Source organism: Enterococcus sp. FR204 (assembly GCF_031143325.1).
GTDB lineage: Bacteria > Bacillota > Bacilli > Lactobacillales > Enterococcaceae > Enterococcus_B > Enterococcus_B faecium.
This window is the reverse complement of sequence record NZ_JAKZIW010000015.1, coordinates 1-48,681: the sequence shown is the minus strand read 5'-3', so window position 1 is coordinate 48,681 and position 48,681 is coordinate 1. Positions and strand designations below refer to the sequence as shown.

The 48,681-nt window shown below is 39.0% G+C and carries 44 protein-coding genes; 38 read left to right on the top strand and 6 right to left on the bottom strand.

Annotated features, from left to right (window positions below; genetic code table 11):
• The first annotated feature begins 82 nt into the window (after positions 1–82).
• Positions 83–307 carry a flagellar motor switch protein gene (locus tag RG571_RS05670; protein WP_308947530.1) on the top strand — a complete coding sequence of 75 codons (225 nt, stop codon included), beginning with the start codon at positions 83–85 and terminating at the stop codon, positions 305–307.
• Between the two features lie 204 nt (positions 308–511).
• Here RG571_RS05670 and RG571_RS05665 read toward each other — a convergent pair whose 3' ends face one another.
• Complete coding sequence (locus tag RG571_RS05665; RefSeq protein WP_002339655.1) at positions 512–832, bottom strand: DUF1827 family protein; 321 nt, start codon at positions 830–832, stop codon at positions 512–514.
• Positions 833–979: 147 nt separating this feature from the next.
• The gene (locus RG571_RS05660; protein ID WP_025479629.1) at positions 980–3,214 is read right to left on the bottom strand and encodes an ATP-dependent Clp protease ATP-binding subunit; all 2,235 of its coding nucleotides are present in this window, start codon (positions 3,212–3,214) and stop codon (positions 980–982) included.
• Positions 3,215–3,692: 478 nt separating this feature from the next.
• On the opposite strand from RG571_RS05660, the gene RG571_RS05655 reads away from it, so the two are divergent.
• From RG571_RS05655 to RG571_RS05630, 6 genes are all read left to right on the top strand, one after another.
• Positions 3,693–3,959: a phosphocarrier protein HPr gene (locus tag RG571_RS05655; protein ID WP_002287602.1), complete on the top strand. Its 267-nt coding sequence runs from the start codon at positions 3,693–3,695 to the stop codon at positions 3,957–3,959.
• Positions 3,959–5,686 (top strand): phosphoenolpyruvate--protein phosphotransferase, encoded by a 1,728-nt coding sequence (ptsP, locus tag RG571_RS05650; RefSeq protein WP_002339657.1) that lies wholly within the window; start codon positions 3,959–3,961, stop codon positions 5,684–5,686. The genes RG571_RS05655 and ptsP overlap by 1 nt, the downstream gene beginning before the upstream one ends.
• 163 nt (positions 5,687–5,849) lie before the next feature.
• The gene (locus RG571_RS05645; RefSeq protein ID WP_002323526.1) at positions 5,850–6,896 is read left to right on the top strand and encodes a glycosyltransferase family 4 protein; all 1,047 of its coding nucleotides are present in this window, start codon (positions 5,850–5,852) and stop codon (positions 6,894–6,896) included.
• Positions 6,897–6,912: 16 nt separating this feature from the next.
• A complete protein-coding gene (locus RG571_RS05640; protein WP_308947531.1) occupies positions 6,913–8,136 on the top strand; it encodes a glycosyltransferase family 4 protein in 1,224 nt (407 codons plus the stop codon).
• Between the two features lie 88 nt (positions 8,137–8,224).
• Complete coding sequence (locus RG571_RS05635; RefSeq protein ID WP_002339659.1) at positions 8,225–9,112, top strand: NAD(P)-dependent oxidoreductase; 888 nt, start codon at positions 8,225–8,227, stop codon at positions 9,110–9,112.
• Between the two features lie 85 nt (positions 9,113–9,197).
• A complete protein-coding gene (locus RG571_RS05630; protein ID WP_002287607.1) occupies positions 9,198–9,428 on the top strand; it encodes a YkuJ family protein in 231 nt (76 codons plus the stop codon).
• Positions 9,429–9,484: 56 nt separating this feature from the next.
• On the opposite strand, the gene RG571_RS05625 is transcribed toward RG571_RS05630, so the two are convergent.
• Complete coding sequence (locus RG571_RS05625) at positions 9,485–10,450, bottom strand: GIY-YIG nuclease family protein (protein ID WP_258430284.1); 966 nt, start codon at positions 10,448–10,450, stop codon at positions 9,485–9,487.
• 305 nt (positions 10,451–10,755) lie between these two features.
• On the opposite strand from RG571_RS05625, the gene RG571_RS05620 reads away from it, so the two are divergent.
• From RG571_RS05620 to RG571_RS05520, 21 genes are all read left to right on the top strand, one after another.
• Positions 10,756–11,196 (top strand): MarR family winged helix-turn-helix transcriptional regulator, encoded by a 441-nt coding sequence (locus RG571_RS05620; RefSeq protein ID WP_002287610.1) that lies wholly within the window; start codon positions 10,756–10,758, stop codon positions 11,194–11,196.
• A gap of 9 nt (positions 11,197–11,205) precedes the next feature.
• The gene (locus tag RG571_RS05615; protein WP_131774350.1) at positions 11,206–12,168 is read left to right on the top strand and encodes a beta-ketoacyl-ACP synthase III; all 963 of its coding nucleotides are present in this window, start codon (positions 11,206–11,208) and stop codon (positions 12,166–12,168) included.
• Positions 12,169–12,220: 52 nt separating this feature from the next.
• Complete coding sequence (locus tag RG571_RS05610; protein WP_002287614.1) at positions 12,221–12,445, top strand: acyl carrier protein; 225 nt, start codon at positions 12,221–12,223, stop codon at positions 12,443–12,445.
• A 106-nt stretch (positions 12,446–12,551) separates the two neighbouring features.
• Entirely contained in the window at positions 12,552–13,469 is a 918-nt protein-coding gene (gene fabD / locus RG571_RS05605; protein WP_002339663.1) for an ACP S-malonyltransferase, read from the top strand.
• Positions 13,470–13,480: 11 nt separating this feature from the next.
• The gene (gene fabG, locus RG571_RS05600) at positions 13,481–14,218 is read left to right on the top strand and encodes a 3-oxoacyl-[acyl-carrier-protein] reductase (protein ID WP_002339664.1); all 738 of its coding nucleotides are present in this window, start codon (positions 13,481–13,483) and stop codon (positions 14,216–14,218) included.
• 18 nt (positions 14,219–14,236) lie between these two features.
• Positions 14,237–15,472 (top strand): beta-ketoacyl-ACP synthase II, encoded by a 1,236-nt coding sequence (fabF, locus tag RG571_RS05595; RefSeq protein ID WP_002339665.1) that lies wholly within the window; start codon positions 14,237–14,239, stop codon positions 15,470–15,472.
• Between the two features lie 2 nt (positions 15,473–15,474).
• Positions 15,475–15,951 carry an acetyl-CoA carboxylase biotin carboxyl carrier protein gene (accB, locus tag RG571_RS05590; protein WP_308947532.1) on the top strand — a complete coding sequence of 159 codons (477 nt, stop codon included), beginning with the start codon at positions 15,475–15,477 and terminating at the stop codon, positions 15,949–15,951.
• Positions 15,952–15,975: 24 nt separating this feature from the next.
• Positions 15,976–16,395: a 3-hydroxyacyl-ACP dehydratase FabZ gene (gene fabZ / locus RG571_RS05585; protein WP_002287621.1), complete on the top strand. Its 420-nt coding sequence runs from the start codon at positions 15,976–15,978 to the stop codon at positions 16,393–16,395.
• Positions 16,396–16,402: 7 nt separating this feature from the next.
• Positions 16,403–17,782, top strand: coding sequence for an acetyl-CoA carboxylase biotin carboxylase subunit (locus RG571_RS05580; RefSeq protein ID WP_002339666.1), 1,380 nt, complete (start codon positions 16,403–16,405; stop codon positions 17,780–17,782).
• Entirely contained in the window at positions 17,783–18,652 is an 870-nt protein-coding gene (gene accD, locus RG571_RS05575) for an acetyl-CoA carboxylase, carboxyltransferase subunit beta (RefSeq protein ID WP_002287623.1), read from the top strand.
• A complete protein-coding gene (locus tag RG571_RS05570) occupies positions 18,645–19,430 on the top strand; it encodes an acetyl-CoA carboxylase carboxyl transferase subunit alpha (RefSeq protein WP_002290847.1) in 786 nt (261 codons plus the stop codon). Before accD ends, RG571_RS05570 begins: the two co-directional genes overlap by 8 nt.
• A 227-nt stretch (positions 19,431–19,657) precedes the next feature.
• Entirely contained in the window at positions 19,658–20,185 is a 528-nt protein-coding gene (locus RG571_RS05565; RefSeq protein ID WP_002287626.1) for a YqeG family HAD IIIA-type phosphatase, read from the top strand.
• Positions 20,182–21,291: a ribosome biogenesis GTPase YqeH gene (yqeH, locus tag RG571_RS05560; RefSeq protein WP_258430282.1), complete on the top strand. Its 1,110-nt coding sequence runs from the start codon at positions 20,182–20,184 to the stop codon at positions 21,289–21,291. The genes RG571_RS05565 and yqeH overlap by 4 nt, the downstream gene beginning before the upstream one ends.
• A gap of 15 nt (positions 21,292–21,306) precedes the next feature.
• Entirely contained in the window at positions 21,307–21,618 is a 312-nt protein-coding gene (gene yhbY / locus RG571_RS05555) for a ribosome assembly RNA-binding protein YhbY (RefSeq protein ID WP_002290852.1), read from the top strand.
• A 9-nt stretch (positions 21,619–21,627) separates the two neighbouring features.
• Positions 21,628–22,278 (top strand): nicotinate-nucleotide adenylyltransferase, encoded by a 651-nt coding sequence (locus tag RG571_RS05550; RefSeq protein WP_002287632.1) that lies wholly within the window; start codon positions 21,628–21,630, stop codon positions 22,276–22,278.
• On the top strand, positions 22,262–22,855 hold the full coding sequence (yqeK, locus tag RG571_RS05545) for a bis(5'-nucleosyl)-tetraphosphatase (symmetrical) YqeK (RefSeq protein WP_002287635.1): 594 nt from the start codon (positions 22,262–22,264) through the stop codon (positions 22,853–22,855). The genes RG571_RS05550 and yqeK overlap by 17 nt, the downstream gene beginning before the upstream one ends.
• Before the next feature lie 20 nt (positions 22,856–22,875).
• A complete protein-coding gene (gene rsfS, locus RG571_RS05540; protein ID WP_077940756.1) occupies positions 22,876–23,235 on the top strand; it encodes a ribosome silencing factor in 360 nt (119 codons plus the stop codon).
• 3 nt (positions 23,236–23,238) lie between these two features.
• Positions 23,239–23,979: a class I SAM-dependent methyltransferase gene (locus RG571_RS05535; protein ID WP_002339667.1), complete on the top strand. Its 741-nt coding sequence runs from the start codon at positions 23,239–23,241 to the stop codon at positions 23,977–23,979.
• Between the two features lie 216 nt (positions 23,980–24,195).
• Positions 24,196–25,347 (top strand): nucleotidyltransferase, encoded by a 1,152-nt coding sequence (locus RG571_RS05530; protein WP_002339668.1) that lies wholly within the window; start codon positions 24,196–24,198, stop codon positions 25,345–25,347.
• 130 nt (positions 25,348–25,477) lie between these two features.
• The gene (locus RG571_RS05525; protein ID WP_002287641.1) at positions 25,478–26,197 is read left to right on the top strand and encodes a YebC/PmpR family DNA-binding transcriptional regulator; all 720 of its coding nucleotides are present in this window, start codon (positions 25,478–25,480) and stop codon (positions 26,195–26,197) included.
• A gap of 178 nt (positions 26,198–26,375) precedes the next feature.
• Positions 26,376–27,023 carry a hypothetical protein gene (locus tag RG571_RS05520; protein WP_002319388.1) on the top strand — a complete coding sequence of 216 codons (648 nt, stop codon included), beginning with the start codon at positions 26,376–26,378 and terminating at the stop codon, positions 27,021–27,023.
• A gap of 92 nt (positions 27,024–27,115) precedes the next feature.
• Here the strand turns inward: RG571_RS05520 and helD are convergent, their stop codons facing one another.
• The gene (helD, locus tag RG571_RS05515) at positions 27,116–29,395 is read right to left on the bottom strand and encodes an RNA polymerase recycling motor HelD (RefSeq protein ID WP_002339669.1); all 2,280 of its coding nucleotides are present in this window, start codon (positions 29,393–29,395) and stop codon (positions 27,116–27,118) included.
• Between the two features lie 277 nt (positions 29,396–29,672).
• On the opposite strand from helD, the gene RG571_RS05510 reads away from it, so the two are divergent.
• The 5 genes from RG571_RS05510 (at position 29,673) to RG571_RS05490 (ending at position 37,520) form a co-directional block, all read left to right on the top strand.
• On the top strand, positions 29,673–31,496 hold the full coding sequence (locus tag RG571_RS05510) for a heavy metal translocating P-type ATPase (protein WP_002339670.1): 1,824 nt from the start codon (positions 29,673–29,675) through the stop codon (positions 31,494–31,496).
• Positions 31,497–31,542: 46 nt separating this feature from the next.
• Positions 31,543–31,722 carry a 2-hydroxymuconate tautomerase gene (locus RG571_RS05505; protein ID WP_002287649.1) on the top strand — a complete coding sequence of 60 codons (180 nt, stop codon included), beginning with the start codon at positions 31,543–31,545 and terminating at the stop codon, positions 31,720–31,722.
• A 336-nt stretch (positions 31,723–32,058) separates the two neighbouring features.
• A complete protein-coding gene (gene thrS, locus RG571_RS05500; protein WP_002339671.1) occupies positions 32,059–33,999 on the top strand; it encodes a threonine--tRNA ligase in 1,941 nt (646 codons plus the stop codon).
• A gap of 225 nt (positions 34,000–34,224) precedes the next feature.
• The gene (locus RG571_RS05495; protein ID WP_002287653.1) at positions 34,225–35,073 is read left to right on the top strand and encodes a MurR/RpiR family transcriptional regulator; all 849 of its coding nucleotides are present in this window, start codon (positions 34,225–34,227) and stop codon (positions 35,071–35,073) included.
• 293 nt (positions 35,074–35,366) lie between these two features.
• Positions 35,367–37,520, top strand: a complete 2,154-nt coding sequence (locus RG571_RS05490; protein ID WP_002339672.1) for a penicillin-binding protein 2 — start codon at positions 35,367–35,369, stop codon at positions 37,518–37,520.
• Positions 37,521–38,002: 482 nt separating this feature from the next.
• Here the strand turns inward: RG571_RS05490 and RG571_RS05485 are convergent, their stop codons facing one another.
• Entirely contained in the window at positions 38,003–38,812 is an 810-nt protein-coding gene (locus RG571_RS05485) for a Cof-type HAD-IIB family hydrolase (protein WP_258430281.1), read from the bottom strand.
• A gap of 293 nt (positions 38,813–39,105) precedes the next feature.
• Here RG571_RS05485 and RG571_RS05480 point away from each other — a divergent pair, with 293 nt between their 5' ends.
• A complete protein-coding gene (locus RG571_RS05480) occupies positions 39,106–40,542 on the top strand; it encodes an NCS2 family permease (RefSeq protein WP_002298256.1) in 1,437 nt (478 codons plus the stop codon).
• Positions 40,543–40,711: 169 nt separating this feature from the next.
• A complete protein-coding gene (locus RG571_RS05475) occupies positions 40,712–41,908 on the top strand; it encodes a multidrug efflux MFS transporter (protein WP_002290958.1) in 1,197 nt (398 codons plus the stop codon).
• A 61-nt stretch (positions 41,909–41,969) separates the two neighbouring features.
• Here the strand turns inward: RG571_RS05475 and RG571_RS05470 are convergent, their stop codons facing one another.
• Positions 41,970–42,155 (bottom strand): YjzD family protein, encoded by a 186-nt coding sequence (locus RG571_RS05470; protein WP_002295359.1) that lies wholly within the window; start codon positions 42,153–42,155, stop codon positions 41,970–41,972.
• A 230-nt stretch (positions 42,156–42,385) separates the two neighbouring features.
• On the opposite strand from RG571_RS05470, the gene dnaE reads away from it, so the two are divergent.
• The 3 genes from dnaE to pyk all read left to right on the top strand — a co-directional run.
• Positions 42,386–45,700, top strand: a complete 3,315-nt coding sequence (gene dnaE, locus RG571_RS05465; protein WP_258430280.1) for a DNA polymerase III subunit alpha — start codon at positions 42,386–42,388, stop codon at positions 45,698–45,700.
• A 167-nt stretch (positions 45,701–45,867) separates the two neighbouring features.
• Positions 45,868–46,830 carry a 6-phosphofructokinase gene (pfkA, locus tag RG571_RS05460; protein ID WP_002304759.1) on the top strand — a complete coding sequence of 321 codons (963 nt, stop codon included), beginning with the start codon at positions 45,868–45,870 and terminating at the stop codon, positions 46,828–46,830.
• Between the two features lie 73 nt (positions 46,831–46,903).
• Positions 46,904–48,681, top strand: a 1,778-nt coding sequence (pyk, locus tag RG571_RS05455; RefSeq protein ID WP_308947533.1) for a pyruvate kinase, incomplete at its 3' end; no start/stop codon positions are given.

Genomic DNA, 48,681 nt, shown 5'->3' with positions numbered 1-48,681 from the left:
ATTAAAATCATAGAAATGTCTAATCAAAAAAATATAAAAATTATTTTGCGTACATATGATTAAAGAAAGGAGAGTGTGACACATGGAAACAGAATGGCAAAGACGTGAAAGAAAAAAACAGAAAAAAGAAGAGATGTTACGATTATGTCGATTATTAGGTGTAAAAGACTGGGACAAAAACGAGCAAATTGCACAAAAAGTACGATCAATCATCCATAAAGAGGAAAAAGTTAAAAATAAAGACACGCGTAGAACTGAAAATGAAAAGAGAAAAGTACAAAAGAAAAGAGAAAAATCAAAAAGCTAGAAAGAAAAAGAGGCTGAGACAGAAGCGTTTAACTCCAAGAAATAAGCTGGAATTCACAAAAATTTGAAAAGCAATTTTCGTGAATTTCAGCTTATTTCCGAAGGAGTTGCTTCTGCTTCCGCCGTTTATACGTGTTTAGAGCGTGAGACAAAAGTGTTCTTTACTTTTGTCCCACGCTCTTTAATTATTATGTTCAAAATTTGTTTACACGGCTAATGTAGCGCCTAATTCATGTTTTGGAATCGAGATTTCAACAAGGCCTGCCAATTCGATTACTTTGATTTCATCCTCGTGGTAAACGGCGTCTTTGATTTTATCTAAGAAATAATTTTTAGCATCTTCGATTTCTTTCGGCTGGATTTTACGTTTGTCATTGATCAGCAGAATTTCATTATGTTCAGGGGCTTCAGTGTATACAATAGTGGTATTTCCGGCTGTGTAGACCTCGACTAGATGGGCATCAGTGTTTTCAAGCTGGTTTAATACAAGACGGGAATGACTGTTTGTTACATTTACCAATTTCATGGCCCTCACCTCTTTTATGTATTTTTAATTGCTTGTTTCTCTTATTATAATTTCTTTTTTATAAAATGAACAGTATTTTGACTTTTCTGAAAAAAGAATGAGACGGCATTTCTCAAAGAAATACCGTCTCACGCTATAAAACTGGATTTATTCAGCCGTTTCTTCGGCTGATTCTTTTGCCAAACGTTCTGGTTTAGAAGTAACGATGATTTTTCCATCTTTATCCAGTTTTGCTTTCAACTCATGGATAGAAGGGTGATCAAGATAAAATTCAGCGATACCATCTTCGATTTGTTCTTGGATTGTGCGTCGAAGAGGACGAGCACCCATAGATGGATCATAGCCTAAGTCAACTAATTTTTCTTTGACATTCGTAGGAACTTCGATGTGAAGTTGCTGTGCTGCCAGCATTTGGTTGACATCGTCTAGCATTAGTGTGACGATTGTCATCAAGTTTTCTTTTGATAATGCACTGAATTCGATGATCCCGTCAAAACGGTTCAGAAATTCTGGTGTAAAGTAGTTGTTTAATTGGTTCAATACAGAACGAGTAACACCTTCGCGTGCCGCACCAAAACCAACGTTTGCTTCTACTTTACCAGTTCCGGCATTACTTGTCATAATGATGATCGTATCTTTAAAGCTGACCGTTCTTCCTTGTGCATCTGTCAATCGACCATCATCTAAGATTTGCAAGAACATATGCAAAACATCTGGATGAGCTTTTTCTACTTCATCTAACAAGACAAGACTGTAAGGATTTCTCCGTACTTTTTCTGTTAATTGACCAGCTTCTTCGTATCCGACATAACCTGGAGGAGAACCAATCAATTTAGAGACACTATGTTTTTCCATATATTCAGACATATCGAAACGAATCATTGAATCTTGTGAACCGAATAGTTCGTAGGCAAGTTGTTTCGCAAGCTCTGTTTTACCTACACCAGTTGGTCCAACAAATAAGAAGGAGCCGATTGGACGATTCTGTTTGTTTAATCCAACACGGTTTCGGCGAATCGCTTTCGCTACTCGATCTACAGCGTTATCTTGTCCGATGACATGAGCTTTCAAGTCATCTGCTAAATTTTTCAGTTGTGTCTGTTCTTTTTCTTTTAATTCACCCACTGGAATACCTGTCCGTTGTTCAACGATTCTTTCCATATCTTTTTCGGTAATCACAGGTGTTTCCTCTTCAGTGAGCTGACGTTCTTTCATTTTTTGAAGTTTATTGATCTGATCGCGATAATAAGCTGCTTTTTCGAAATCTTCTTCTCGAGAAGCTAAAACTTTTTGTTCTTCTGCTTCTTGCAGTTTTTTCTCGATTGTTTTAGGATCAACGATTTGGATCGTCAAGTTTTTCTTAGAACCTGTTTCATCTAGCAAATCGATGGCTTTATCCGGCAAGAAGCGATCTTGGACGTAACGATTGGATAAAGTTGCGGCTGCTTCGATGGCCTCATCAGTATATTTTACATGATGATAGTCTTCATAACGTTTTTGCAAACCTTTCAAAATACTGATCGTTTCTTCGACAGTTGGTTCATCTACCCGTACAGGTTGCATACGACGTTCTAAAGCAGCGTCTTTTTCGATGATGCGGTACTCATTTAAGGTAGTAGCACCAACCATTTGTAATTCTCCTCGAGCTAAAGCTGGTTTTAAAATATTACCAGCATCCATATTTCCATCACCAGCAGAACCAGCACCGACGATTTCGTGAACTTCATCTATGAATAGGATCACATTTTCTGCTTGACGGATCTCTTCAATCAATTTTTGCATACGTTCTTCAAATTGTCCTCGTATACCAGTACCTTGGACTAAAGATACGACATCTAAACGAATGACTTCTTTGTCCATTAATTTTTGCGGTACATCACCATCTACGATTTTTTGTGCTAAACCTTCAACAACTGCTGTTTTACCAACACCTGGTTCTCCAATCAAGACAGGATTGTTCTTGGTTCGGCGATTTAAAATTTCAATGACTCGTTTGATTTCGTCATCGCGTCCGATCACAGGATCGATATCACCTTGTCGTGCTTGTTCTGTGATATTGATTCCGTATTCTCCCAATAAACCTTCTGTATTGCCTTGAGGTGGCTGACCACCATTGAAGTTGTTGTTTCCGCCAAATTGTGTTGGTGGTGTTTGCTCATAATTTCCTTGCTGTTGCATTTGGCGAGACATGGAACGGAAAAGATCGTCCAAACTGCCAAATCCAAATGGATCATTTTGGGCCATATTAGTCAGACCTCCATTTTGTTGATTTTTGATTTTTTGATAACAGCTCTGACAGTAATCGAGTTGTGTCCGCTGACCATTGACAGTGGCATACAAGTGAATCGTTGCCTCATTCTTGCCGCAGTTTTGACAAAGCATGAATCATTCACGTCCTTTCACAAAAATGGGTACATCCATATTTTACATCTCGTTTTTCATGAGGTAAAAGAATAACCCCTAGTTTTTTAAGAGATTTATGAGGTAGAAAAGGTGAAATCTCTATTGACCATTCCTGACCTTTGACTCTTATTATACTAAAAATAAAAAGGGAAGCAAGTAATTCGTTTCATATGAAAACAAAGAGGGTCAAAGGAAAGAATGATAAACGTCAGGAGAAGAGAAAGCGACAAGAAAAAGAAAATAAACACGTTTGTTATAAAATGTGAAGAAAAGGATGAAAAAGAATCCGAAATAATTTGAATACTTTTATCTGAAATTGAATGAAAACTGTTGTATCTAACGAAAAAAAATGTTAATCTTTACAGATGAAAGGGTGGCATTTGTTAGGATTCTCTGAATTACTAAAAAAGAAAACCCTCACATAAAAACAACACTCACTTAAAGGAGACCGATTAATATGGAAAAGAAAGAATTTCACGTAGTAGCAGAAACTGGGATCCACGCTCGTCCAGCTACACTATTAGTACAAACAGCAAGCAAATTTAACTCTGATGTAAACTTAGAGTATAAAGGTAAATCAGTAAACTTGAAATCAATCATGGGCGTTATGTCTTTAGGTGTAGGTCAAGGTTCTGATGTTACTATTACTGCAGAAGGTGCTGACGAAGCTGATGCAATGGCAGCAATCGTTGAAACAATGAAGAAAGAAGGCTTATCTGAATAATGGTTGAAATGCTAAAAGGGATTGCCGCTAGTGACGGTGTAGCCGTTGCAAAAGCTTACCTGCTAGTTCAACCGGATTTAACATTCAGTAAGGCAACAGTAGAAGATACTGCGGCTGAAGAAGCTCGTTTGGATGCTGCATTAGCTAAATCTACTGAAGAATTGCAGCAAATTCGTGAAAAAGCAGCGCAAAGCTTAGGTGAAGTAGAAGCGCGAGTATTTGATGCCCATTTGATGGTTCTTTCAGATCCAGAAATGGTAGGTCAAATCAAGCAAAATATTAAAGACAACAGCGTAAATGCTGAATCAGCGCTAAAAGAAGTAACGGATATGTATATCGGTATGTTCGAAGCAATGGAAGATAATGCTTATATGCAAGAGCGTGCTGCAGATATTCGTGACGTTGCTAAACGTATTTTAGCGCACTTATTAGGCGTTACTTTACCAAATCCATCAATGATCAACGAAGAAGTGGTCGTTGTTGCACATGACTTGACTCCAAGTGATACAGCACAATTAGATCGCAATTTTGTAAAAGCGTTTGTAACAGACATTGGTGGACGTACTTCACATTCTGCTATCATGGCACGTTCTTTAGAAATTCCAGCAATCGTTGGGACAAAAGAAATTACTGCTAAAGTCAAAGAAGGCGATATTTTGGCTGTCAACGGGATCGAAGGCGATGTAATCATCAATCCTACAGATGAACAAAAAGCTGAATTTGAAAAAGCAGGTGCAGATTACGCAGCACAAAAAGCAGAATGGGAAAAACTAAAAAATGCAGAAACTGTCACAGCTGACGGCAAGCATTTTGAATTAGCTGCAAACATCGGAACACCAAAAGATCTAGTTGGTGTCCATAATAATGGTGGAGAAGCAGTTGGTCTGTACCGTACTGAATTCCTGTATATGGATTCTCCAGACTTCCCAACAGAAGATGACCAATATGAAGCTTACAAAGCTGTATTAGAAGGTATGGAAGGAAAACCTGTAGTTGTTCGTACAATGGACATCGGTGGAGATAAAGAACTACCATATCTGCAATTACCTCATGAAATGAATCCATTCTTAGGATATCGTGCATTGCGTATCAGTTTATCTGAACAAGGCGACGAAATGTTCCGTACACAAATGCGTGCATTGCTTCGTGCATCTGTTCATGGTAATTTACGTATCATGTTCCCTATGGTAGCTACACTCAAAGAATTCCGCGCAGCAAAAGCGATCTTTGAAGAAGAAAAACAAAAATTGATCAGTGAAGGCAAGGAAGTATCTGATACGATCCAAGTCGGCATCATGATCGAGATTCCAGCAGCAGCAGTCTTAGCAGACAAGTTTGCAAAAGAAGTAGATTTCTTCTCTGTAGGTACGAACGATTTGATTCAATACACAATGGCAGCAGACCGTATGAACGAACGCGTTTCTTACTTGTACCAACCATATAACCCATCAATTTTACGTTTGATCAAAAATGTAATTGATGCAGCACACGCTGAAGGAAAATGGGCAGGTATGTGTGGAGAAATGGCTGGAGATCAAACAGCTGTTCCATTGTTAGTAGGTATGGGTCTAGATGAGTTCTCAATGAGTGCGACATCTATTCTTAAAACGCGTAGTTTAATGAAACGCTTGGACACAGCGAAAATGGCTGAACTTGCTGATCGTGCATTGAAAGAATGCGATACGATGGAAGAAGTCGTTGAACTTGTTCATGAATATGTAAAATAAACAACGTATCAAAAGCTGGTGTGGCTTGTAAAAGAGCTACGCCAGTTTTTTTGTTCTTTTTTAAGAAAACGTTTTTGTCAGTAAGAATAGACAAAAATAGGGCTTAAGTTTGAGTGACAGTTTGTAGGCTATGTTATACTATATAAGTGAAGGGGGACGTAAGGTGAAGGTATTATTATATTTTGAAAGTGAAAAGATGCTTGCAAAATCTGGAATCGGGCGTGCGCTTGATCATCAAAAACGTGCTCTGACAGAAGTCGGTATCTCTTATACACTAGATGAAAAAGAAGATTATGACATCCTGCACATCAATACATACGGAATCAATAGTCATAATATGGTCAATAAAGCCAGAAGAGAAGGAAAAAAAGTTGTCTATCATGCGCATTCTACAGAGGAAGATTTCCGAAATTCCTTTATCGGATCGAACCAGCTTTCTCCTATCGTAAAAAAATATCTGGTAGGATTGTACCAAAAAGCGGACTATCTGATCACGCCAACACCTTATTCAAAACAGTTGTTAGAAAGCTATGGTATCCGTGTGCCGATTCAAGCTATTTCCAATGGGATCGACTTAGAGAAATATCGCCCTGATCCAATGAAAGAACAAAAGTTCAGAGAATATTTCAAACTGTCTCCGGATCAAAAAGTAATCATTTGTGTCGGTTTGTTTTTCGAACGTAAAGGAATCATTGATTTCGTAGAAATTGCTAAGAAGATGCCCGAATACACATTTATTTGGTTTGGTCATGTTCCCATGTACTCGATTCCTCGGAACATCCGGAAAATTGTAAAAGAAGATCATCCTGAAAATGTCCTGTTTCCTGGTTACATTCGTGGAGAGATCATAGAAGGCGCGTATTCAGGTGCAGATCTATTCTTTTTCCCTTCTTATGAAGAGACAGAAGGGATCGTTGTTTTAGAAGCTTTAGCAAGCAAACAAAACGTACTTGTTCGAGATATTCCAGTGTATAATGGCTGGTTAGAAGATAGCAAGAACTGCTATATGGGGAAGACAAACGAAGAATTTATCCGACTGATCCAACAGATTACCAATCAAGAACTACCGAGTACGACACAAGCCGGTTATCAAACAGCAAAAGAGCGAAGTATCAATAAAATCGGTGAAGAACTTAAAAATGTATACGAAAGTGTACTGAATGAAAAAGTCTCTAGCAAATTAAAAAAAGTAAATCAGGTCAAGGACTAGTTTGGAGGCGAAAAACATGAAAATCGGCTTTTTTACCGATACCTACTTTCCGCAAGTCAGCGGAGTTGCTACATCGATCAAAACATTAAAACAAGAATTAGAAAGACATGGGCATGAAGTCTATATTTTTACAACGACCGATCCTAATGCGGATAAGTTGGAAAAAGATGTGATTCGAATGCCAAGTGTACCATTTATTTCTTTCAAGGATCGAAGAATTGTTGTTAGAGGCATGTGGTATGCTTATTTGGTTGCCAAAGAACTAGAACTAGATCTTATTCATACCCATACAGAATTCGGAGCAGGGATACTTGGGAAGATGGTAGCTAAGAAGTTGAAAATACCTCTGATCCATACTTACCATACGATGTATGAAGATTACCTTCATTATATTGGTAAAGGAAAAGTGATCAGGCAATCCCATGTAAAATACTTGTCTAGATTATTTGCAAATCATACGACAGGTGTAGTTTGTCCAAGTGAACGTGTTATTGATACATTACGCAGCTATGGTGTAATAGCACCGCTTCGCGTGATTCCTACTGGTATCGACATTGAAAAATTCAAACGTTCTGATATCACTCAGCAGGATATCAGCAAATTAAGGGAGTCACTAGGTCTTCAGGAAAACCATTTGATGATTCTTTCTTTAAGCAGGATTTCTTATGAGAAAAATATCCAAGCCTTGATTAATGGGTTTCCTCAGGTCATCTCCGCTTATCCTAACGCCAGATTAGTTATCGTAGGAAAAGGACCTTATGTAGAAGAGTTAGAGGAATTGATCTCAGAACTGCAGTTAGAAGAATTTGTGCAGTTCACAGGAGAAGTGGACAACAATGATGTAGCACTTTATTATAAAGCGGCAGATTATTTTGTCAGTGCTTCTACTTCAGAAACACAAGGGCTTACTTATACAGAAGCGATGGCAGCCGGAACACCTTGTGTCGTGGAAGGAAATGCTTATTTGAACCGATTGTTCGATCATCCTTCATTAGGGAAAACTTTTGAAACCGACGAAGACTTTGCACCAGCACTTATTGATTATATTTCCAGTGAAGTTCCTAAAGATCCAAAAGTTTTAGAAGCTAAACTTTATGATATTTCATCTACACATTTCGGCGAAGCTATGATCGAATTTTATCAAGACATGGTTGTTTATCATGAAGAAGAGATGCGAAGAAAAGAAGAAGAAGACTCGATTGAACGAATCAAAATAAAATTAAATTCATTTAAAAGATAAAATTCAAACATTTTTTATGAAAAAATCCTTGTTTCTAGCGTATACTAGCATAGAAGCAAGGATTTTTGATTTTTAGGAGGTCGAAAAAATGAAACTTGGTTTTATCGGAACAGGCGTCATGGGAAGTGCTGTCGCACGCCATCTACTAGAAGCAGGACACGAAGTAGCTGTCTATAATCGGACAAAAGCAAAAGCTGATCCTTTAGTAACAGAAGGAGCTATCTGGGCAGATACACCAAAAGCGGTAGCAGAACAAAGTAATATTCTCTTTACAATGGTAGGTTACCCCAAAGATGTAGAAGAAATCTACTATGGACAGTTGGGGATTTTTTCTGCAGATATCTCAGGACATATTTTAGTTGACTTGACTACAAGTACACCAAGCCTGGCAGAAAAAATTGCAAAAACAGCAAAAGAAAAAGGCGCAGATGCGTTAGATGCACCGGTATCCGGTGGTGACTTAGGAGCAAAGAATGGTACACTGACGATCATGGTCGGTGGAGAAGAAGCCGTTTATGATCAAGTACTGCCTTTATTCAAAGAATTTGGTACGACATTTACATTGCATGGTTCTGCTGGGAAAGGTCAGCATACAAAAATGGCTAATCAGATCATGATTGCAGGTACGATGACAGGAATGACGGAAATGCTTGTCTATGCACAAAAAAACGGACTTGATTTAAAGAAAGTGATTGAGACGCTTTCAGGTGGAAGTGCAGCTAACTGGTCTTTAAGCAATTATTCTCCTCGTATTTTAAAAGAAGATTACACACCTGGTTTTTTTGTCAAACATTTTATCAAAGATTTAAAGATTGCATTAGAAGAAGCAGAAAAAATGGACCTTGTATTGCCAGCAACTACCCAAGCATTGAAACTATATGAAGAGTTGGCAGATAAAGGTTTTGAGAATGACGGAACCCAAGCTTTGATCAAACTTTGGTGGCCTGAAGGAAAAATACCAGAAAAAAAATCATAAAAAACGAGTTTTTTTAGAGAAAATCAATGCAAGTAGGCTATGCTTTTGATACAATATAACAGAAATAAGAAAAGGAGGACCTCCGATGACACATTCACAATTAGTCGCAATCATAAAACGACTGGAGGCTATGGTCGAGTCAGCAGATAATGAACTGCAAGTTCGCCGTTTTGAAAAAGAAGGCGTAGAGAAGTGTACAGTAACTTATGATAAAGCGACCGATACATTTGAATTAACTGAAACAGATACTCATCAGCAATACGAATTTGATAATATCGATATCGTAGCGATGGAAATCTATGACTTAATCCAATAAATTTTAGGATAATTGACATTTGAAGTTGAAGATGCCTAAAAGAAGCCGAGAAGCAACTAATTTAGTTGCTTTTCAGCTTCTTTTTTGTTTAACAGTTCAATTTCAAACTGTTCTTTTTCTAATTTTTTGCGGTAACTGATCAAGATTTGTACAGGATCGATTTCTTCTTTTGACAATTGACGTTTCAAAGATAAATGAGCTTCTTTCTTTTCATAATAGAAGTCAGGAGAAACGTCACCAGAGGCAATCATTGTTTCTGCAAGTTGACCATAACAAACGAGGTAGTGCTTTTTCTGACTCTCATCTGCTGCTAATGGCATGCTGAAGGTGAGCGATGGTGTTCTTAAAAACTGCTTTTGTTCCTGGATCCGTCTAATAAAATAAGTAACTAATTCGATATCTTTTTGAAGCATACCGGCTTTTTCGAAATTCAACTGATAGATGAAATGTTGTTGTCTTTTTTTCAAGTAAGTCAGTAGCTTTTTATTTCGGCCTTGAAACAGCCCTTGGAGTTCCTTTTTTTTCTGTTCAAAAGTCATTTCCTGTAGGTCAGGAAACTGGACTCGCAAAGCTAACAAACTAATTTCAGACAACCAAGGCATTTGATAAGTTTCTTCCATTATACGCAAAATAGACGGCATTTTTTTATAGAGACGAAAAGGCCCGTATGTTCGAGCCGTAGGAGTATCTGTTAATACAAATCCCTTATTGGTAATATGTACATAATTATAATTACTGAAATAATTCATTTGTCGGTTATAAAAAGGACGGTAATGTTGGATCAATTGACACTCGAGCAATAAAGCATCTAATTCCGTGTCTACTACGACGAAATCAAAATCTGTTATATGATAAATCATACGTAATACTTTTTTTGAATGCTGTTTATTCTGATGAAAATAGCTGCTTACTCTATTTTTGAGCCGTTTTGCTTTACCAACATAGATGACCTTACCATCTCGGTCTTTCATAAGATAGACACCCGGCAGCATGGGGAGAGTTTTCATTTTTTCTTTTAACATAGGATCTCCTTTTACGCTTTGAATAAAAAGACTATAACAAATTTTGAAATAATGGACAAGTTTTAGGGAATTCTATAGTTCTGTTCACAGAAAATACTTTGATAATCAAAATATGTGAGATAGATGATTTTTCTAATAAAAGAAATTATAAATGCTGATTTATCAGTTGTTTTAAATGAGTAAAATCTTAAAAAAAGCTCATATAGTAAAAAAATGATCTTTTAAGGTTGCATTTTGAAAAAAGTTAAGATATAGTTTGAACATCAAAAGATTTGATAATCAAACTAATTAGTGGACGGTGGAACATGGAACCAGATTTAAAAACAGTAAATGATTATCTTGTTAGTGTCTTCAATGATATTTTGACAATCGAAGAGTCTGAGCTGAAAAAATCTCAATTCAAAGATCTGTCAATCACAGAGATGCACACGATCGAGGCAATCGGGATGTACAAGAAAAAAACAACTTCAGAAGTAGCCAAAGAACTATCAATTACTGTTGGGACCTTGACCACTGCTATTAACAAGTTAGTAAAAAAAGGCTATGTCGAACGTATCCGCAGTGAAGATGACCGCCGCGTTGTAAAGTTGGGACTAACGAAAAAAGGAAAGTTACTATTTCGGGTCCATCAGCATTTTCATCGTGAAATGGTCAAGAACATCTTAGACGGAATGGCTACGGAGGAACAGCATGCCTTGCTGGATGCACTGAAAAACTTGCACGACTTCTTGCAAGACTATAAGTGAGGGTATTTAATGGAACAATTTGGAATGATTACTGCAACAGCCAGCGTCCTTCCTGAAAAGATTATTACTAATAATGATCTTTCCAAGATGATGGATACCTCTGATGAATGGATTTCGTCAAGGACGGGTATTCGTGAACGAAGATGTGTAACAAATCATGAGACTTCTGATTTATGCATTTTAGTGGCGGAAAAATTGATAAAACAGAAAAATCTAAACCCTAAAGATTTGGATTTTATTTTAGTAGCAACAATGTCGCCCGATTACACGACACCATCTGTAGCAGCACAAGTACAAGGGAAATTGGGAGCAACTCATGCTATCGCTTTTGATATCAGTGCTGCGTGCTCAGGATTTGTTTATGCGTTAAGCATGGCTGAAAAAATGATCCGCTGCGGCTCAACTAAGGGACTGGTGATTGGTGGTGAAACACTATCTAAGCTAATCGATTGGTCTGATCGTACGACTGCTGTGTTGTTTGGCGATGGAGCAGGTGGAATTCTCTTAGAAGCGAATCCACAGAAAAAATTGCTGAAAGAAAAATTAGCAGCTGACGGTACCAGAAGTAGCTCATTGACCGCTGGCTACCAGCAAAATAAAAATCCGTTCTATTCAGAAGATTCAGAAGGTTCGTATTATTTGCAAATGACTGGCAGAGATATTTTTGATTTTGCCGTACGAGACGTTGCAAACAATATCCAAGAAGTCATGAAAGACAAACCAGTTGATTATCTGCTTTTGCATCAGGCAAACCTCAGAATTATTGAGAAAATTGCCCGAAAAGTAAAGATGCCGCAAGAAAAGTTCCTGACCAATATGGATAAATATGGGAATACATCTGCTGCAAGCATCCCTATCTTATTGGATGAAGCAGTTTCTAGTGGAAAGATCACCTTGGGAAAACAGCAGAAAGTAATATTTACAGGCTATGGCGGAGGTTTAACATGGGGAAGTATTCTCATGGAGTTGTAGACTGTTAAATTATAAAAATAAAAAGCAAACAATATCGGAGGAATATATTATTATGGTATTCGAAAAAATTCAAGAAATCATCGCAGAAGAATTAGGAAAAGAAACTGAAGAAATCAAATTGACTACTGACATCCAAGAAGACTTAGAAGCTGACAGCTTGGATTTATTCCAAATCATCAATGAAATTGAAGATGAATTTGACGTGAAAATCGAAACAGAAGACGGAATCAAAACGGTTCAAGATTTAGTGACTTACGTAGAAAAACAAACTGCATAATCATTAAAATTAGGTTGGGGGCTGGGACATTTCCTGAAATAGGAATGTCTCGGCCTTTTTGAATAGGAAGAATCAACCATATATTCTGGATATATTGGAGAAAAACATGAAAACAGCATTCTTATTTAGTGGCCAAGGTGCACAATATCAAGGTATGGGAAAAGATTTATATGAAGAAGCCGTTGTAAAGCAGACATTTGATGAAGCAAGTGAGATTCTCGGCTACGATATGGCCGACCTCTGCTTTTCAGAAAATGAACGTTTGGATCAGACACAATATACACAGCCAGCTATTCTAACAGTCAGCATTGCGTATTATCGCTTATTGAAGGAGCATGGAATCGTCCCAGATGCAGCTTTAGGACTGAGTTTAGGAGAATATTCGGCATTAGTAGCCAGTGATGCGTTATCCTTCACTGAAGCCGTTGCACTAGTAGCAAAGAGAGGCGCTTATATGACGGAAGCTGCCCCAGCTGGAAGCGGAAAAATGGTCGCAGTAATGAATGCACCGATTGAGACGATTGAGGAAAGCTGTCATGAAGCAAGCAAGTACGGCATCGTGTCTCCTGCTAATTACAATACACCTCAGCAGATCGTGATCGGTGGCGAAGAAAAAGCCGTAGATGAAGCTGTTTTGCTCTTAAAAGAAAAAGGAATCAAAAGGATGATCCCACTAAATGTCAGTGGACCTTTCCATACAGCTATTTTAGCACCAGCATCAAAAAAACTGGCGAAGGACCTAAGTCAGATTCAATTCTCTGAACCTTCTTTTCCTATCATAAGCAACACAACAACGGAAATAATGAAGAAAGAAACAATCGCGGGACTACTTGAACAGCAAGTCATGCAACCTGTTCGTTTCTATGAGAGTATCCATAAGTTAAAAACAATCGGCATCGAACAAGTCATCGAAGTCGGCCCCGGAAAAGTATTAAGCGGATTTATGAAAAAAATCGATAAAACAATACCAGTTCTGCGTGTTGATAATAAGCAGACATTTGATGAAACAATAGCAATACTATAAGGAGGAACGTTATGGATGTAAAAGGAAAAAATGTATTTATCACAGGTAGTACAAGAGGAATCGGCAAAGCGATGGCCTTAGCTTTTGCAAAAGCTGGAGCAAATATCATTTTGAATGGTCGCGGAGAGATTCCAAAAGAAAAGATAGAAGAAATCGAAGCATTCGGTGTAAAATGCATAGGAGTTTCCGGTGACATCTCTGATTATGAGAAAGCAGGACAAATGATCAAAGAAGCAGAAGAAAAGCTTGGATCGATCCATATCTTAGTAAACAATGCCGGAATCACAAATGACAAACTTGTGATGCGAATGGATGCAGAAGATTTCAAAAAATGTCTGGATATCAATTTGATCGGTACCTTCAATATGACGCAACACGTTTTGAAAAAAATGATGAAGCAGCGAGAAGGGGCCATCATTAATCTCTCTAGTGTATCTGGGTTGATTGGAAATATTGGTCAAGCAAATTATGCAGCTAGTAAAGCTGGCGTAGTAGGATTAACAAAATCTGTGGCACGAGAAGCTGCAACTAGAGGCATTACATGTAATGCCATTGCGCCAGGATTCATCACAACTGATATGACGGAAGTTTTAGCAGACAAAGTCAAGGAACAAGCGGAAAAGCAAATTCCGATGCAGCGTTTCGGACAAGTAGAAGATATTGCACAAACAGCAGTTTTCTTAGCACAAAATCCATATATCACCGGACAAGTCATCAATGTCGATGGCGGATTGGTCATGCACGGATAAGAAAAGGAGAGCAAACAAATGAATCGAGTGGTAATTACTGGCTATGGAGTCACTTCACCTATTGGAAATGACGCAGACAGCTTTTTGAATAGCTTAAAAGAGGGTACGAATGGCATCGCACCGATCACTAAATTTGATGCTTCAGAAACAGGGATTACCTTAGCGGGTGAAGTCAAAGATTTCCCTTACGATAAATATTTTATTAAAAAAGATAGCAAACGAATGGATATGTTTTCGATCTATGGAATCTACGCTGCTTTAGAAGCAATGGAGATGAGCGGTTTAGATAAGGAAAAAATGAATCAAGACCGGTTTGGCGTCATCATCGGATCTGGGATCGGTGGTCTTCCAACAATCGAAAACCAAGTTATTCGTCTACATGAAAAAGGTGCAAAACGAGTTTCTCCAATGTTCGTACCAATGGCGATTGCCAACATGGCAGCTGGAAATATTGCTTTGCGCGTAGGTGCAAAAGGTATTTGTACAGCTATCGTAACAGCTTGTGCTAGCGGAACGAATTCAATTGGGGAAGCATTCCGTAACATCAAACATGGCTATTCTGATGTCATTCTTGCTGGAGGAACAGAAGCAACGATTTGTGAGATGGGGATTGCTGGATTTGCAGCTTTAACAGCACTCTCAGAATCAACTGATCCTAATCGTGGTTCGATTCCGTTTGACGAAAATCGGAATGGTTTTGTGATGGGTGAAGGAGCAGGCGTTCTAGTTCTTGAATCTTTAGAACATGCACAAGCTCGCGGTGCCAAAATCTATGGAGAAATCGTTGGATACGGTGCAAACTGTGACGCTTACCATATGACAGCTCCTACTCCAGATGGTTCTGGTGCATCTAAAGCAATGAAGCTTGCGATGGAAGAAGCTGGTGTACAGCCGGAACAAGTCGGATATATCAATGCTCACGGAACAAGTACACCAGCCAATGATCAGGCAGAAGCAAAAGCAATCCAAATCGCATTAGGTAAAAATTTCAGAGATACTTACGTCAGCAGCACGAAATCGATGACTGGACATTTATTGGGAGCAGCCGGCGGGATCGAAGCCTTGGCAACTTTGCTGGCATTAGAACATCAATTTATCCCGCCTACGATCAATGTAGAAAAACAAGATCCTGAGATTGACTTGACAGTTGTCAAAAACGAAAGCAAACCTGCAAGTTTTACTTATGCAATGAGTAATTCATTAGGGTTTGGCGGACATAATGCGGTTCTGTGCATGAAACGCTGGGAGGAATAATTTTGGATATCAATGAAATCAGAGAATTAGTCAGTCAATTTGATCAATCCTCGCTAACGGAATTCGATTTGCGTGAAGGTCAATTTGAATTGTATATGAATAAAAATAAAACAAGTCGAGGCATGAATATGGTTCAAACAAACGAAACGTTGCCAGTTTCGGAGCCAGTCAATGTCATACCTGAACAAGCAACAACTGCTCCAGAAACAATGAAAGAAAAAGAATCGGCAGTATTTGATGGAATCGAGGTTGTTTCGCCAATCATGGGAATCGTTTATCTGCAACCGGCGCCCGACAAACCAGCTTTCAAAAAAGTAGGTGATCAAGTTGCCAAAGGAGAAGTTATCTGCATTATTGAAGCGATGAAACTGATGAATGAGATAACTAGTGAGGCCGACGGAGTGATCACAGAAATCCTTGTAGAAAACGAGTCAGTTGTCGAATATGGACAGCCACTCTTTAGGATTCAGCAAAAATAAGCAAAGCAGGAAAGAGGGAAATCAATGAACATACAAGAAATAAAAGAAATCATTCCACATCGTTATCCAATGCTTTTGATTGATCGAGTGGAAGAAATGGTTGAAGGAGAACGGATCGTTGCTAAGAAAAATGTAACGATCAATGAGCCCTTTTTTCAAGGACATTTTCCAGAAGAACCTGTTATGCCAGGGGTATTGATTGTTGAAGCAATGGCTCAAGCAGGAGCAGTTGCATTACTTTCTCTTGAACAATTCAAGGGAAAGACGGCTTATTTCGGCGGATTGGACAAAGCAAAATTCCGTAAGAAAGTTACACCGGGAGATACCTTATACCTTGAAGTTGAGATATTGAAAGTGAAAGCTTCAGCCGGAATAGGCAAAGGAATCGCTAAAGTAGACGGTAAAAAAGTAGCCGAAGCGGAATTAACCTTTATGATTGGATAGGTGAAATATGTTTTCTAAAGTATTGATAGCTAACCGCGGTGAAATCGCTGTACGTATCATTCGTGCATGCCGCGAACTAGGGATCCAAACCGTAGCGATATATTCAGAAGCAGATGCCGAAGCACTTCATACACAGTTAGCAGATGAAGCAATCTGCATTGGCCCGGCAAAAGTCGTTGATTCATATCTGAATGTTCAGGAAGTACTGAGCGCTGCAATCGTGACAAAAGCCGAAGCAATTCATCCAGGATTTGGTTTTTTATCTGAAAATAGCCGATTTGCCTCCATGTGTGAAGAGTGCAATATCACATTTATTGGTCCTAAAAGTGCAACGATCGATGCAATGGGAAATAAGATCAATGCGCGTCAATTGATGCAAGAAGCAAATGTCCCAGTCATTCCAGGAAGTACTGGTGTATTATCTACAGTAGAAGAAGCATTGGAAATAGCAGACAGAATTGGTTATCCAGTGATGCTGAAAGCAGCTGCAGGTGGTGGCGGGAAAGGCATTCGGAAAGTTCAATCAAAAGAAGAGCTCCCACAGCATTTTTCTTCAGCTCAGCAAGAAGCAGCAGCGGCATTTGGAAATGATGATATGTATTTGGAAAAAATCATTTATCCTGCTCGCCATATAGAAGTTCAGATCTTAGGTGATCGATTTGGTCATGTCATTCATTTAGGTGAGCGAGATTGTTCTTTACAACGCAACAATCAAAAAGTACTGGAAGAATCTCCTTCTGTAGTGATCTCACAAACAAAAAGAGAAGCACTAGGAGACGCTGCTGTTCGAGCAGCTAAAGCAGTCAATTATGAAAATGCCGGAACGATCGAGTTTCTGATAGATGAAGAAGGCGATTTTTATTTCATGGAAATGAATACTCGAATCCAAGTGGAACATCCAGTAACAGAAATGGTCACAGGAATCGATTTAGTAAAAAAACAGGTGGAGATAGCAGCCGGTGAGCCTTTGAATGTGTGTCAAGAAGAAGTAGTATTCCAAGGACACGCAATCGAATGTCGGATTAATGCAGAAAATCCTGCTTTCCATTTTGCTCCTTCTCCAGGGAAGATCCAAAACTTACTGCTTCCAGCAGGTGGGATGGGACTGCGAGTAGACAGTGCAGTTTACCCGGGATATACGATCCCGCCATATTATGATTCAATGATTGCAAAAATAATCGTCCATGGAAATACGCGTTTTGAAGCATTAATGAAGATGCAGCGAGCCTTAAGTGAATTTATCACAGAAGGAATCATCACGAACGCAGAATTTCAGATGGATTTGATTAGTCATCCTGCAGTCATAGCAGGTGATTACAGCACAGCATTTTTACAAGAAGAATTTTTACCGAATTGGACACCAGAAACGGAGATAGGAGGCGCATAGATGGCTCTGTTTAAGAAAAAGAAATATATTCGGATCAATCCTAATAGAGAGAGCAAACCTGCTAACTCGCCATCTGTTCCTGATAACATGTGGGCAAAGTGTCCAAATTGCAAACATATCCTTTATACGAAAGACATCGGTGAAGAAAAAGTATGCCCTCATTGCGGATACGCTTTTCGAATCGGTGCATGGCAGCGTCTAGCTTTGATTATTGATGAAAAAAGTTTTGAAGAATGGGATACGGATCTTGTAACCAAAGATCCGCTAGCATTTCCCGAATATACGGAAAAAATTAAAAAAATGCAAGATAAAACAGGACTTCATGAAGCAGTCCTCACTGGTAAAGCAACCATTCAGGGGATTCCCTTCATTATTGGAGTGATGGATCCTAATTTTATCATGGGAAGTATGGGAACGATTGTCGGAGAAAAGATCACCAGATTATTCGAACGAGCAACAAAGGAAAGTCTTCCAGTCGTCTTGTTCACAGCTTCAGGTGGCGCACGGATGCAAGAAGGAATCTTTTCTCTAATGCAGATGGCAAAAATCTCTGCTGCTGTCAAACGGCATAGCAATGAAGGTCTTTTTTATCTAACTGTTTTAACGGACCCGACGACCGGAGGAGTAACTGCCAGTTTTGCAATGGAAGGCGATATCATTCTAGCAGAACCCCAAAGTTTGATCGGTTTTGCTGGAAGACGCGTCATCGAACAGACGATCAAGCAGGAACTTCCAGAAGATTTCCAAAAGGCTGAATTCTTATTATCTCATGGTTTTGTCGATCAGATTGTTCCCCGCATGGAATTGAAGCAGAAAATCCATACGCTTCTTGAATTGCATACACAGAAAGGATGGATAGATCGTGGATAAGACAGCACATGATGTCGTTCAGTTAGCAAGAGCTAAAGAACGATGGACAAGCTTGGATTTTTTTGAAGAGATCTTCGATTCTTTCGAGGAATGCCATGGTGATCGTTTGTTTGCAGATGACGAAGCGATTGTTGGTGGAATCGCTCGATTAGATGGCAAACCGGTAACAGTGATCGGTATTCAAAAAGGACGGGATCTGCAGGAAAATATCCGCAGAAATTTTGGTTCTCCCCATCCTGAAGGCTATCGAAAAGCTTTACGACTGATGAAACAAGCGGAAAAGTTCAATAGACCGGTGATTACCTTGATCAATACAGCAGGTGCATATTGCGGTGTAGGAGCAGAAGAGCGCGGCGAAGGAGAGGCTATTGCCAGAAATCTGCTCGAAATGTCTGATTTAAAGGTACCGATCATCGCCATCATCATTGGTGAAGGTGGAAGTGGCGGTGCCCTTGCTCTAGGTTTAGCGGATGAAGTCTGGATGCTGGAAGAAACGATTTATGCTGTGCTTTCTCCAGAAGGATTTGCGTCGATTTTGTGGAAAGACGGTAGTCGCGCCGCAGAAGCAGCTGAGTTGATGAAAATTACTGCGCCAGAACTACGCGAGTTAGGAATCGTTGATCGAGTTATTCCTGAAACGTTCAACGGCGAGCAGTTGCCACGATATAAAGTCGCACACATTATGAAAAAAGCGTTGATTGAAAGATTGACGGAACTTGTTCGATTCGACCAGCATGAATTACTGGAAAAACGATACAAGAGGTTCCGCCAATATTAGGTGTTTAACAACTAAGCAAAGAGTAAAGAATGGTTCTTGCTCGCTTAGTTGTTTTTTGTTTCTAAATTTTTCTGTGATCAATCTTTATTTTTGATCATTTTGTAAAGAAATACTTTTTCTGAAAGACGAACGAATATAGAGGTAGTTTTTTTTGCTGATATGCAGTATAATACGGGGTTGAGGAGTACTTTATGTGCTCCTTCATTTTTTGCAGATGAGGAGACAGCATGTTTTCAAATTACAAACCAACATGGATGGTAGAAGCCATCTATCAGATTACACCTGCCCAATTAAAGAATCTAGGCATCAAAGCAGTATTGACCGATTTAGACAATACGTTGATTGCATGGAATAATCCAGATGGAACAGAAGAGTTGCTTACTTGGATTTTAGAAATGAAAAATGCAGGAATCCCTGTTGTTGTTGTTTCAAACAATAATTCAAAACGTGTCGCGCGAGCGATTGAAAAATTTGATCTTTTGTATGTTGCACGAGCAATGAAACCTTTAGCAAGAGGGATCAACATAGCAAAGAAACAATTGGATTTAGCAGATGATGAGATAGTAATGGTAGGCGATCAGATTATGACTGATATACGTGGAGCCAATCGTGCAGGGATACGTAGCATCCTTGTAAAACCCATTATCGCAACAGATAGTTGGAAGACACAATTTAATCGTTTTTGGGAAAAAAGAATTATGGCCTATCTATTAGCAAAACACCCTGATATGGGCTGGCGAGGTGGAATCGAATGACAGAAGAATTACAATGTATCGGCTGTGGTGCCGTTATACAAACAAACAAACCCGGTGAATTAGGATACACGCCGCAAACGGCTTTGGAAAAAGGTTTAGCTTCCGGGGAAGTCTATTGTCAGCGTTGTTTCAGATTACGCCATTATAATGAGATCCAAGATGTCTCATTGACGGATGACGACTTTTTGCGCTTACTGAATGAATTAGGGCAAAAAGATGCATTGATCGTCAATGTGGTGGATATTTTTGACTTCAATGGTTCACTAATCCCAGGACTACACCGTTTTGTCGGTGATAATCCAGTACTTTTAGTTGGGAACAAAGTGGATATATTACCTAAATCATTGAAAAAAACTAAATTAACACAATGGATGAAGGAACGTGCTTACGAAGCAGGAATTCGTCCAGTAGATGTATTATTAACTAGTGCTAAGAAATCTCATGAGATGACGGAACTATTAGAAAAAATCGAAGAATACCGCGATGGACGGGATGTCTATATCGTCGGAGTAACAAATGTCGGAAAATCGACGCTTATCAATCAAATCATCAAAAATACAGCGGGAGTACAAGATGTAATCACAACTTCGCAGTTTCCAGGAACGACCTTGGATAAAATCGAGATTCCTTTAGATGACGGGCATTTTTTGATTGATACACCGGGAATTATCCATCGCCATCAAATGGCGCACTACTTAGGTAAAAAAGATTTGCGGATCATTGCACCGTTAAAAGAAATCAAACCTAAAGTTTATCAGCTGAATGAAGGGCAAACACTTTTCTTGGGCGGACTTGCAAGATTTGATTTTATCAGCGGCAATCGTGCTTCATTTATTGCTTATGTGTCAAATGATGTAAATATTCATCGAACAAAACTGGAAAAAGCAGACGAATTTTATCAAAAACATGTAGGTGGATTATTACAGCCTCCTCGTCCTGATGAAGTCGAGGCATTTCCGGAGCTTGTTCGTTTTGAGTTTTCTTTGAAAGAAAAAACAGACATCGTTTTTGCCGGTCTAGGCTGGATCACTGTAACAGCGCCAGCAGTAATTGCGGGCTGGGCGCCAAAGGGTGTAGATGTATTGAAACGCAAAGCATTGATTTAAGGAAGAAGGAAAATAATGAGTTTAAGAGGAAAACAAAAGCGTTTTTTACGTAGCCAAGCGCATCATCTTCAGCCGATTTTTCAAATCGGAAAAGGTGGGATCAATTCAGCAATGATCGTTCAAATTGAAGAAGCTTTAGAAAAAAGAGAACTGATCAAAGTATCGTTACTTCAAAATACAGATGAGATTGCAGAAGAAGCAGCTCAAGTATTAGAAAAAGAAATAGATTGCGAAATCGTCCAAATCATTGGACGTGTTATCGTATTATACAAACCTTCCACAAAAGAAAAGTATCAAAGGCTATCAAAAGAAGTAAAAGCAATATAAGGAGTGACCATGATGAATACGCAAGCTAAGACATTTGTTCGTTCACAATTATTTCCTGAAGAAATGCCTCAATTCTTAGAGAAGAAAAAGCAAGTAGGGATCTTGGGCGGAACATTCAATCCCGTTCACCTTGCACATTTAGTGATGGCTGAACAAGCTGGCCGGAATTTAGGTCTTGACCGCGTATTTTTGATGCCTTCTTATCAGCCACCTCATGTTGATGAGAAACAGACGATTGATGCAAAACATCGACTCAACATGTTGGAATTAGCTGTGGAAGACAATCCTTTTTTGCAGATTGAAACGATTGAATTAGCTCGTGGTGGGAAAAGTTACACCTATGATACTATGAAGGAATTGACGCAAAACAATCCGGATACAGATTATTACTTTATTATCGGTGGGGATATGGTAGAATATTTGCCAAAATGGTATAAAATCGATGAGCTGACTTCTATGGTCAACTTTGTGGGTATACGTCGACCAGGATACACAACGGATACTCCATATCCTGTAATTTGGGTAGATGTACCTGAGATCGACATCAGTTCCACGAAAATACGTCAAAAGATCAAAGAAGGCTGTTCTATCCGCTACCTTGTTCCAGATAAAGTAATTGATTATATTCAAAATGAAGGGTTGTATGAATATGGACTATAGTAATGAATATACTGCTTATTCTAGAGAAAACCTGATGCAAAAAATACAGATGAGAATGAGCGAACAACGCTTCAAGCATGTGCTTGGAGTAGAAGAAACAGCCGTGGCTCTTGCCAAAAAATACGGTGCTTCTCCTGAAAAAGCTAGTATTGCTGCATTGACACATGATTATGCAAAAGAACGACCAGATGAGGAGTTCAAAATGGTAATCGTAAGAGACGGTTTTGATCCAGAGTTATTGAATTATAATAATGCAATCTGGCATGGTCTTGTTGGCGCTTCGTTTGTAGAGCGGGAATTAGGAATCACCGATGCAGAGATTCTTCATGCAATCCGGGTGCATACGACTGGGGCTGCTAAGATGAGTCTCCTTGACAAAATCATTTATGTAGCAGACTATATTGAACCAGGTCGAGATTTTCCTGGGGTACAAGATGCACGAGCCATTGCATGGGCTGATCTAGACGAAGCTGTAGCATTTGAAACAAAACATACATTGGCCCATTTGCTTGCGCAAGAACAACAGATTTATCCAAAAACAATCGAAACATATAATTACTGGGTAGCAAAAAAATAAGCTGCTCATATTAGGAGGAAATCATCATAGATAGTAAAGAACAATTAAAAATTGCGGTTGAAGCAGCAGATTCAAAACGGGCAGAAGACATTATCGCTTTAGACGTTCGAAATGTTTCCTTGTTGGCAGATTATTTCATGATCTGTTCAGCAAATAGCGAACGTCAAATCAACGCAATTACAGAAGAAATCATTGATAAAGAAGAAGAAAACAAATATGAAGTAAAACGTATTGAAGGAAAAGAAGGCGGAAAATGGGTATTGATCGATCTTGGAGATGTGATCGTACATGTTTTCCATGCACCAGAACGAAGTTTCTATAATCTGGAAAAACTATGGTCAGATGCTCCGCTAGTCGATCTTAGTGAATGGTTGGATTAACATATGGCTTATGAAACATTTGCTTTCATTTACGATGAAGTGATGGACGAAACACTTTATCAGCAATGGCTAGCTTTTTCGAAACGTCATTTACAAGAAGACACAAAAAATATTTTGGAACTGGCATGCGGTACTGGAGCATTAGCGGTTGCCTTTGCAAAAGATGGATATAAAGTGACAGGGTTAGACCTTTCAGAAGAGATGTTGATGATTGCCAGCCAGCGAGCATATGAAGAAGACGCATCGATCCAATTTGTGGAAGGCAATATGCTCGATTTATCAGAAATCGGACAATATCAGGCAATTACCTGTTTTTCTGATTCGCTGTGCTATATGAAAAATAGACAAGAGGTACAGCAAGTGTTTGATGAAGTCTATCAAGCGTTAGAAGAAAATGGCCGATTTTTATTTGACGTACACTCCACCTATCAAGTAGATGAAGTTTTTCCAGAATATAGCTATCATTATCAAGGGGATAATTTTGCTTTTTTGTGGGATAGTTATCCAGGAAGCGAGAAACACAGCATCGAACATTTTCTTACCTTTTTCGTTGAAGAACAAGAAGGGTCTGGTCGATTTATTCGTGAAGATGAACTACATCAAGAGCGTACCTATCCATTGGAAAGTTATTTAAGAATGCTGGAAAACAGCAGCTTTTCGAAAGTCGAAGCATTTTCTGATTTTACAGACGAAGCAGCATCAGAGAAATCAAAGCGCTGGTTTTTTGTAGCATACAAAGACTAGCGGTTTTGCCTGCTCGAGTTAACAAGAAAAGAATAAATCTTCAACATAAATTATATATCCGAACGATATAGGCATTGCTCTTGCAGTGCAGCTTTTCGTCGCAGAAGTATTGTGTTTGCGAGAATAGTTTATATAGTTCGGGTATTTTTTCCGATTTTTGCCTTTTTTTACTTGTCTCTATTTCTTTTTTATCGATAACTATGAAGGAGGATGCGCATGAAAAGCTGCGGGATTATCGTAGAGTACAATCCTTTTCACAATGGACATCGCTATCATGTGGAAATGGCACGAAAAACAACAGGAGCAGAGGTCGTCATTGCTGTAATGAGCGGGAATTTTTTGCAACGAGGCGAACCGGCTATCATCGATAAATGGCATCGCGCGAATGAAGCTTTACAAAATGGTGTGGATTTAGTAGTGGAGCTTCCCGTCGAATGGGCGGTTCAGTCAGCTGACTATTTTGCTAAAGGTGCAGTAAAAATCTTGCAAACACTGGACTGTGACAGTTTGTGTTTTGGAACAGAAGAAGAGACTTCGTTTGATTACAGCAGTTTCGGACGCTTTGTCCAAGAGAATCAAGATAGGATAGAAGAGGCATTTCAAGAACTGTCTGATCAAACGTATAGTTATCCGCAAAAAATGACTGAGGTTTTTCGCAGTCTGTATCCAGATATTACGCTTGATTTTTCTTCGCCAAATCATATCTTGGGATTAAGTTATGCAAAGGAAAATGCCAAGTATGTCCACCCTATGGAATTACATCCGATCCGACGTAAAAGTGCAGGCTATCATGAAAAAATCATCACAGATCAGAGGATAGCCAGTGCAACAGCCATTCGCCATGCGTTAGAAGAAGGAAAAAGAATAGCTGGACTTGTGCCGCCTCAGACAGAAGAAGATCTTTCAACTTGTTCGCTGCAGACTTGGGAATCTTATTGGCCGTATTTGCGTTATCGGTTGTTATCTTCTACTTTGCTGGAACTGACAGATATCTATCAGATGACCGAAGGAATAGAATCGCGCATGAAAACAGCAGCTGCAACTGCTGATAGTTTTGAGGATTTTGTGTCAAAGGTAAAAACAAAAAGATATACATGGACACGGATCCAACGATTATCTTGTTATGTCTTGCTGAATATCAAAAAGCAAGAGATTCCTGTCCAACAAAATAAAAATTATCTTCGACTACTTGGATTTACCGATGCTGGAAGAAGATTCTTAAAAGAAAAAAAAGAGATTTCTATTTATTCCCGAATCGGAAAAAAAGAGGCACAAGAAGCGGAACTGTTAGTTAGAAGTGATCAAATCTATCAATTGGGAGGCAATATTCCGGAACAGAATTTCGGGCAAATCCCAATCCGAGTATAGATAATTGACTAAAAATGAGAAGAATGAAGGAAGAAAGAAAAAAAGCTTCACAGAATCGTGATTCACAAGTATAATGGAACAGGACGTTTTTGCGTTATGAAACTATCAAATCAGAAAGCGAAGTGAAAATATGGGACGTAAATGGGCAAATATCGTAGCAAAGAAAACTGCTAAAGATGCTAATAATAGCCGGATTTATGCAAAATTTGGGATTGAAATCTACGCGGCAGCAAAATCAGGTGATCCTGATCCGCATGCAAACCAAAAACTACGTTTCGTCATTGATCGCGCTAAAACTTATAATGTACCAAAACATATTATTGACCGAGCAATCGAAAAAGCAAAAGGTGCAGGAGATGAAACATACTCTGAATTGCGCTATGAAGGATTTGGACCAAGCGGCTCAATGGTGATTGTTGATACATTGACGAACAATGTGAATCGAACAGCAGCAGATGTACGGGCAGCATTTGGGAAAAATGGCGGGAACATGGGTGTTTCCGGAGCGGTTTCTTACATGTTTGACAATACAGCAATCTTTGCTTTTGCAGGAGAAGACGCTGATGAGATCCTTGAATATCTAATGGAAAAAGACATCGATGTTCGCGATGTAATGGAAGAAGAAGGACAAATCATCGTTTACGGTGAAGTAGCGGATTTCCATAGTATACAAGAAGCATTAAAAGAAAAAGGAATCACTGATTTTTCAATCGCTGAGATCCAAATGATCCCTCAAAACGAGGTAACACTATCTCCAGAAGATCAAGAAACATTTGAAAAAATGATTGATGCACTGGAAGATCTAGAAGATGTACAGCATGTGTTCCATAATGTGGCATTAGAAGACTAAGCAACCAGTTTTAACGAAAAGTATTCAGTCTTTTTCGAAAAGTAAGACAATCTCACTAACAGATTGTCTTGCTTTTTTGTGTGATTTATTTTCTTTTCTAATTCAACCTGTGGTATGATGAGAGCATAAGTATCATGTGAAATGATATGAAGTATGTGGAAGATGGACGGGGAAGAATATGGAAGCAAAAATCACTTTAGAACCTTTTGAACGTATCTTAAGCGGTTACCGCAAAGTAGAAGAGTTAGCTGTGAACGTAACTGATTGTTCAAAATTAGCGCAAAAATACGCAAGATTCGGCGTTGAAGGCTATCGATTAGGAAACTATGTCGGTACAGGGTATCTGAACCGTTATTTAGAGTGTATGGTGGACCGCGCACCAATGCTGATTTATAGACAAAAATATTTGATTCCGCTGCTTTTTCGTCGTTCTGATTCAGCCTTTCGGTTATTTGAAGAAGAGTATCGGATGGAGGCTTTCTTTCTACTATTAGAGTGGAGCTTGAAACATCGTCCTGAAAAAATTCTTATCGAAAGAAATGAGAAGATAGACACGAAAAAAAATAAAGTGATCGATAGTGCATACCTAGCATTTCGTGTATCAGAGATTTTGGATTGTGGCGGCTATCCAATCAGCAATTTCCAATCAATTGACCAGTTCATTGAATGGAATCGAATTTACCGATTGATCGACAATGGCGGGATTGGCCGTCATAGCAAGGTATTTGACCCAGAATATCCAGAAAACATGGAAGAACTGAAAATGATTATTTCGCTTGTCAAATTAAAATATCCTGAAACAGATTTGGATTTATATATAGAATAAATGATCTTAAATGATTGAATTACTTTTTCTGCAATTATTATTGTAAATAAAAAGACAACTGCTAACATTAATGATAGCAGTTGTCTTTTTACTTACAGTACTTTTTTCTCATAAGATGAAATATCCATATTGTTTAACAAAGGGCTTTCATTATTGGAGGTAAAAAGGGTCAATTCATGCATCGCACGTGTACACATGGTGTAAAGGATCAATTTGTCTTGCTGAGAAGAAAAATGTTCTGCATCTACATCCCACAAGAAAACTCGGTCAAACTCCAGACCTTTTGCTAAAAAGGCTGGAAGTAAAATAATGGAACGTTTCATAAAGTCACTCTCATTTAAAATCAGCTGGACTTGTTGTTTCAACTCGTCTGGCAGTTGAGCATAAAGAGCTTCGCATTCTTCTTGTGTTTTAGCTATGATTGCTGTACGCCAATACCGGGCTTTTCCCTGAGTCATTCGAATGGTATCTGCTAACCAATTCAATTTGATATCATCTGTTGTTCCTTGGATGAGCAAAGGAAGGTCTCCTTTTCTTGCTGTTGTTTCTACTTGATGTTCTTTCACAATAAAATGATTAGCAAAATCAGTGATTTCTTTTGTGGAGCGATAGCTTGTCGTTAATTGGAAACGAGTGACTTCACGGTCCACGAAAAGGTCTTCCAATGATCCAACGATCGTTTCATTTCCAAAGACATTTTGATTTAGATCTCCACAGAAAGTCAAATTTGCTTTTGGGAACAAGGCTTGCAGCAATGCCACTTGTGATGGTGCGAAATCCTGCATTTCATCAATAAAGATATAGCGAGCTTTGTGTGTAACCGTCACTGGATATGTTCGGCGCATCAGTAAAAAGAATAGTACAGCATCCTCTTGACGCAATTCTCTTTGACGCAAGTGTGTACGAACAGTTGTCAAATGTTCCTGCCATCTGGTCTCACTGATTTTATGTCGTGTTAGAAGAGAAAGTGGCACAGTTTGTAGAAAGTGGAGATATTGTTTCGTTATATTGACAAATTGATAATTCATGATCCCTCGATGGATTCGACGGAATCTTTTACGTACGATTTGGTTGGCCAGTTTTTTACGTAATGAACGCTCCTTTTGTTCTGTATATTCAAGATTTGGATCTGTTGCGTATAGTTCTTGGAGCTGTTCTTCCGCCAGATCTTTGACCCATTGCTGACGTGTTTCGTCTTTTTGCAGACCGCCTAATTTTTTCAGGAGCTTCGTTTGTAATAGAGAGAGTCTATGATGTAAAGGTAATTGTTCATTTGTTTCTTTATACCATTGGCGAATCGATTCCTTTGATAGAATCGTACGGCCATTTATTTTCATATCACGGAACAAGGGACCGTAGTTTGTGATGCCTTGGATATAGCGATCAATCTGATCGACTAAGGTCAATCCGCTTTTCATCACTTGTATCGGATCTTTTTCCCCTAGCAAAAACCCACTTTCTTGTTGCTGTTCATCTAGTAAAGAAAACTCTGGCAGCAGCTGCACCAAATAATTTTTGAATGTCTGTGTAGGCACGCCGCTTTCACCTAATGAAGGCAATACAGTCGAGATGTAATCAGAAAACAAATGGTTGGGTGAAAATAGAAGAACATTTTCAGCCTCTAGCCACTTGCGATTATGATACAACAGAAAAGCAATACGTTGAAGCAAAGCGGATGTCTTTCCACTTCCGGCAATTCCTTCAATCAGCATCACTTTACTTGTTGTGTCCCGAATGATTGCATTTTGTGCTTTTTGTATCGTAGAGACGATGTTTTTCATATGGTTGCTTGATGATTCATCCAATATCTCTAGCAAAAAGTCATCATTGATTACTTCCGACGTATCTACCATAGATAAAATACGTCCTTCTTGGATTTTAAATTGTCGTTTCAACTGCAGATCGACATCTATTCTATCTGTTTCAGTTTCATAAAATGCGGGACCAATCTCACCTTCATAATAAAGATTGGCAATTGGTGCGCGCCAGTCAATAACGATTGTTTCTTCTGCCAGATCTCTTAAAGAAGCGATACCTAGATATAATGTTTCTGTTTCACGGTCTTCTTTAAAGTCGATACGGGCAAAATAAGGACTATCTTTCATGACAGACAACGTTTGCAGGCGTTTTTGCTGTGCTTCAAGAGTATGGTATTTCAAAAGCAATTCCTGCTCATGTTGGCGATATTCAACAGCAGATTCATAAAAAGCTTCATTGGAACCAGCTCGAATCTTGTGATTAGCTGTGTCTTTTGTCGAATGATTCATTTCCTGAGTCAATTCTTGTTGTTTTGTATCCAGCATATTTTGTTCGATCTGGATTAGTTCGATCGTTTCATCCACGTGCGTTTGTTCTAGTTGTTTCTCATTCATCGCATGTTTGCTCCTTCCGCCGTAAATAACGAATTAAAAGTATAGCATAGTTTTTCGAAAAAAGGTACTTTTTAACTGATGAATCGAAAAAGTAATCCTTGCTGAATATTTTTGTTTGTAGAACTGATGAATTTTGGAAACGCTGATAGTGATAGTTGTTTTCAATTAAGGCCTATTGTTTTAAAAAGTGCTAGTCAAGGACTATGCTTAAGATGAAAGAGGCAGCTGGAAATTTATTACTAACCTCTCTAAGTCACATAAAAGAGGAGAAAAAACAATGACACATTTCAAAAAATTTTTACTTACTTTGCTTATTGGTGGGATAGCTTTATTAAGTGAATTTGTTTTTCACCAGCCGGCCCTTGCATTTGCGATTGTCGCATTTACTGGAGGGATTCTCGCCTTCTTGATGTTTTTGGAAATGATCAAGACGTTACGTTCAGGAAGATATGGCGTAGATGTATTAGCGATTACCGCAATCCTTGCAACATTAGCCGTCAAAGAATACTGGGCTAGTTTGATGATATTGATCATGCTTACGGGCGGAGATAGTCTAGAGGATTACGCGAATAAACGAGCGGGTAAAGAACTGCAGTCTTTGTTAGATAACACCCCAAGAATTGCCCATCGATTCAAAGAAGGAAAATTGCAGGATATAGTAATCGATGAAATAAATATTGATGACCAGTTACTAGTCAAGCCTGGCGAACTTGTACCCGCAGATGGTCGAGTGACCAAAGGAGAATCTTCGGTCGATGAATCTTCTTTGACAGGTGAGTCCCGCCCGGAAACCAAGAAACCTGGAGATCAGATTATGTCAGGGTCTTTAAATGGAGACGGATCGATCCAAATGATCGCTGAAAAACGTGCCGCAGACAGCCAGTATCAAATGATTATTAAACTAGTCGAAGAATCAAAAGAAAAGCCTGCCCGATTTGTCCGTTTAGCTGATCGTTATGCAGTCCCTTTCACGTTGATTGCTTATTTGATCGGTGGTATTTCTTGGTGGTTCTCAAAAGACCCTTTACGATTTGCTGAGGTACTGGTAGTGGCATCACCTTGTCCACTGATTCTAGCTGCGCCCATTGCTTTAGTTGCAGGAATGAGCCGTTCAAGTAAAAACGGGATCGTTGTAAAAACTGGAACAACGATTGAAAAGCTCGCACGTACAAAAACGATTGCTTTTGATAAAACAGGAACGCTTACCAAAGGGATATTGGAAGTAGAGGCGATTCAGCCAGTCAATGGAATAAAAAAAGAAGAGCTACTTCTGTATGCAGCTAGTGCAGAACAGGAATCTAGCCATATCTTAGCTCGTTCGTTAGTGAACAACGTGAAAAACAGCCAACTGTATCCTGTTAGTCAACTGAAAGAAGTGACCGGTCAAGGAATCCAAGCAGTAGTCAATAATCATGAAGTAAAGATTGGACGTGCCTCTTTTGTTTCAGCTGAAGAAATAGAAACGTCCAATACAGCAATCTATGTAACAATTGATCGATCTTTTGCAGGAACGATCCTATTTTCGGATCAGATTCGCCCAGAAGCAGCAAAGACAATCAAGGAGCTAAGAAAACTTGATGTGAAAAATTTGATGATGATCACCGGGGATGGATCTGCCATTGCTCAAACGATTGCAGAAAAAGTCCAATTAGATTCTGTACATGCCCGTTGCTTGCCTCAAGATAAACTGACCATTTTAGAAAGTATCCCTAAAGATCAAAGACCTGTTGCGATGGTAGGAGACGGCGTGAATGACGCACCAGCACTTGCTGCTGCAGATATCGGCATTGCAATGGGAGCTCATGGTTCTACAGCTGCTAGTGAAAGTGCAGATGCGGTCATCTTGAAAGATGATCTTTTACGTGTAGCAAAAGCAGTAGTGATCTCAAAAGATACGATGAGAATAGCGAAACAATCTGTACTGATTGGCATCTTTATTTGTATTTTTTTGATGTTAATTGCAAGTACGGGACTAATCCCCGCATTATTCGGAGCTGTTTTGCAAGAAGTCGTGGATACGGTCTCTATTTTGAGTGCCTTGAGAGCAAAAAAAGATCCAGCCATTTTTCCTGATTCAGTACCCAAGACAAACATAGTATGATAGAATCGAGTTGAAAAAAGAACGATCAGAAAGAGGAGAGAGCATTATGCCATTCGTACATGTCGAATTAGTAGAAGGTCGCAGTCCGGAACAATTAGAAAATATGATGAAAGATATCACGGAAGCTGTTCATAAAAACACGCAGGCACCAAAAGAACACATCCATGTCATCATCAATGAGATGAAAAAAGGAACATACGGTGTAAATGGGGAATGGAAAAAATAAGTTTAGTTTCCCACTTGATTTTTCTATTTATTAGTGGTTAAATAAACACATAATTGATTGATGAGAAAGCCAACTGAATTTGAGAGTCTTCGATAAGAGAGGAAAAGCTAGGCTGAAACTTTTCCAGGAGAAAACCAAAGGATGACCACTTTCGAAACCCTTGTTGAAGCAAGGGCGGTCGGACCGTTACAACGCTTGAGGAACGCATTTGCGTTTGAACATTAGGTGGAACCACGAACTTTTCGTCCTAGTATCTCTTTTCAAGAGATGCTAGGATTTTTTTGTTTTTCAGCTTGATGATCTGATCAATCAAAACATTTCAAGGAGGAAACTATTATGATAAAAATTACTTTTCCAGATGGTGCAGTCAAAGAATTTGAGTCTGGAACAACAACATTGGCAATTGCTGAAAGCATTTCAAAAAGCTTAGCAAAAAAAGCTTTAGCTGGTAAAGTGAACGGAAAACTCGTTGATTTGACTCGTCCAATCGAGGAAGATGCAAGTATTGAGATCATCACACCAGACCATGAAGATGCACTTGGCTTAGTCCGTCATTCAGCAGCTCATTTGATGGCCCAAGCCATGCGTCGACTCTATCCAAATATCCACTTTGGCGTTGGACCAGCTATCGATTCAGGGTTTTACTACGATACAGATAATGGACAAAACCAAGTAACTGCAGAAGATTTGCCGGCAATCGAAGCAGAAATGATGAAAATCGTCAAAGAAAATCTGCCAATCGAACGCCGTGTTCTTTCAAAACAGGAAGCATTAGAAATTTTTGCAAGTGATCCGTACAAAGTAGAACTGATTAGTGAATTGCCAGAAGAAGAAGTGATTACTGCTTATCAACAAGGCGAATTCATCGATTTGTGTCGTGGACCACATGTTCCATCTACTGGCCGTATACAAGTATTTAAATTATTATCAGTGGCAGGTGCTTATTGGCGTGGAAACTCAAACAATCAAATGATGCAACGTGTATACGGGACAGCCTTTTTTGACAAGAAAGCTTTGAAAAAATATATCCGTCTCCGTGAAGAAGCAAAAGAAAGAGACCATCGTAAACTAGGAAAAGAACTTGACTTGTTCATGGTTTCCCCAGAAGTAGGTTCTGGTTTGCCATTCTGGCTTCCAAAAGGGGCAACAATCCGACGCACGATCGAACGTTATATCGTAGACAAAGAAGTTAGTCTAGGTTACCAACATGTATATACACCAATAATGGGAGATGTTGAGTTGTACAAAACATCTGGACACTGGGATCATTATCAAGAAGACATGTTCCCGCCAATGGATATGGGAGATGGCGAAATGCTTGTTCTTCGTCCAATGAACTGCCCTCATCACATGATGGTCTACAAAAACACGATCCATTCTTATCGTGAATTACCAATTCGTATCGCTGAATTAGGAATGATGCATCGCTATGAAAAATCAGGTGCTTTGTCAGGTTTACAACGTGTACGAGAAATGACGTTGAATGATGGTCATACATTTGTTCGTCCTGATCAAATCAAAGATGAATTTAAACGTACGCTTGAATTGATGGTGGCAGTATATGCTGACTTCAATATTACAGATTATCGTTTCCGCTTGAGCTATCGCGATCCAAACAATACAGATAAATATTTTGATGATGACGCAATGTGGGAAAAAGCCCAAGCAATGCTGAAAGCCGCTATGGATGAATTAGAACTAGATTACTTTGAAGCAGAAGGCGAGGCAGCCTTTTACGGACCAAAACTAGATGTTCAAGTCAAAACAGCTCTTGGTACAGAAGAAACATTATCAACTATACAATTAGACTTCTTATTGCCAGAGCGCTTTGATTTGACATATGTTGGAGAAGACGGGGAAAATACGCATCGTCCAGTAGTTATCCACCGCGGAATCGTTTCTACAATGGAACGTTTTGTTGCTTATTTAACAGAAGTATACAAAGGCGCTTTTCCAACATGGTTGGCACCTATACAAGCAACAATCATCCCTGTTTCTGTTGATGCACATGGCGATTATGCTTATGAAATCAAAGAACGTTTGCAAATGAAGGGGTTGCGTGTAGAAGTTGATGATCGTAATGAAAAAATGGGCTATAAGATACGTGCCTCTCAAACACAAAAGATCCCTTACCAATTGGTTGTTGGAGACAAGGAATTGGAAGATGCAACAGTGAACGTACGTCGTTATGGAAGTAAAGAAACAGCTGTAGAAGATTTGAATATCTTTATTGATGCTATGGAAGCAGAAGTCAAAAATTACAGCAGAGAAAACTAATAGGTAAATTTCCTGTAAAAAAGTAGTAGATAGAAAACAATCCGAACAATAGATAACAGGTATTCCTCAAAGACACAGATGCTCAATAGAATCTGTGGGATTGATAGGATAAGATATTCTGTTGGGCGGATTGTTTTTTTTGTTTTTTTATCCAGTATACGACCGTGAATAAGGGTCTGATATGGTATACTTACATAGACTATCATTAAAAGGGTGGAGGAACTTATGAGCGTAATTAGTCGTATTGAAAGTATGATGGAAGATTATTCTTCAGCAGAAAAAAAGTTGGCCAACTACATTATCGGTAATATTGAGAAGGTCCCTACAATGACAGCTAATGAATTAGCAGAAGCTTCCGGGTTGAGTGCGCCGACAGTTGTACGTTTTTCCAAAAAAATCGGTTTTCAAAGTCTGACGGACTTCAAAATCACGATTTCAACAGAACTACAGACTGGAATCGATGAAGGTTTTAGTGATATAGAAGCAAATGAGTCCTTTTACTCTATCAAAAACAAACTTGGTAACAATGCACAAGTAGCGATAAAAGAAACAGTAGATATTCTAGAAGAAGAAACGATCCAAAAAGTCGTAGAGTGTTTGGAATCGGCAGAGACTGTTTTTTTATATGGGGTTGGCGCCTCTTCTTTAGTAGTAGAAGATATTCTGCAAAAATGGTCTCGTGTCGGTAAGCCAATCATTTTTGAAAAAGATATCCACGTCTTGCTCCCGCAACTTGTCAGCAATGAGAAAAAGAAAGTGCTTTGGCTTGTTTCAAACTCAGGTAGAAGTGCAGATGTAGTCGCATTAGCCGAGCTGGCGAAAAGCATGAATATCGAAATCATTGCGTTGACGCAATTTGGAAATAACCCGCTTAGCAAGATAGCCGATGTACTCGTACAAACATCTAGACCAAAAGAAATCACGAATCGAAGTGCGGCAACTAATTCACTTTTGGCCCAATTTGCTACGATCGATATCATTTTTTATTTCTATATGGCTAAAAACGAAAAGCTTAGCGAAAAAGTGAAAAAAACACGAGAAGCAATCCAAGAATATTTTATGGATTCGAAATAAAAACCTTACTATTTTTTATATAAGTTTTTTAGAATAACAAAACGTAGTTTTCCACAAATAAATGATCCATCAAAGTGTTTCACGACTTAAGAAAACATAATTTTCAAAAATAAGTTTATTTTTTAATGAAAAAAATAGTTGGATATGTAACTTTAAGTGATTGCTGTGAAACAAAAAGTTGATTTTATCTTGAAATTAGGTAAAGAATTTCTTGCTCCGCCCATTTTTTCTTTTTTATTAAGAAGTTTTTGGGTACAATGAAGCATGAATGTAAATAGGCGGAAGGATAGGAAATGATGAAAGATTTTATGAAAAAAATATTAAATACTTCTTGGTTAGAAAAAATAAGAAAAGGTGCACAAGAACCTAAGAACAAAACGTTTCGCCGGTCCCATGTTCCTTTTCGCTTAAATTTTCTTTTTTTCATTATATTTACGTTATTTGTTGCGTTGATTGCTAGATTGGGTTATTTGCAGATCGTGAACGGCGAAGAGATGGAGGCGCGAGTGAAGTCTACTTCTACGATTACGGTCCAAGAAAGTACTCCTCGCGGAATGATCTACGACTCCACAGGAAAAGCTTTAGTTACGAATAAAGCGAATCAGGCCATCACATATACGAGAGGAACACAAGTTACGGCTAAAGATTTGCTTGAAATCGCAACGAAGCTGAACTCGCTGATCGATGTTCCGGTAGATGAAAATCTGACAGATAGAGATAAAAAAGATTTTTGGCTGGCTGATCCCAAACATTTGAAAGAAGCCACAAAAAGACTTTCGGCAAAAGAAAAGCAATTAGGGAACAGCGAACAATATAGTGCGATGGTCAATAAAGTCACAGCTGATGAGATTAATTTAAACGAGGAGCAATTAAAAATTGCTACCATCTTTAAACGGATGAATAGTGCATATGAATTAAACACTGTCTATATCAAAAACTCTGGTGTTACTGATCAAGAGTTAGCTGTTGTGGCAGAACGCGCTTCTGAACTTCCAGGAGTTTCGACTGGCACAGACTGGACACGAGAATATAATGCAGCAAGTTCACTGAAAAGTATTCTTGGCAGTGTGACGACTGAAAAGCAAGGACTTCCAGCAGATGAAGCAGAGAAATACCTAGCAAAAGGTTATTCTGGGAATGACCGTGTAGGACAAAGTTATTTGGAAAAACAATATGAAGATGTCCTGCAAGGAACCAAAACCCAATATGAAGTTTCCCTTGATAATGAAGGAAATGTTTCGAATCAAAAAGAAATCTTCTCTGGGGAAAAAGGTTCTAATTTAATGTTATCTATGAATGCAGAATTCCAATCAAAAGTAGAAGAAATTTTGAAAAGGAATTATCAAACATTGATCAACAACGGCAAAGCACAGTATTCGCCTGGTGCTTATGCAGTGGCTATGAATCCTCAGACAGGAGAAGTGCTAGCAATGACTGGTTTCAGTCATGAACAAGGTTCCAAAGAAATCACCGAGAATGCTTTAGGCACGATTACTAGCGCCTTTGCTCCAGGGTCTGTAGTCAAGGCTGGTACTTTGACAGCAGGCTGGGCAAGTAACGCGATCAGCGGAAATCAAGTTTTGATTGATGAGCCGATTCGTCTGCAAGGTGCTTCAGAAAAAAGCTCTGTCTTTAATCGAAGCGGACAAGTTGCTCTTGATGCAGTCAAAGCATTGGAATTGTCTTCTAATACGTATATGATCAAAGTGGCGTTAAAGATGTTAGGACTAGACTATACACCTGGAATGGGACTACCTAGTTTAGATGAAGAAGCTAAAGCTTATCAGCAATTGAGAGACTCTTTCAAAGAGTTTGGTCTTGGTACAACGACTGGGATCGATTTGCCGAATGAATCTCCTGGGATCTCACGTTCTGTTGATTATATGAAGAAGTTCAATGCGGATAATGGCAAAGAATGGTATACTCCAGGTAACTTTACCGATTTGGCATTTGGACAGTTTGACACATATACACCAATCCAATTAGCTCAATATGCTTCAACAGTCGCTAATGGCGGGAAACGAGTACAGCCGCACCTAGTCAAAGCGATCTATGGCAATGACGAAAATGGAAACTTGGGTGAAGTGAAGAAAGAAATTGGCACAACAGTAGAAAATACGGTCAATATTTCTGCAGAAAATATGGCGATCCTCCGTGAAGGATTCCACCAAGTTGTCCATGGTACCGATCCTTACACAACAGCCAAACCATTAGCCAGTGCGAAAATGGACCTTTCCGCAAAAACAGGGACTGCAGAAACGGTTGCGGAAGGTCATCCAGATATTACGACAGTCAATAGTAATATCGTGGCATACGGACCAACAGACAATCCGGAAATTGCCATCAGTGTTGTCTTGCCGAACTTATTAGACGAACAAGACCACATGAACTTGACGATTGCTAAAGAAATAATGGACGCGTATTATGATATGTTCATGGCAAAATAAAAAAGAGGTCGTGAAAAAGCCGCTTAGTTTCGAGTATGAAGAAAAATTTTGTGAAAATAGCTTCTCACATTTTTGCTTAAATTTGACTTCATACCGAGAAACTGGCTTTTGAACACCGTTTAAGGAAGAGGTTGTGAAATCAGCGCCCTGACCTGAGTATTAGAGAAACAAAACGGAAAAATAGCTTCTCATATTTTGCCGTTTTTGAGCTAATACCGAAGGACAGCTGATTGAACGCCGTTTATCAAGAGGTCGTGGGCCTGCCGTTTATCAAGAGGTCGTGGGCCTGCCGTTTATCAAGAGGTCGTGGGCCTGCCGTTCAGCTCCGAGTCACAAGGAACAAGTTCAAAAAAACAGCTTCTCATGTTTTATGAATATTGTGACTTGTGATTGAGGAGTTGGCAGGAGAACACCGTTTACTCGGCAAAAAAGGTTGTGACAAAAATTGTCACAACCTCTTTTTTGTGGAATCTAATTCTCTATTATAGTTTAAGTAGTTTTTCCAGATAAACAGCTAAACCGTCTTCCTGATTGCTCAAAGGAGCGACATCATTTGCAATGCCTTTGAGTTGATCAGTACCGTTAGCCATAGCTACTCCCCAACCTGCATAATCCAACAATTCCAAATCATTATGCTCGTCACCAAAGGCAATGACGTCTTTTTGATCGATAGACAGGTAGTTAGCAATCTCTTGCACGCCTTTTGCTTTTTGGATTCCTTTTGAAACAATCTCTAAGATGGCAGTAGGTCCACCCCATGTCCGAACATCGACATAACTGCCAAATTGACGTGTTAATTCAGCAGATACAGCTCCTGCAAAACGTTTGTCTGTTCGGACAAGCAAAGATGTAGGATTTGTCGTCAAATTTTTAGGAGAAAGCAAATTCTTCTCTCCTGGACGAGAAGAAGCAAAAATTTTTTCATCAAAGAAATCAAAACTGTCAATAAAAAAAGTATCACGATTTTCAGCAGCGATAAAATCTAAATTTAGCTGCTTTTTTTGCGATAAGATTTCAAAAGCGATTTCACGATTGATCAACGTTTCTCTTTCACCATCCCAGTGCTGATTAGGGATGTGTACTAATGCGCCGTTAAAATTAACCATCGGTGTTGTTAATTCTAATTGTTGGTAAAACTGATGGCTCATTCGGAATGGGCGTCCTGTAGCAATACTGACATGATGACCGGCATTGATTGCTTTTTTCAGAGTCTCTTTTGTTTTAGATGTAATCATCGAATCTTGATTGAGGGTAGTTCCGTCCAGATCGATGGCAATTAATTTTTTATTCAATAAGGGTCCTTCCTTCCTCAACTAGCATTTGTTTTAGTCTAGCATATTTTAGGTAATTAACAAGAGCAATCAGCTATTCCTAACAAAAACTACAGTTATGGCTATATAAATAGCTAAACATAAGCTAAACACGAACATTAAGTATTATTTTCGCTTTTTTTGTTAAAAAAACGTTGAAAAGCGAATGAAACGTCTATATAATTTGAAATTGTTCGATGGATTTGCCCTATTTTACTTATTTTTTATTATTATAGTTTTCCATCAGAAAAAAAATTCAGGGAGTGGAACTTTTTATGGAAAAGTTTTTCGGTTTAAAGAAAAACAATACAAATGTATCAACTGAAATAATGGCGGGAGTAACGACATTCTTTGCCATGAGTTATATCTTATTCGTAAATCCGACGATTTTGTCAGCATCAGGTATGCCCTTTCAAGCAGTATTTCTAGCGACAATCATTGCATCGATTATTGGTACGCTGGTAATGGGATTGTTCGCAAATGTACCATATGCTCAGGCACCTGGTATGGGATTGAACGCATTTTTCACTTTTACGGTCGTTTTTGGGCTTGGTTATTCTTGGCAACAAGCCTTGGCAATGGTGTTTATTTGCGGATTAATCAATATTTTTATTACTGTCACAAATATTCGAAAAATGATTATTCGGGCGATTCCCGAAAGTCTTCAACATGCGATTGGTGGCGGGATCGGTATTTTCGTTGCGTATGTCGGAATCAAAAATGCAGGATTCTTATCTTTTTCAGCAGACCAGTCAGCTATTTCGAGCTCTGTCGTTGAAGGCGGAAAAGCGACAAATGTTACGATAAATGGTGGAATCGTCCCTGCGTTAGCCAACTTTGACAACGCTCCTATCTTATTGGCTGTGATTGGTTTGGTACTGACAGCCATTTTAGTTGTAAAAAATGTCCGTGGGGCTATTCTTATCGGTATCGTAGCGACCACAGTCCTTGGTATTTTTATGGGTGTTGTTGATTTAAGTTCCATTGATTGGCAAACGAATTCGTTAGGTAATTCATTTAAAGAATTAGGAACAACTTTCGGTGCAGCATTTGGTTCTGAAGGCATGCAATCTTTATTCAGTGATTCTTCCAAGATTCCTCAAGTATTGATGACGATCATCGCATTCAGTTTATCTGATACTTTCGATACGATCGGAACATTTATCGGTACAGGACGCCGCACAGGCATTTTCTCAAAAGAAGACGAGATCGCGTTGGAAGATGGTCGTGGGTTCAAAACAAAAATGGATAAAGCACTATTTGCCGATGCGATCGCTACTTCCGTGGGGGCTATCTTTGGTACATCGAATACAACAACTTATGTCGAATCTGCAGCTGGGATCGGGGCCGGTGGACGTACTGGTTTGACTTCAGTAGTAGTGGCAGTGCTATTCGCATTAAGTAGTTTATTCTCTCCACTGATCGCCATTGTACCAAATCAAGCAACTGCGCCAGCGTTGATTTTAGTTGGAGTAATGATGATGGCTTCTTTTGCAGACATCAAATGGCTAGATATGGAAGAAGCTTTACCGGCCTTCTTTGCATCGATCTTTATGGGATTGTGCTATAGCATTTCCTATGGGATTGCAGCAGGATTTATTTTCTATACAATTGTGAAAGTAATCAAAGGAAAATACAATGAAGTTTCTGTTGCTTTGTGGATCGTTGATATTTTATTCATTATCAACTTCATCATTCTAGCAACAATTTAACTAAAGAGAAGGGATTGGAACAGTATTTGTTCTGATCTCTTTTTGTTTTACATAAAAAGAACGTTACATATAAAATGACCTTTGCGGGATTTTTCTCTTTTTACTGGCGAGATCGTTGCTTGTTTATTCGAAAATAGGTATGATAAAAGAGACGAAAGAGGGATGATAGATGGAGATTAATTGGAGAAAAAATTTAGTGATTGCGTGGATTGGCTGTTTTTTCACTGGTGCAAGTATTAGTTTAGTTATGCCATTCATACCAGTTTATGTTGAGCAACTAGGAACACCAAAAGATCAAATCGAATTGTTTTCGGGACTAGCAATCTCTGTGACTGCTTTTGCATCTGCCGTGGTTGCACCAATCTGGGGAAATCTAGCTGATCGAAAAGGCCGAAAACTCATGATGATCCGTGCAGCAGCAGGGATGACATTAACAATGGGATCTTTGGCTTTTGTACCGAACGCGTATTGGCTTTTGATCATGCGGTTTTGGAATGGGATTTTGTCTGGATATATTCCAAATGCCACAGCGATGATTGCTTCACAGGCACCTAGAGAAAAGAGCGGATGGGCGTTAGGAACATTGTCTACCGGAGCGATTGCTGGAAATCTGATCGGACCTTCAATGGGCGGTGCACTGGCTCAGTGGTTTGGTATGGAAAATGTATTCTTGATCACAGGGGCTTTGTTGATGATCACAACGGTGCTGACCATCTTCTTAGTCAAAGAAGATTTCCATCCAATCGAGAAAAAAGATCTGATAAGCACCAAAGAAATTTTTTCAAAAATGGATCATCTCTCTATTTTGATCGGTCTCTTCATTACGACCTTGATTTTACAGATAGGAATCACTACGATCAGCCCTATTTTGACCTTATATATTCGTGAATTGAGCGGAAGTACAGAAAATATCCTTTTTGTCAGCGGCTTGATTGTTTCGATAGCTGGTGTTTCCGCTGTCTTTTCTTCACCGAAACTAGGAAAACTAGGGGATAAGATTGGGAATCAAAAAGTTCTAATTGGAGGACTCATTTTATCATTTTGCTGTTATTTACCTATGGCATTCGTCACTACACCGCTCCAATTAGGTATACTTCGCTTTATTTTAGGCTTTTCAACTGGCGCTTTGATGCCTTCTGTCAATACACTGATCAGTAAGATTACGCCTCAAGAAGGAGTCAGCCGAATCTATAGCTACAATCAGATGTTTAGCAACTTTGGACAAGTTTTAGGTCCCATGCTAGGATCGACAGTCGCGCATGCTTATAATTACAGTGCTGTTTTTATTGTGACAAGTTTGTTTGTTCTGTCAAATATTCTTCTTTCTTTATTCAACTTTCGTAAAGTTCTTCGCAGCAGATTATAATGGTGGTGAGGAGTAGAAAATAAAAAAGAGCTTGAGATATCTCAAGCTCTTGGCTGTTTTTTTACGAATGGGCAGAGGTTTCTTTTCTTGGCGCAACTGCACCAATCAAAAGGATAATGACACCCGCAATGAATGAAATGATTGTTGTCAAAGTAAAATCATATGTTCCGCTTGTTAATGCAGCACCAATATAACCGACTACTTGACCTAGAACGACAGCCCAGAATAATGTAACGATATATCGCATAAAGAACACCTCTTTTCTATCTTAATTTTACCAGATTTTCTTTGAATGTAAAGAAACGAGACCAAATCTCAATAAAATTTGAGTTCTTGCGAAAGAACTCATTCCTACAGATTACAAGCAAGCAAATGAAGTGGAATAATCAACTTCAGCGCCTGCTATCTTAATGAAAGTAAAAGGATCAAACCTTTTAACGCTAGTGAATTTTAACGAAAAAAAAGGCGGAATGCAAGATGTTTTTCCCACAACTTTATACAATTACTTCTTATTCTCTTTTACAAAGTACGATACGTATTCGAGAATATGTACAAGAAGCAAAAAAACAAGGCTACACTTCATTAGCCATAACGGATAAAGATGTCTTATACGGTGCACCTGAATTCTATCGTATTTGTGTAGAAGAAGGAGTACAGCCAATCATTGGATTACATCTTAGTTATACTTATGAAGAAAAAAATTATGGCTTGCTTGCGTACGCAAAAGATGAAATAGGTTATCAGCAGCTGATGAAACTTTCCAGCCGAAAAATGATCCAAGAAAAATTGGATCTTGCAGAAATGACAGAAACCGACCATCTAGCGTTTGTTGTTCCGGCAAATCATTCTGTTTCTGAGGCTTTCAATAAAGAGGATAACTTTTTCGGTCATTGGCAGTTTTTACTTGAAAATGTTTTTACTAGAAATTTTTATATCGGCTTGACAGAAAACACGCCTGATCAATTGCCTGAATGGTATCAGTATGTGATAAAAGAAAATTATTCGCTTTGTGCATTACATCCCATCGCTAGTTTACAACAAGAAGAACTTTTTGCACTTGAAGTGATGAAACATATCAAAGATGGAAGCCAAATACCTTTAGAAAATTTATCTGCATCTTTACCACTAACAGCAAATGGCTATCTTCTTTCAGAACAAGAAATGATCAAACGATTCGAAAAAGCGGGTCTTTCCCAAGCTGTAATAGGCGCCCAGCGTTTAGCTGAATCGATTTCATTTGAATTCCAGTTCCATCAGAAATTACTTCCGCATTATCCAGTTCCTAATGGAAAACAAGCTGGAGAATATTTAAGAGAGTTATGCTATTCGCAAGTGGAACGCCGAATCACTGATTATACAAAGGAATACCAAGAACGTTTGGACTACGAGTTATCTGTCATCCATCAAATGGGATTCGATGATTATTTCTTGATCGTATGGGATGTAATGGCTTTTGCTCATAGAAACAAAATCGTTACCGGTGCAGGTCGTGGTTCTGCTGCGGGTTCATTAGTAGCCTATGTGTTAGAAATCACAGATGTGGATCCATTAGAATATGATTTGCTGTTCGAACGCTTTTTAAACCCCGAACGCTTTACGATGCCAGATATCGATTTGGATATTCCTGACAATCGACGTGAAGAAGTATTGAATTATGTTCGAGAAAAGTATGGACAATATCATATGGCACAAATCGCAACATTTGGCACAATGGCAGCAAAAATGGTTCTTAGAGATGCAGCTAGAGTGTTTGGTTTATCGCAAAGTGAAGCAAACCGCTGGTCAAAAGCAATACCCAATCAATTGAAAATCACATTGACCCAAGCTTATAAAACTTCGCATCAATTAGTAGAATTAGTTCAGGCAAGCGAAAAAAACCAACTTTTATTCAAAACTGCAGTGATTTTAGAAGGATTGCCAAGACATGTTTCGACTCACGCAGCAGGTGTAGTTATCAGCGATAAGAATCTACTTGAACTAGTTCCGCTCCAACGCGGTTCTGATGAAGCTTTTCTGACCCAGTATACGATGAATGAGGTAGAAGCAATCGGTCTTTTGAAAATGGACTTTTTAGGACTACGCAACTTATCGATTATTGATTTTACTTTGAAAGCTGTTAAGCGAGTAGAAGGGTATGAGATCCGATTAAAAGAGATCCCGCTAAATGATGCAAAAACGCTGCTCTTGTTTCAACGAGGCGAAACCTCAGGAGTATTTCAATTTGAATCTGCTGGTATCCGGAACGTTTTACGAAGATTAGGTCCAGAAAACATCGAAGATATTGCCGCAGTCAATGCATTGTATCGACCAGGCCCTATGCAAAATATAGATACCTTCATTGCCAGGAAGAAAGGAAAAGAAGCCATTCGCTACCCAGATGATTCACTGATCCCGATTTTGAAAAACACATATGGAGTGATCGTCTATCAGGAACAAATCATGCAGATCGCCTCGACTATGGCTGGATTTACATTAGGGCAGTCAGATATTCTGCGACGGGCAGTGAGTAAAAAGAAAAAAGACGTATTAGATGAAGAAAAGTCGCATTTTGTATCAGGAGCATTACAACAGGGATATTCGGAAAAAACAGCAGCGACCGTATATGAATATATCGAAAAATTTGCAAACTATGGATTCAATCGGTCACATGCATTTGCTTATTCATTCGTGGGATTCCAAATGGCGTATCTAAAAGCCCATCATCCAGGTGCTTTCTTTACCAGCCTGATGAATTCTGTTCGGCATAACACATCAAAATTGAAAGAATATATTGCAGAAGCACGTAAAAATAAACTCAAACTTTCCTCGCCGTCCATTAATCAAAGTAATTCCAGTTTTGAGTTGGTCAATAAGGAAGAAATCAGATTCGGACTGACAGCGATAAAAGGTATTCGGCGTGATTTTGTAGAAGATATATTAAACGAAAGAAAACAAAATGGCCCGTTCCAGTCAGTGGATCAATTCCTCATACGGATCGATAAGCGTTGGCTGAAATTAGAGTTACTGCAATCACTGACAGCAGTAGGCGTTTTTGATGAATTATCTCCTAACAGGAAACAATTGATGCTTGATCTCGAAGGAAAAATCCAAAATATCGTTTACAGTGGTGGAAGTCTTGACTTGCTGGGAATCATGGCATTAAGAGAAGAAGAAGTCGCTGACTATACACTAGAAGAACGCTTGAAGCTGGAAGAGGAGTACTTAGGTATTTATTTGTCAGGTCATCCTGCAGAAGGGTTTGATCGTCTTCGTTTAGCTAAACAAGTTCAGCTGATTACAGATATCGTCCCTAATCAACCAGTCAATTTATTAGTGATGATCAAGGAAGTTAGAGAAATTCGGACAAAAAAAGGAGAACTGATGGCCTTTGTTGAAGGAACCGACAGTAGTGGAGAAATTTCTGTCACAGTTTTTCCAACTCTTTATCGTAAATATCGTAATTTGTTTGCCGTTGATCGAGTGATCTTTGTTCAAGGGCGGAGCGAAATCAGCAAATATAATCAGGAACTGCAACTAATTGGAGAAAGCTTTGCTGATCCTAACCAGTTAGAAGCCCAGTATCCTTCACAAACTTGCTATTTGCGTATTACAGAAGAACGAGAAGATCCCGAGATAATGAAACAATTACAAGTGATTTTTCAGAAACACCCAGGATATATACCAGTAGTTATGTATCACGAAAAAACGCAACGAAAAGTAGTTCTGTCAGATGCTTATTGGGTGGATGACAGCAAGAGTATAAAGGGGCAACTTATTTATCTGCTTGGCGAAGATAATGTGGTTTTCAAATAACTTACGGTAAAAAATACTACTTGCTTTCATTTTTTTTCATTTTTTTATCCGTAAATCAAGACAAGTGAGAAAAATAATGTTAGAATGTTAGTCGTGGTTAACGCAAAAATGGTTGTAAACCTAAGTCATACTTAGGATAAAGTATTTTAATGAGGTGAATGTTTATTATGAAACGCATCGGAATTTTGACCAGTGGCGGAGACGCACCTGGAATGAATGCAGCTGTTCGTGCCGTTGTTCGTAAAGGTATTTACGAAGGACTGGAAGTATACGGGATCAATTATGGTTTTGCCGGTTTAGTTGCTGGAGATATTCGTCGTCTTGATGTGGCAGATGTAGGTGACAAGATCCAACGTGGTGGTACATTCTTGTATTCTGCACGTTATCCAGAATTTGCAACTGAAGAAGGTCAATTAAAAGGAATCGAACAATTGAAAAAATTCGGAATCGAAGGTCTAGTGGTTATCGGAGGAGACGGCTCTTATCATGGCGCAATGGCTTTGACAAAACGCGGTTTCCCAGCAGTAGGTATTCCTGGAACAATCGATAATGATATTCCTGGGACTGATTTCACAATCGGTTTTGATACAGCAATCAATACAGTACTAGAATCAATTGACCGTATTCGTGACACAGCGACTTCTCATGTTCGTACATTCGTTATCGAAGTAATGGGACGCAATGCAGGAGACATCGCTTTATGGTCAGGTGTGGCTGGCGGAGCGGATGAAATCATCATCCCAGAACATGATTTTGATATGGCTTCAGTTGCTAAAAAAATCCAAGAAGGCCGCGATCGCGGGAAGAAACATTGCTTGATCATCTTGGCTGAAGGTGTAATGGGCGGAAATGAATTCGCTGAGAAACTTTCAGAATTTGGCGACTATCATACACGTGTATCTATCTTGGGACACGTTGTCCGTGGTGGAGCACCAAGCGCACGCGACCGCGTGTTGGCAAGTAAATTCGGTGCTTACGCTGTCGAATTGCTTCAAGAAGGAAAAGGTGGATTATGTGTCGGTATCCATGACAACGAAATCGTTGCGTCTGACATCATTGATACACTTGAAAACAACAAACATAAACCAGACTTATCACTATATGATCTAAATAATTCACTTTCTTTTTAAGAGTGAAAGAAACCAAGCTATTTAAGCTGTGTACAGCTTTAAATAAACAAAATTGAATGGGAGAGTTTTTTAAATGAAAAAAACCAAAATCGTTAGTACATTAGGACCAGCAAGTAACTCAGTAGAAATTATTTCTCAATTGATTGAATCTGGGGCAAATGTCTTCCGCTTTAACTTTTCTCATGGTGACCATGAAGAACAATTATCACGTATGACTATGGTCCGTGAAGCAGTTAAAAAGACAGGAAAAGATGTCGGTATTCTTTTAGATACAAAAGGAGCTGAAATCCGTACAACTGTTCAAGGCACAACAGAAGCTGATTTTGGTCGTGCAGGATACATCAAATTTGAAGTAGGAGATCAAACACGCATCTCTATGGATCCTGAACATGTAGGTTCAAAAGAAAAAATCGCGGTTACTTACCCAGGATTATTTGACGATGTTCACGTTGGTGGACACATTTTATTTGATGATGGTTTGATCGATATGCAAATCATTGAAAAAGACGAAGCAAACCGTGAATTAGTCGTAGAAGTTAAAAATGCAGGTATGCTAGGATCACGTAAAGGGGTAAATGCACCAGGCGTTTCTATTAGTTTGCCAGGTATTACTCCAAAAGATGCTGACGATATTCGTTTTGGTTTAGACAACGATATCGACTTTATCGCTGCAAGTTTTGTACGTAAAGCACAAGACGTTCTAGATATCCGCGAAATCTTAGAAGAAAAAGACATGACTCATGTTCAAATCTTCCCTAAAATCGAATCTCAAGAAGGTATCGACAACATTGACGAAATCATCAAAGTTTCTGACGGTGTTATGATTGCCCGCGGAGATATGGGTGTTGAAATCCCAGCTGAACTAGTACCAATGGTTCAAAAACGCATCATCAAAAAATGTAATGCTGCTGGTATCCCAGTTATCACTGCTACACAAATGTTAGAATCAATGCAAGAAAACCCACGTCCAACACGTGCGGAAGCTTCTGACGTTGCTAACGCTGTATTTGATGGCACAGATGCAACAATGCTATCTGGTGAATCTGCAAACGGGGACTACCCAGTTGAAGCTGTTTCAACAATGGCACGTATCGACCAAGAAGCTGAAAATGCATTATCAGAATTAGGTACATTCCAATTGAACGAATTCGATAAAACAGATGTAACTGAAACAATCGGTTTATCTGTAGCTCGTGCTGCAAAAAATCTAGGCGTGAAAACAATCGTTGCTGCAACTGAATCAGGATACACTGCAAAAATGATTTCAAAATATCGTCCAGATGCAGATATCTTGGCTGTTACTTTTGACGAACGCACAAAACGTGGTTTGATGTTAAACTGGGGCGTTTACCCAACAGTTGCTGAAAAACCATCAACAACTGATGAAATGTTTGAACTAGCAGCTAAAAAAGCTGTTGAATTAGGTTTCGCATCAGAAGGCGATTTAATCTTGATCACTGCTGGTGTACCAGTTGGTGAACGCGGAACAACTAACGTGATGAAAATTCAAATGATTGGTTCTAAATTATTAGAAGCTCAAGGCGTTGGACAAAAATCTGTCGTTGCAAATGCAGTTATTGCTTCATCTGCTGAAGAAGCTGTAAAAAAAGCAAAAGACGGAATGGTTCTAGTTGTACCATCAACTGACAAAGAATATATGCCTGCAATCGAAAAAGCAGCTGCTGTTATCGTTGAAGAAGGCGGATTGACTTCTCACGCTGCAGTTGTAGGAATTGCACAAGATATTCCTGTAATCGTTGGTGCTAAAGGCGCAACAACAACAATTACAGAAGGTGAATTGATTACCGTTGATTCACGTCGCGGCATCGTTTACCGTGGCGAAACAACAGC

What these genes read in the sequence shown, in the direction of transcription:
- accD (WP_002287623.1), top strand. Translation starts at nt 17,783, where the DNA reads ATGGCTCTGTTTAAGAAAAAGAAATATATTCGGATCAATCCTAATAGA.
- RG571_RS05475 (WP_002290958.1), top strand. Translation starts at nt 40,712, where the DNA reads ATGGAGATTAATTGGAGAAAAAATTTAGTGATTGCGTGGATTGGCTGT.
- RG571_RS05535 (WP_002339667.1), top strand. Translation starts at nt 23,239, where the DNA reads ATGGCTTATGAAACATTTGCTTTCATTTACGATGAAGTGATGGACGAA.
- RG571_RS05520 (WP_002319388.1), top strand. Translation starts at nt 26,376, where the DNA reads ATGGAAGCAAAAATCACTTTAGAACCTTTTGAACGTATCTTAAGCGGT.
- RG571_RS05625 (WP_258430284.1), bottom strand. Translation starts at nt 10,450, where the DNA reads ATGTTAAAAGAAAAAATGAAAACTCTCCCCATGCTGCCGGGTGTCTAT.
- yqeK (WP_002287635.1), top strand. Translation starts at nt 22,262, where the DNA reads ATGAATATGGACTATAGTAATGAATATACTGCTTATTCTAGAGAAAAC.
- RG571_RS05530 (WP_002339668.1), top strand. Translation starts at nt 24,196, where the DNA reads ATGAAAAGCTGCGGGATTATCGTAGAGTACAATCCTTTTCACAATGGA.
- RG571_RS05550 (WP_002287632.1), top strand. Translation starts at nt 21,628, where the DNA reads ATGATGAATACGCAAGCTAAGACATTTGTTCGTTCACAATTATTTCCT.
- RG571_RS05525 (WP_002287641.1), top strand. Translation starts at nt 25,478, where the DNA reads ATGGGACGTAAATGGGCAAATATCGTAGCAAAGAAAACTGCTAAAGAT.
- yqeH (WP_258430282.1), top strand. Translation starts at nt 20,182, where the DNA reads ATGACAGAAGAATTACAATGTATCGGCTGTGGTGCCGTTATACAAACA.
- fabF (WP_002339665.1), top strand. Translation starts at nt 14,237, where the DNA reads ATGAATCGAGTGGTAATTACTGGCTATGGAGTCACTTCACCTATTGGA.
- RG571_RS05610 (WP_002287614.1), top strand. Translation starts at nt 12,221, where the DNA reads ATGGTATTCGAAAAAATTCAAGAAATCATCGCAGAAGAATTAGGAAAA.
- RG571_RS05635 (WP_002339659.1), top strand. Translation starts at nt 8,225, where the DNA reads ATGAAACTTGGTTTTATCGGAACAGGCGTCATGGGAAGTGCTGTCGCA.
- RG571_RS05670 (WP_308947530.1), top strand. Translation starts at nt 83, where the DNA reads ATGGAAACAGAATGGCAAAGACGTGAAAGAAAAAAACAGAAAAAAGAA.
- fabZ (WP_002287621.1), top strand. Translation starts at nt 15,976, where the DNA reads ATGAACATACAAGAAATAAAAGAAATCATTCCACATCGTTATCCAATG.
- fabG (WP_002339664.1), top strand. Translation starts at nt 13,481, where the DNA reads ATGGATGTAAAAGGAAAAAATGTATTTATCACAGGTAGTACAAGAGGA.
- RG571_RS05620 (WP_002287610.1), top strand. Translation starts at nt 10,756, where the DNA reads ATGGAACCAGATTTAAAAACAGTAAATGATTATCTTGTTAGTGTCTTC.
- RG571_RS05615 (WP_131774350.1), top strand. Translation starts at nt 11,206, where the DNA reads ATGGAACAATTTGGAATGATTACTGCAACAGCCAGCGTCCTTCCTGAA.
- RG571_RS05480 (WP_002298256.1), top strand. Translation starts at nt 39,106, where the DNA reads ATGGAAAAGTTTTTCGGTTTAAAGAAAAACAATACAAATGTATCAACT.
- RG571_RS05630 (WP_002287607.1), top strand. Translation starts at nt 9,198, where the DNA reads ATGACACATTCACAATTAGTCGCAATCATAAAACGACTGGAGGCTATG.
- RG571_RS05495 (WP_002287653.1), top strand. Translation starts at nt 34,225, where the DNA reads ATGAGCGTAATTAGTCGTATTGAAAGTATGATGGAAGATTATTCTTCA.
- fabD (WP_002339663.1), top strand. Translation starts at nt 12,552, where the DNA reads ATGAAAACAGCATTCTTATTTAGTGGCCAAGGTGCACAATATCAAGGT.
- RG571_RS05640 (WP_308947531.1), top strand. Translation starts at nt 6,913, where the DNA reads ATGAAAATCGGCTTTTTTACCGATACCTACTTTCCGCAAGTCAGCGGA.
- helD (WP_002339669.1), bottom strand. Translation starts at nt 29,395, where the DNA reads ATGAATGAGAAACAACTAGAACAAACGCACGTGGATGAAACGATCGAA.
- dnaE (WP_258430280.1), top strand. Translation starts at nt 42,386, where the DNA reads ATGTTTTTCCCACAACTTTATACAATTACTTCTTATTCTCTTTTACAA.
- RG571_RS05580 (WP_002339666.1), top strand. Translation starts at nt 16,403, where the DNA reads ATGTTTTCTAAAGTATTGATAGCTAACCGCGGTGAAATCGCTGTACGT.
- pfkA (WP_002304759.1), top strand. Translation starts at nt 45,868, where the DNA reads ATGAAACGCATCGGAATTTTGACCAGTGGCGGAGACGCACCTGGAATG.
- RG571_RS05655 (WP_002287602.1), top strand. Translation starts at nt 3,693, where the DNA reads ATGGAAAAGAAAGAATTTCACGTAGTAGCAGAAACTGGGATCCACGCT.
- RG571_RS05470 (WP_002295359.1), bottom strand. Translation starts at nt 42,155, where the DNA reads ATGCGATATATCGTTACATTATTCTGGGCTGTCGTTCTAGGTCAAGTA.
- ptsP (WP_002339657.1), top strand. Translation starts at nt 3,959, where the DNA reads ATGGTTGAAATGCTAAAAGGGATTGCCGCTAGTGACGGTGTAGCCGTT.
- RG571_RS05665 (WP_002339655.1), bottom strand. Translation starts at nt 832, where the DNA reads ATGAAATTGGTAAATGTAACAAACAGTCATTCCCGTCTTGTATTAAAC.
- RG571_RS05565 (WP_002287626.1), top strand. Translation starts at nt 19,658, where the DNA reads ATGTTTTCAAATTACAAACCAACATGGATGGTAGAAGCCATCTATCAG.
- thrS (WP_002339671.1), top strand. Translation starts at nt 32,059, where the DNA reads ATGATAAAAATTACTTTTCCAGATGGTGCAGTCAAAGAATTTGAGTCT.
- RG571_RS05510 (WP_002339670.1), top strand. Translation starts at nt 29,673, where the DNA reads ATGACACATTTCAAAAAATTTTTACTTACTTTGCTTATTGGTGGGATA.
- yhbY (WP_002290852.1), top strand. Translation starts at nt 21,307, where the DNA reads ATGAGTTTAAGAGGAAAACAAAAGCGTTTTTTACGTAGCCAAGCGCAT.
- RG571_RS05505 (WP_002287649.1), top strand. Translation starts at nt 31,543, where the DNA reads ATGCCATTCGTACATGTCGAATTAGTAGAAGGTCGCAGTCCGGAACAA.
- RG571_RS05490 (WP_002339672.1), top strand. Translation starts at nt 35,367, where the DNA reads ATGATGAAAGATTTTATGAAAAAAATATTAAATACTTCTTGGTTAGAA.
- RG571_RS05660 (WP_025479629.1), bottom strand. Translation starts at nt 3,214, where the DNA reads ATGCTTTGTCAAAACTGCGGCAAGAATGAGGCAACGATTCACTTGTAT.